We start from the raw sequence: 55,390 nt of genomic DNA on the forward strand, positions 1-55,390 counted from the left end.
GCAAAGCCGACCGAGTCGAACAGCGTGATCTGCTTGTCGCTGGTCCGGCCCGCCGCCTTGCCTGCCATCACCTGCCACAGCTCGGTCACCGGATGATCGCCATCCAGCTGCTGGATCTCGCCCTCGATGCGCGTCTGCGGCGGGAACTCCACGAAGATATCGGAACGCAGCAGGATGTCGCGATGCAGCTCGGTCTTGCCGGGACAGTCGCCGCCGACCGCATTGATGTGCACGCCCGAGCCCACCATGTTGTCGGTCAGGATCGTCGCATACTGCTTGTCGGCGGTCACCGTGGTGATGATCTCCGCGCCCTCCACCGCTTCCTGGCCGGAAGCGCAGATGGTGATGTCGAAACCCATGCCGGCGAGGTTCTTCGCACAACGCCGCGAGGCCGACGCATCGATGTCGTAAAGGCGCAGCCTGTCGATGCCGGTGATGGCCTTGAAGGCGATCGCCTGGAACTCCGACTGCGCGCCATTGCCGATGATGGTCATGGTGCGGGCACCCTTCGGCGCCAGGTACTTTGCAACGAGCGCCGACGTGGCTGCGGTGCGCAGCGCCGTCAGGATGGTCATTTCGGTGAGCAGCATCGGATAGCCGGAGCCGACATCGGCAAGCACGCCGAAAGCGGTCACCGTCTGCAGGCCCTCGCGCGTGTTCTTCGGGTGGCCGTTGACATATTTGAAGCCGTAGAGATGGCCGTCGCTGGTCGGCATCAGTTCGATGACGCCATCATGGCTGTGCGAGGCGACGCGCGGCGTCTTGTCGAACAGCTCCCAGCGGCGGAAGTCCTCTTCGATATAGGTGGCCAGCTCGGTCAGGAAGCGTTCGACGCCGATGGCCAGCACCAGCTTCATCATGGAATCCACGCTCACGAACGGAACGATGTTCAGCTTGGCTGCGGTCATGTTCAGAAGCTCCTGGTCGGACGGTCCATGATGCGGCGGCCCATGAGGCTCGCCGTCAGATCGACCATCAAGGTGGCGGTACGGCCGCGCTCATCAAGGAAGGGATTGAGTTCGACGAGATCGAGGCTGGTGACGAGGCCACTGTCGGACAGCATCTCCATGACCAGATGCGCCTCGCGCAAGGTGGCGCCGCCAGGCACCGTGGTGCCGACTGCCGGTGCAATCGACGGATCGAGGAAATCGACATCGAGGCTGACATGCAGAAGGCCGTTCTCCTGGGCGACACGCGCGAGGAAAGCCCTGAGCAATGGCGCGATGCCATGTTCGTCGATGGCACGCATGTCATGCACCGTCACGCCGGCCTCGTTGAGCGCCTGGCGCTCGGCCGCATCGACGCTGCGCAGGCCGAGCGTGCAGATGCGCTTCGGCTCCACACGCACCGGCAGGTTCGGGAAGAAGCCGTCAAAGCCCGGCAGGCCGCTGGCATAGGCAAGCGGCACGCCATGCAGATTGCCGCTGGTGGTGGTGTCGAGCGTGTGGAAATCGGGATGTGCGTCGAGCCACAGGACAAAGAGAGGCTGGCTGGTTTCTGCGGCGCGGCGTGCGACACCGGACAGCGTGCCGGCGGAGATGGCATGATCGCCGCCAAGGAAGATCGGCATGGCGTCCTTGCTGGCCTGATAGGCGGCCTCGGCAATCGCGGCCGTCCAGGCAACGATCTCCGGCAGCTTCTTCAGCGCCGCGTTGCGATGAACGATCGGCTGGGCTGCAGCCGGCTGCACGGTACCCAGATCCTCGACCTGGTGCCCCAGTTCGGTCAGCGCCGAAACGAGACCCGCCGTACGCAATGCGCTTGGCCCCATCTCGCATCCGAGGCGCCCGGCGCCATCCTGCTCCGGCGCGCCCAATATCCTGCAACGCATGACGTTCCTTCCCGACCTGTCTCGTTGCTGGGAAGTAAAGCGCAATCGACTGGCGGAATGAACAAACTGATTTGGCAGATATCGCTCATTGCCTTATCATTTCGGCAATATCGAATGCCAATATGGACAGTGACGGGATTCCGGCATGGACTCACTCGACGAAAAGCTGGTGACGCTGCTCAGGCATGACGGCCGCCGCTCCATCTCCGATCTTGCCGTCGATCTCGGCGTGTCGCGCGCGACGGTGCGCGCGCGCATCGAACGGCTGGAGCGGCAGGGTGAAATCCTCGGCTACACCGTCATCCTGCGGGCGGATGCGCTGGAACAGCGCGTGCGCGGCATCATGATGATCGAGGTCGAAGGCCATGCCGCCGACCGGGTTGTGCGGGCGTTGGGCGGCTTCCCCGAAATCTCGGCCATACACACCACCAATGGCCGCTGGGACCTCGTCGTCGAACTGAACACAGAGACGCTGACACAGCTCGACGCCGTGCTGCGCAAGGTGCGGCTCATTCCGGCCATCACCGGTTCGGAAACGACGCTGCTGCTCGCGACGCCGCGCTCGACGCGGGCGCGTTTGTAGCAAGCTAGAGGCCCAGTTCCTCGACCATGGCGTCGCGCATGACGAATTTCTGCGCCTTGCCGGTCACCGTCATCGGCAGGCTGTCCTTGAAGCGGATGTAGCGCGGCACCTTGTAGTGCGAGATCTGGCCGGCGCAGAACGTCTTCACGTCGTCCTCGCTCATCGTCTCGCCCGGCTTCAGCACGATCCAGGCGGCGATCTCCTCGCCATATTTCGCGTCGGGCACACCGAAGACCTGCACTTCCTTCACCTTCGGATGGCGGTAGAGGAATTCCTCGACCTCGCGCGGATAGACGTTCTCGCCACCGCGGATGACCATGTCCTTCACCCGCCCGACGATGTTGCAGAAGCCTTCCTCGTCAATGGTGGCAAGGTCGCCCGTGTGCATCCAGCCGTCCGGGTCGATCGCCTCGTCGGTCTTTTCCCGGTCTTCCCAGTAGCCCTTCATCACCGAATAGCCGCGCGTGCACAGTTCGCCGCGCTCGCCGACCGGAACAGTCCCGCCTTCGGCGTCCACCACCTTGACCTCGACATGCGGATGGATGCGCCCGACCGTCGACACCCGCTTCTCGAGCGGATCGTCGACGCCGCTCTGGAAGGAAACCGGGCTGGTTTCGGTCATGCCATAGGCAATCGTCACCTCCGACATGTTCATCAACGCAATAACCTTCTTCATCACCTCGATCGGGCACGGCGAGCCGGCCATGATGCCGGTGCGCAGCGACGACAGGTCGAAGTTCTTGAAATCGGGATGGTCAAGCATGGCGACAAACATGGTCGGCACACCGTAGAGGCCGGTGCAGCGCTCGTCGGATATGGCTTTCAGCGTCATGCCGGGGTCGAAGCCTTCACCGGGGAAAACCATGGTGGCGCCCTTGGACACGCAGCCCATCGAGCCCATCGACATGCCGAAGCAGTGATAGAAGGGTACCGGGATGCAGAGCCGGTCGTTCGAGGTCAGCCGGATCGCGGCCGTGACGAAATTGCCATTGTTGACGATATTGGCATGGGTCAGCGTTGCACCCTTCGGCGCACCGGTGGTGCCGCTGGTGAACTGGATGTTGATGGCATCGTCGGGCGTCAGGCTCGCGCTGATGTGATCAAGGCCGGCGCGGTCAGCATCGGCGCCCATGGCGAGCACGTCGCCGAAATTGAACATGCCGGGCGAAACCTCCTCGCCCATGCGGATGACTGTTTTCAGCGCCGGCAGTTTCCTGGCAGTGAGTTTGCCGGGCGCGGCGCTGTCGATCTCGGGCGCCAGCATGCGGATCATGCCGAGATAGTCGGAGGTCTTGAACTGGGCGGCCGTGACCAGCGCCTTGCAGCCGACCTTGTTCAGCGCATATTCGAGTTCCGCAAGCCGGTAGGCCGGATTGATGTTGACGAGGATCAGGCCGACGCGCGCGGTGGCGTATTGCGTCACCAGCCACTCCCAGCGGTTCGGCGACCAGATGCCGACGCGATCGCCCTTCACCAGCCCAAGCTTGGTCAGCCCCGCAGCGAAGTCATCGACCACCTTGGCCAGTTCGTCCCAGGAGAAGCGCTTGTCCTGGCTGGGGAATACCGCGGCGTCGCGTGGCCCGTAAGCAAGCACCGTGTCGGCCAGCAATTGCGGAATGGTCTTGTCGAGCAGCGGCTGCAGGCGCTCACCTGAGACATGCGAAAGCCCATCTTTCGGGGCAATGAAGACGACACCCGCCTGTGCAGGATCAGTCTTTATTGGATTTGGGGGTCGCGTGCCTTTCAGTTCGTCCGGGTTGATCGCCATGGCCTCCTCCTCCGCCAGAGCGAATTGCGATGAGAATACACCGCCATTGCGCTCTACCTTTTTTGTTCTGACGCATGATCCTTTTCGGGATCATGCTTTGGCGATGGAAGGCTAGCAGCCAGCCACCGATCCGAAAATCAGGCCAAAAGTCGGATGGTGCAAGCGGCGGCAGCTACGAAAGTGAAGCAGTAACCTTGGCGGCAATGTCGGCAACGAGTGCCGCATCGGCCGGTTTGCGTTCCTTTTTCGAGGCAACGAGACAGGCCTGCGACTTCAGCACGATGCCGTCCGACAGGATCTTCAGATGGTTCGCCTTCAGCGTCGAGCCGGTCGTGGTGATGTCGACGATGATGTCGGCGGAGCCTGCCGCCGGCGCACCTTCGGTCGCGCCGAGGCTTTCGACGATGCGGTAGACCTGGATACCGTGCTTGGCAGTGAAGAACTGTTGCGTCAGTCGCCAGTATTTGGTGGCGATGCGCAGCCTGCGGCCGTGGCGCTGGCGGAAATCGGCGGCGACGTCGTCGAGATCGGCCATGGTATCGACGTCGAACCAGATATCCGGCACCGCCACCACGACATCGGCATGGCCGAAGCCGAGCCGCGCGGCAATCTCGGCGCGCGACTGCCAGTCCGCGAGGTTTTCGCGCAGCAGGTCCTCGCCGGTGATTCCAAGGTCGACAGCGCCCTGCCCGATCTCGCCGGCAATCTCGGAGGCCGACAGGAAGGCCACTTCGATGTCGTCGCGATCGGCGATGCGGGCGTGATATTTGCGGTCGTCTGCCGGCAGGCTGACGGCAAGGCCGGCCTTGGCCAGCACGTCCAGCGCCTGTTCCTTCAGCCGTCCCTTGGAGGGGATCGCCAGCGTCACGGTCATGATGCGTCACCCCGCAGCGTCTCGATGCGGTCAAGCCAGACCGAAAAGCCGACGCCCGGAATCTGCCCCTTGGCGCCGAGCAGCGTCAGCAGGCGGTCGTAACGTCCGCCGCCTACCAGCGGGCGGTCGCTGTCACCGGAAGCGATCTCGAAGACAAGCCCCGTATAATAATCGAGCGGACGGCCGAAGGCGGCATCGTAATGCACCGTGTCACCCGTCAGGCCATGGCCAGCGACCGCCTCGGCACGGGAGGCAAAAGTGTCGAGCGCAGAGCCAAGCGCCAGCCCCGCATTCGAGGCAAAAGCCTGCAAGGCCTCGGTGGCCTGCGACAGCGGCACATGGATGGCGAGAAACGTCTTCAGCGCAGCGAAGGCCTCATCGGACAACCGTACCGAACGCAGTTGCGCCTTCTCGATCAGCCGGCGCGCGATATCGGCCGGAGTCCGGCTGGCGGAAGCGGAAAGGCCGAGTTTTTCCATGTCGCCCGCGATGTGGGTCGTCAGGGCATCAAGATCGGCGTCCAGCGCCAGCGTGGCGACCGGCGGCGGCAGTTGGCCATTGCGCGGCGGATTGGCGAGGTCGGCAAGTGCCGCCTCCAGCATTTCCTTCGAACCGAAGGCGCGGGCAAGCCGCATGCGCCAGCCGCGCGGCAGGCCAAGTGCGGCCAGCACCGCCTCGAAAATGGCCTGATCGCCCAGTGTGAGCGAGAGCGCGCGCTGCGGCAGCACCAGCGACAACAAGGCATGGGCGTCGGCGACGCTGCGGGCATCGGCGGCGGCGGTATCGCCATCGCCGAGATCCTCGATGCCTGCCTGGAAGAATTCGTTGCCGCCCTCGCGGCGCTGGCGGAAGACCTCGCCGAGATAGCCATAGCGGCGCGGCGTTCCTGCCTGGCTGGCAATATGGTCGAGGCAGACCGGAATGGTGAATTCGGGACGCAGGCAGAGCGTCTGGCCGGTTTCGCTTTCGGTCAGGAAGATGCGCCGCCGCAAATCCTCGCCAGCCATGTCCAGGAACGGATCGGCAGGCTGAAGCACCGCGACATCGACAAGGCCGACGCCACGCTGTTCGAGCAGCGCCACCACTTCATCCGCAAAGGCGGGAGGGCCCCTCATGACGTCACCTTCTGCATGAGCTCGATGCGATTGCCGAACGGATCATAGACATGGATGCGCTCATAGCCTTCGAGCGGCACGTCCGTAGCCGTCCGGTAACCGGCCTTCGTCGCCGCTGCCTCCAGCCGCTTCACGTCATCGACCAGAAAGGCCGGATGCGCCTTGGCAGCGGCGTGAAAGTCGGGATCGACGCCGAGATGCACCTTGACCGTAGCGCCTTCAAACCAGCAGCCGCCGCGCCTGGCGAGGTCGTCGGGTTTCGCCACCTCGGTCAGGCCCAATATGCCCGCATAGAATGCACGCGCGTCGGGCTCGCGCCCGGCCGGCATGGCAAGCTGGACGTGATCGATGGCAAGCAAGGTCATTGGCGCTCGGCGGCCTGCTCAGCCAGGATCTTCTTCACTTCGGCGACCAGGTCGGCTTCCTTCACCGTGACCTGGCCTGGCCGTGCTTCCTTGTATTCGGCATGGTCGGCGATAGCCGCAGCCTGTCTGGCGCCTTCGATCAGGTCCTTCAACTGGACCTCGCCGGCCTCGCGTTCGCTCGAACCCTGGATAATGGCGACAGGCGAGCCACGCCGGTCGGCATATTTCAGTTGCGCCTTCATGCCGGCGCCACCGAGATAGAGTTCGGCCCGGATACCGGCCTGGCGCAGGTCGGACACCATCTTCTGGTAACGACCCAGGCTTTCCGTATCCTTGTCCATCACCAGCACGATCACCGGCTGCAGGATGTCGGATGTGTCGAGCTTGCCGAGGTTCTTCAGCGCCGTCATCAGGCGCGAGACGCCGATGGAGAAGCCGGTTGCCGGCACCGGTTCGCCGCGGAAGCGCGAGACCAGCCCGTCGTAGCGCCCGCCGCCGCCGACCGAGCCGAAACGCACGATCTTGCCTTCGTCGTTGGGGATCTCGGCCAACAGCTCGGCCTCATAGACCGGGCCGGTGTAATATTCGAGGCCGCGCACAATGGAGGGATCGATCTTGACCCGTGCGTCGAGATAACCGGCTGCCGCGACCATCGCGCCGATGTCGTGCAATTCCTGCACGCCTTCGGCGCCGCGTTCCGACCCGGCGACGGCCTCGCGCATCTTGGCCAGCGTGTCGGCGAGATCGCCCGTGCCCGGCGCGGTCAAAAGCAGCACGCGATCGGACTGCGCGGCATCCAGTCCGGCACCCTTGGTGAAATCGCCGCTCTCGTCGAGGCGACCCTTGCCGAGCAGCGCGCGCACGCCGTCCGGCCCGACCTTGTCGAGCTTGTCGATGGCGCGCAACACGGTCAGCCGGCGGCCGGCATTGTCGTCGCCGCCGAGGCCGATCGCTTCCAGCACGCCGTCGAGCACCTTGCGGTTGTTGACGCGGATGGCGTAGTCGCCGCGCTTGATGCCCAGCGCTTCCATCACATCGGCCATCATCATGGCCATTTCGGCATCCGCCGCCACGCCCGGCGTGCCGACCGTGTCGGCGTCGAACTGCATGAACTGGCGGAAACGGCCTGGGCCCGGCTTCTCGTTGCGGAACACCCAGCCGGAGCGGTAGCTGCGATAGGGCTTGGGCAGGCGCTCGTAATTCTCGGCGACGAAACGCGCCATCGGCGCGGTCAGGTCGTAGCGCAGCGACAGCCACTGTTCGTCATCGTCCTGGAAGGAGAAGACGCCCTCATTGGGACGATCCTGATCCGGCAGGAACTTGCCCAGCGCATCGGTGTATTCGATCAGTGGCTGATCAACCGGCTCGAAACCGTATAGCTCGTAGACCGCGCGAATGGTCGCCATCATCTTCTCGACGGCGCGGATGTCCTCGGCGCCGCGGTCGACAAGGCCACGCGGCAGCCGCGCCTTCATCTTTTCCGGTTTGTCGGCCATGGTCGTGAACTCGCTGTCGATGGCATGTGCATGTCGAAAACTGCCGCTTTTGCGGCGCGGTTGTCCTAACCGATGCAAGCAGGTGCGGCAAGGCGTTTGCCCGCGACAACACTTTGCAGCAAGGCAGCGGTTTCGCGACGGCGAAACCGCGGGAATACCCGCCTCCAGGTCCACCCGCTAACCACTCGTCAACCATTGCGGCCAAATGCACTCAAAACGCACCAATTTGGCCATTATCGCAGCATCGTGCCGACATAATCCTTGCCGATAAGCGCCCTAGAACCAAGGACTTGCACCCGAAATGGCAACCGCGCGGAAAATCGAGCTTCTGGATGAACCGGTCATGACCGCTCAGGTCATACCGCTGCGCCGCCCGGAAGTCGTCGCGTCCGCAATCAGCCAGCATGCGGGGCCGTTCGAGGTTCCGGCCGCTGAACGCAAAAGCTCCGGCATCGGCGACATCCTGATCACCGGCCTGCTGGTGATCTACCCGGCGCTCGCCACCATCACCGCGATCATCATCGGGCTGGTGCTGTCGCGCGGCTGAGCCCCTTCCCGCACCTGGCTGCGGCAACGAAGGACGCCGCCGGCCAGACTGGACAGCATCGGCGGTGTGCGGCATCCATGCGATGCGGGTTGGGCTCGGATGAACCTCGCGATTCGTCGATGAGAGGCACTGCTGATGCTTCAGGTCCGCGTGCTGACACCACGCCAACGCTGCGAAGCCGCCGTCAAGGCGATCGAAGCCGATCCCACGACGGCCAATCTGGTGATCCTGCGCGGCACGGCACTCGACGGCAAAGGCGACGTCCTGCTCTTCGATGTGGCCCGCGAAACCGCGAACGCCATCGTCGACGCGCTACGTTCGCTCGGCATCGAGGATACGGGTTCGATATCGCTGCATGACAATGTGACGGTGATTTCGCAGGCCGCCGATCAGGCGCAGGCCGCGGCCGGCGGCCATCCCGCGGATGCCGTGATCTGGGATGAGATCGAAGACCAGGCACAGGAGGACGCCGAGCTTTCCTGGTCGTTCCTGACCTTCCTGGTTCTGGCCACGCTGATTGCCAGCATCGGGCGCTATGTCGACCAGCCCATTCTCATCATCGGTGCCATGGTGGTCGGTCCGGACTTCGCCCCGGTGGCAGCGATCTGCCTGGCAATCGCCCGGCGCCGATGGTCCCTGCTGCGGCCTGCCTCGGTTACGCTGCTTGGCGGCTTCGCGCTGGCCACCGCCATTGCCTGGCTGGTCTGGGCGGTCGCCTATGCAGCCGGCTTCGTCGATTTTACCGCAGCGACCAGCGGCCCGCAGACCCAGTTCATCGTCAAGCCGGACGCGTGGTCCTTGATCATCGCGCTGCTGGCCGGCTGTGCAGGCGTGCTCTCGCTGACGGCAGCGAAGTCATCAGCCCTGGTCGGCGTCTTCATTTCCATCACCACCGTTCCGGCAGTCGGCACGATAGCGCTCACGCTCGCCGTCGGCGCGTGGGATGAAGTCCGGGCCGCACTGGTCCAGCTGGCAGTCAATGTCGTCGGAATGATCATCGCCGGCACAGCCACGCTCATGGTGCAGCAGCGCACTCTGCGTCATCCCAGGAAGAGCCTGGTTGCAAAAGCACGGCGCCACCAGGTCAAGCAGGCGACGAGACGGCGAGGCTGAGCAGATCGCGAAGTGAGCGAGATCGCCTAGACAGGTCGTTTGAGCTGCGCCCGTTCTTTCTCGACCTCGGCACGGCAGACGCAGCCTTCGATGTGGTCGTTGACCATGCCCATGGCCTGCATGAAGGCATAGACCGTGGTCGGGCCGACGAAAGTCCAGCCCCGCTTCTTCAGTTCCTTCGAGATGCGCGTCGACACCGCCGTGGTCGGGTTGGCGCGCAGATGGGTGATGTCGACCACCTTTGGCCGCTCATCCGGTCCCGGTTCGAATGACCAGAACCAGGCAGCGAGTGATCCTGCCTCTTTCACCAGTTCCTGCGCACGTTTGGCATTGTTGATGGTGGAGACGATCTTGCCGCGATGGCGGATGATGCCGGCGTTGCCCAGCAGCCTCTCCACATCGGCGTCGGCAAAACGCGCGACCCTGTCGAAATCGAAGCCCTCGAACGCTTCGCGGAAGGCCTCGCGCTTGCGCAGGATGGTGAGCCAGGACAGGCCCGACTGGAAACCCTCCAGACAGATCTTCTCGAACAGCCGGCGGTCGCTGGTGACCGGCCGGCCCCATTCATGGTCGTGATAATGCTGGTAATCGGGCAGATTGCCGTGCCAGGCACACCGGGTGATGCCATCAACCCCAGTGATCAAACCATTGTTGTCGCCCATCTGAAATCCATTCGTTAACGCCTGGAAGGCCTGCTTTACCGGGGCTTTACCAGATTCCTGAACCGGCCGGTAACCACACCAAAAGGTTTACTGACAAAGCCGCATTTTAACGGTTCGCGATTCACCATTCGCTTGCCGCCTGCGGACAACATGCCGATCGAAGCCGCGAGCAACACCCGTTTCCTGCGCGGTGCGACGATCGAGTTGAGAGTCCCATGCGAACAACCATGAGAAAGATGTTTCTGCCCCTGTTCGGCGCGATCGGCGCGCTGGCAGCGGTTGCCATCCCTGCCCTTGCCAATGACCGTTATGCCGAGCGTCCACCGGTGATGGTGAGCCCGGATCTCTCGGCTCCCTGGGTGACGCAGCTTGGCCGCGCGCCGGGCGTGGTCCGGTCGAGCCGCGGCTACGCCGTTCAGCAGCCGCAATGGGGACAGCCGCAGGTACGCTACCGCCAGGTCGCCCCACAGGGCCAATATTACCGCCAGGCCCAGCCGCGTGTTCAGTATCGCCAGGCCCAGCCGCAAGCGGGAACCGACCGCGTGCGCACTGCTGCGGTACCGGGACGGCCGGTACGTCGGACGGTAGCGCGTCCGCAGATCAATCCGATCTACCTGCCGCAGGAAGTCGCCTTCGACGGCAAGGAAAAGCCGGGCACCATCATCATCGATACCACGAAGAATTTCCTCTATCTGGTAGGGGACAATGGCAAGGCCCGCCGCTATGGCGTCGGCACCGGCAAGCCGGGCTTTGAATGGGCCGGCACGCACAAGGTCAGCCAGAAGCGCGAATGGCCGGACTGGCGCCCGCCGAGCGAAATGATCGCGCGCGAAAAGGCCAAGGGCCGCTATCTGCCGACCTTCCTGGCCGGCGGCATCGAGAACCCGCTCGGCGCGCGCGCGCTCTATCTCGGCTCGACGCTCTACCGTATCCACGGCACCAACCAGCCCTGGACGATCGGCGGCGCGGTGTCCTCCGGTTGCATCCGCATGCGCAACGAGGATGTCGTCGACCTCTATGACCGGGTGAAGGTAGGCACGACGGTCGTCGTGATGTAGTATTTTCGCGCTGAGTCGGCATTGCTTGCCGACCGACGAGATAACGGGGGACGGGCCTTGTGGGGACATGGCCGGTCCAGAAAGGGCAGCCGGCCATGCCGCGCTGCCCTTTCTGTTTTGTCCTTCTGACCCGTTTTTTGGCCACCAGAGGCATAATCGACTAAGGCAGGACGGATTCAGCCTCCCAACGGCGGCGTTCTCCTGCTATGTCGCCCGCAACCGATAAATCCGGAAGTTTGCCCATGTCCACCACCGACAGCCGCTACCTGAAGGGTGGCCCCGTCGCCAAACGCATCATCGAAGGCGTTCGCATCGCCGCCGAAGAGGCACGCGCCGAAGGCTTTCCGCCGAAGCTGGTCTCGATCACGGTCGGCGATGTCGACGCCGTCGACGTCTATGTGCGCAACCAGCGTGCCAAGGCCGGCCAGGCCGGCATCGATTTCGAGGAACGCCGCTTTCCGGCCGATGTCACCGCGCGCGAACTCGAGGCGGCCATCCACGGCATGAATGCCGATCCGCGCGTTACCGGCATCATCATCCAGCGCCCTGTGCCCTCGCACATCCCGATCAAGGCGCTGCAGAGCGCGGTGCACCCGCTGAAGGACGTCGAGGGCATGCATCCGGCCTCGATCGGCAACATCGTCTACAACCAGCTCGATCTGGCGCCCTGTACGGCCGCCGCTTCCGTCGAACTGCTCAAGGAAACCGGGCTCGACCTGAAGGGCCTCGAAGTCGTGGTCGTCGGCCATTCCGAGATCGTCGGCAAGCCGATCGCCTTCCTTTTGATGAGCGAAGGCGCCACCGTCACCGTCTGCCATCACATGACGCGTTCGCTGGCAGTGCACGCGCGCCGGGCCGACGCGCTGTTCGTGGCGGTCGGCAAGCCGCGCCTGATCAAGGCCGACATGGTCAAGCCGGGCGCCGCCGTCATCGACATCGGCATCAATTCCGAAACGCTGCCGGACGGCACCACCCGCATCGTCGGCGACGTCGACACCGAAAGCGTCAAGGACGTGGCATCCTGGATCACGCCGGTGCCGGGCGGCGTCGGCCCGATCACGGTTTCGATCCTGCTGCGCAACACGATGGTGGCACTCAATCGCCAGCGCGATCTCTACCGCGCCAGCTATGCCGTTGGCGAGCAACCCGGTCAGATCGCCGCGGAATAACATCCCGGCGAGCCGCCGCCCCCAAACGCGGCAGGCTAGACCAGGTCGAAGGCCGCGCGGCTGTCGCTCCTGAGCGGCCGCCAGACCTGGATGTCGCGCGGGCCTTCCAGCACTTCGTCCAGAGCCGCATGCCATTCCTCGCGGTAAGGGCGCTTCAGTTGCACGTCGAGCACGTCCTGATGATCGACCCAGGTCTCGTGCAGCAGCAGCCGCAGCGGATCTTCCGGATCCCGGTGCAAGGTGGCCGATATGAACATCTCCTCATGCCGCATCGCGTCGAGAACGCCGTTGAGCAGCGCCATGAACCGATCCTGTTGCTGTGGGCGGACGCGGAAACCGATGATGTAGGTGATGGCCACTGTTCTTCTCCTTGGCGGGGCTCGATGGCGTGCAAAGTGCCAGAGCGGGCGACAGCAGCAATGACCTCACAGGTAATGAAAACGGATAAGCCTCGGCAACTGAACAGACGTTGGCAGCAGACGGTGCATTAACGCGGCAACAGCGCCATAACGAACTGGCGCAGGCTGGTTTCGACGAAATCCTCGACGCGCCCCTGCGGATCGAAGCCCCACCACAGCAGCGAACCCTGCCACTGCGAGGCCATCAGCAGGCCGATGTCGCGCGGTGCGGTTGCGGTAGCCGCAAAACACGTGTCGAGCGCGGCAGAGAGCCGCTGGCGCCAGGCCGCGCCGCGCGCCCGCAGCACCGGATCGCGCAGATCCTCGCGCAACACAAGCAGGCCTTCGGCATAGGCCTCGATCTCGCCATAACCGCGCGACAGATCGACCAGCAATTGGACCGCACCATCCGGTGTCCTAGCGGCGGAAGCACCAAGCGCATCGGTGCGCGCGTCCAAACGGTCCCAGGCGGCCAGCAGAGCGGCCTGTTTCAGCCCGGCCTTGGTCTTGAAACGTTGAACCAGCGTTGCCGGGGAGAGACCGCAGGCGCGCGCTAGGCTTTCGAAGGTCAGCGCCTCGGGGCCGCGTTCATGGATCAGCCCGAGCGCGATCTCCAGCACCTTCTCGTCGGACAGCGTTTTCGGTCGCGGCATCTTGATTTCCAATTAATAAGTGAATATTCATTTATATATTATTTCACACATCCATCAAAAGCAGAAGCCCAGGAGGTTTCAATGGCGCTTGCAGGGTCGCTTGCCGGAAAGACGGCGCTTGTCGCGGGCGCAACACGCGGCGCAGGCCGCGGAATTGCGGTTGAACTGGGGGCAGCCGGCGCCACGGTCTACGTCACCGGGCGCACCACGCGACAGCAGCAATCCGAATACCGGCGGCCCGAGACGATCGAACAGACTGCGGAACTGGTCACGTCCGCCGGCGGCAAAGGCATCGCCGTTCAGGTCGACCACCTCGTTTCCGACGAGGTCGCGGCACTGGTGCAGCGCATCCGCGCGGAGCAGGGCCGCCTCGACATCCTGGTTAACGATATCTGGGGCGGCGAGAACTATGTAGAATGGAACAAGCCCGTATGGGAACACGATCTCGCCAAGGGCCTGCGCATGCTGCACCTGGCCATCGACACCCATCTGATCACCGCACACCACGCACTGCCCTTGTTGATCGAAAACCCGGGCGGACTGTTGGTGGAAATGACGGACGGGACGGCCGAATACAATGCGACCCACTATCGCCTTTCGCCTTTCTACGATCTTGCCAAGGTGGCGGTGAACCGCATGGGCTGGGCGCATGCCAAGGACCTTGCTCCGCATAACGCCACCGCGATCTCGCTGACACCCGGGTGGCTGCGTTCCGAAATCATGCTGGAGACCTATGGCGTAAAGGAAGAGAACTGGCGCGACGCAACAGCGAACGTGCCGCATTTCGTCATTTCGGAAACGCCGCATTTCGTCGGGCGAGCCGTCGCAGCGCTCGCGGCCGATCCGGACCGTGCACGCTGGAACGGTCAGTCCTTGTCCAGCGGACAACTGGCGAAAGTGTATGGCTTCACCGACCTCGATGGGTCGCAACCCGATGCCTGGCTTTACATCGCCGAGGTCGAGGAGCCCGGCAAGCCGGCCGACGCCACCGGCTATCGGTGATCAAGCGGCTTTGCCGACGCGCAGCTCGGCGGGCGGCTCGCCGCCATAGGCCCAGTCAAGCAGCTTCACCGTGTGCACCACCGGCAGTTTCGCGGCAGACCCGATCTGCGTGATGCAGCCGATATTGCCGGTGGCGACCACCTCTGCTCCGGTGGCGGTGATGTTCTTGACCTTGCGCTCGAGCAGGCGGGCGGAGATCTCCGGCTGCAGGATGTTGTAGGTGCCGGCCGAGCCGCAGCAGAGATGGCCCTCGCGCGGCTCTTTCACCACGAACCCGGCACGGACAAGCAGGTCCTTCGGCTGGCGCGTGATCTTCTGGCCATGCTGCATCGAGCAGGCGGAGTGGTAGGCCACGACCGTGCCCGGCTTGCGCGCAGGCTCCGGCAGGTCGAGCGTGGTGAGATATTCCGTCACATCCCTGGCCAGCGCCGACACCTTGGCGGCCTTTTCGGCATAGGCCGGATCCAGCCGCAGCATGAAGCCATAGTCCTTGATCGTGGTGCCACAGCCTGAAGCGGTGACGATAATCGCGTCGAGTCCTTCGCCCTCGATCTCGCGCATCCAGGCATCGACATTGCGGCGGGCCGAAGCGAGCGCTGCTTCCTCGCGGCCCATGTGATGTACCAGGGCACCGCAGCAGCCCTCGCCCTCGGGCATCACCACGTCGATGCCGAGCCTGTTGAGCAACGAGACCGTCGCTTCGTTGATGCCGGGCTCCAGCACCTGTTGCGCGCAACCGGTGAGCAATGCGACCCGTCCCCGCTTCTGCCCCTTCGCGGCACTGCGCGCACCGGACCTTGCCAACGGCGACGACGCAGGCACGCTGGCGGGCGCCAGCTTCAGCATGGCCGCCAGCGGCTTCAGCGCCCTGTTGTTCTCAAACAGATTTGTGAAGGGCCGGCCAAGCCTCGCCAGTCTCAGCGCCGCGCGAAACCGCGCCGGATGCGGCAGCACGAAGGCGAGAACGGAACGGATCAGCCGATCAGCCAACGGTCGCTTGTAGGTCTTTTCGATATGGGCGCGCGCATGGTCGACCAGATGCATGTAATTGACGCCCGAGGGGCAGGTCGTCATGCAGGCGAGACAGGACAGGCAGCGATCGACATGGGTGACGATCTCCTTGTCGGCAGGCCGGCCGTTTTCCAGCATGTCCTTGATCAGGTAGATGCGCCCACGCGGGCTGTCGAGTTCGTTGCCAAGCGTCACATAGGTTGGACAGGTGGCGGTGCAGAAGCCGCAATGCACGCATTTGCGCAGGATCTTCTCCGATTCCGCGACATGCGGATCGGCAAGCTGGTCGGCGGTGAAGGAAGTCTGCATTGCTAAGCCATCCGACCGGGATTGAGTATCTGTTTTGGATCGAATTCGGCCTTGAGCCGATCGGCTAGAGCCGCCAATGCCGGCGGTTGCGGCTCGAACACCGGCGTGGCCGCGCGAACACCGGGTGCTGCGCGGACGAGCGTCGCATGGCCGCCGCCGAAATGTTTCACTGCGCCCCGCACCAGCCGGTCTTCCGGCTCGCCCATTTCCATGCTGAGCCAGATCAGGCCGCCCTGCCAGTCATAGAACACCTCCACCGCCGACTGCATGCGCAGCGCCATCACCATGGCATGGCTATCGGCCGGCGCCATCGACACGCGCCAGAGCGGCTTGTCGGAACCGGCGAACGGCGCGCAATCGCGGATATCGCGCCAGATAGCCTCGGACGCCTCGCCCTTGATCTCCAGCAGTTGCCCGGCGTTGCGCAGCAGATCCTTCAACGCACCGATGCGATAGGTCACCGAAGGACCGAAGCCCTCGACGCGCAGCAAGGTCGCCGCCTCACTGCCCAGCGCGCCGTCGGCAACGCGCGCCGCGATGCGCTCGGGCAGATGCGCCGCACTCGACACTTCGGCACTCGAGCCGAGCGCCATCGACATGGCGGCGGCCGCCTTGTCGTCGAGCAAACCGCGCACGGCCAGTGTCACTTCGGTCTCCGCCGCGGGCAGAACCTTGAAGGTGACATCGGTGAACGCCGCAAGCGTACCCCAGGACCCCGCCATCGCCTTGGAGAGATCATAGCCGGTGACGTTCTTGACGACACGACCGCCAGATTTGAAGGCCTCGCCGCGCCCCGAAACGGCATGGATCCCGAGGATGTGGTCGCGGGCGGCACCTGCCTTCAGGCGGCGAGGACCGGACAGATTGGCGGCAAGCACGCTGCCGATCGTGCCCCTGCCGGGCTCTTCGCCAAGCAGTCGGCCATAGTCCATCGGCTCGAAGGCAAACTGCTGGCCATTTTCGGCAAGCAGCTTCTCGATCTCCGCCAGCGGCGTTCCAGCGCGTGCCGACAGCACCAGTTCCGCAGGCTCATAGAGCGTGACGCCCGTAAGCTTCGAAACATCGAGCGTGTGTTCGGTCTGCAGGGGACGACCAATGGCGCGCTTGGAGCCATGGCCGACGACCTCCAGCGGCGCCTCTTCGGCAACCGCCCACTGCACGGCAGAGAGCACTTCGGCGGGTGAGATTGGGGTGAAGGTGGTCACAGCCGATGCTCCCGCAATTTCTCCAGCACCGCCTCGCCGCGTGGCGAGAGCCGGTAGCCGGTTTCGAGGCTCTCCGTCAGACCTAGCTCCTTCAGCCTGCGCACGTCCTGCTTGAACTTCGGCTTCTCGACGCCGGTGCCCAGTGCCAGCTCAGCAGCCGATGTGCCCGGATGAGTACCGATAGCGCTCAGGATCGACGGGAAATAACCCGGTTTCGCCTGGTCCCAGCGCGCGAAGCGGGCGGCCAGATCATGCCAGTCCGCTTCGGAAAGTTCGCCTTCGTCGCGCAGGGCAACACGGTGGTCCGGCTCGAGACCACCGAGAACGATTCTGTAGAGTGTGCGATCGCCATCCGAGCGCAGATCGGCCAGCAGTGCGGCGCGATCGGCAAAGCCGGCGGCCTTCGCATCGGCTTCGGTCAAATCCCGCTCCTCGACCGGCTCGACCGCAGCGATGCGCACCACGCCGGCCGCCGTGCGCAGACCGGTGCCGGCTTTCACCGTTGGGCGCTGCCAGCGCCGGAAGGCAAGCGTGACGTCGCCACGCGCGACAGCTTCGAGGATGGCCTGCCGGAACAGCATCCTCAAAACCTCGGAATGTCTGGAAACGCGACCTGGCCGCGATGCACATGCATGCGGCCGAGTTCGGCGCAGCGGCGCAGTTGCGGAAACACCTTGCCGGGGTTGAGCAGATGGTTGGGGTCGAAAGCGCATTTCACCCGCATCTGCTGATCGAGATCGGCCTCGTTGAACATCTCCGGCATCAGATCGCGCTTTTCGACGCCGACGCCATGCTCACCGGTCAGCACGCCGCCGACCTCGACGCAAAGCCGCAGGATGTCCGCACCGAACTTCTCGGCCTTGTCCAGTTCGCCCGGCACATTGGCATCATAGAGGATGAGCGGATGCAGATTGCCGTCGCCGGCGTGGAAGACATTGGCGACACGCAGGCCATAGGTTTGCGAAAGGTCGCGCATGCCGGCCAGCACACGCGGCAGTTCCTTGCGCGGAATGGTGCCGTCCATGCAGTAATAATCCGGCGAGATGCGCCCGACCGCCGGGAAGGCCGCCTTGCGGCCGGCCCAGAAACGCAGGCGCTCTTCTTCCGATTGCGAGATGCGGCAGGTGGTCGAGCCGTTGTTGATGGCGATCGTCTCGACGGCACCGATCAAGTGATCGACCTCGACCACCGGTCCGTCGAGCTCGACGATCAGCAGTGCCTCGCATTCCAAAGGATAGCCCGCCTGCACAAAATCCTCGGCCGCGTGGATCGCCGGCCGGTCCATCATTTCCATGCCGCCGGGAATGATGCCGGCGCCGATGATGTCGGCCACGCATTGGCCGCCCTGCTCGCTGGTCGGGAAGCCGATCAGCAGCGCACGCGCCGTCTCCGGCTTCTTCAGGATGCGCACCGTCACTTCGGTGACGACGCCGAGAAGGCCCTCCGAACCGGTCATCAGGCCGAGCAGATCATAACCTTCGGCATCAAGATGCTTGCCACCGAGCCGCACCACCTCGCCATTCATCAGCACCATCTCAATGCCCAGAACGTTGTTGGCGGTGAGGCCGTATTTCAGGCAGTGCACGCCGCCGGAGTTCTCCGCGACATTGCCGCCGATCGAGCAGGCGATCTGCGAGGACGGATCCGGCGCATAGTAGAAGCCCTCCTGCTCCACGGCATAGGTAATGCCGAGATTGGTGACGCCGGGCTGCGCGGTGACAGTGCGGTTGGGATAGTCGATGCTGAGGATGCGGTTGAAGCGGCTCATGACCAGCAGGACCGCGTCTTCCAGTGGCAAGGCACCGCCGGACAGCGACGTGCCGGCGCCGCGCGGCACGACGCGGATGTTGCGTTCGTTGCAATATTTCAGCACCCGCGACACCTGCGCCACCGTCTCAGGCAACACCACGACGAGGGGGAGCTGGCGATAGGCGGTCAGCCCGTCGCTTTCGAAGGCGCGCATCTCATTGACGGTTTCGACGACGCCTTCGCCCGGCACGATCGACCTGAGATCGGCGACGATGGTGGCACGCCGTCCAAGCGTCGCCTCATCCGGCTTCGGCATGGCAAGACCGGACATGATGCCTCCCTGCGCTTGACTGTAAAAAAATGCACTGACTGGTAAAAGCTTTTTACCAATTCGACACGGTGCATGCAAATGATGCTTTCGGCCAAAGCAGGCGCCGTCATGCGCGCACCTTTCCGCGCGTCAATCTGACGCTGGCAGACAGGATCGAAGATACTGCGCTATTCGCCTGCGTGGCTTGCGGGTTCGCCATGCAGGCGCTGCACGCGGCGCACGCCCCACCAGACGAGCAGGACAGCGATCGGCACGGACGCGGCCGTGACCACCTCCGGTGCAAAGGCATGGCCGAAGAAGGACGCACCCTTGGCGAGATAGCCGATCAGCCCGACGACGTAATAAGACACAGCCGCCACCGACAGGCCTTCCACCGTCTGCTGCAGGCGCAGCTGCAGGCGGGCACGGTTGTTCATCGAGGCGAGAAGGTCGCGGTTCTGCTTCTCGACTTCGACATCGACCCAGGTGCGCAACAGCGTGGTGGCGCGTGTCAGCTTGCGCGAGAGATTCGCCTGCCGCTCCTCGACCGAGCGGCATGTGCGCATGGCCGGCGCCACGCGCCGCTGCAGGAAGCCTCCCCAGGTGTCGTAGCCCGGCACCACCTCTTCATCGAGCGCTTGCAGGCGCTCGCTGACGATACCGTCATAGGCGCGGCTGGCGCCGAAGCGATAGAGGCTTGACGCAGCGTCGGCCTCCAGTTCGGCAGCGAGTTCGGTGAGGTCGGCCAGCAAGGTCTGGCTGTCTCGGGTCTCCGCTCCCTTCATCTCGCGCGTGATGACGGCGAGCTTGTCTTCGATGCGACGCACCCGCGCCGACAGCGACTGCGCCAGCGGCAGGCCGAGCATCGCAAGCGTGCGGTAGGTCTCGATATCGAGCAGGCGCTGGGACAGGGCGCCAGTGCTCGCCGGCGTCAGCGCGCGGTTGAGCACCAGGATGCGTGTCAGCCCGTCGCCATCCTGGCGGAAGTCTGCGATGATCGCGGCAGCACCACGTTCCACCAGCGAAAAGCACAGGCTGGTGGGGTCAAAGCTGTCAACCAGCTTCTCGTTAGCGGCCGTCCAGTTGCGGATTTCCAGCCGGATGCCTGAAATCACCGTGCCGGGCGGCGAGAAACCATTGCCGAACGGCGTATCCTCATGCGCACGCCCGCTCTCGTCGAGCGGCCCTTCCCACAGATAGGTCGAGAATTCGGTGTGACGCTCCCAGCGCAACGAGCCCTTGCCCCATTTCATGGCGTGGAGGCGCGCCTGGCTGCCGGGGGCGGCGATGCCCAGCCGGCGCGAAAGCTCGGACAGCACGGCGTGGTCGACGCTGGCGCCGCCTTCAGTCATGAAGGAGAGCTGGATCAGGACCCGGGGCGTCTCGACCAGCGGGTGCGGACGGGCGTGCACTTCGCCGAGCGCACTCGGGCGGCCTTCATGCGCGGGAAAACCAAGGACGCTGCCGATGGCGCGCGGCCGGAATTCGAGATTGGACTGGTCGTCCGACACGGCAGTTCCCCCAAGGTTCTGAACCCTGTCTTTTTCAAAGCTCTAGGAGCAATCCCGGGCCGTGACAATGAAAAGTGCCGCCTCGACGGCAAGCGCCGCCCTTGCCAGGCAAATGCGCCAATGCGGTAAATTGGATAGATTAATTGACCAGTTGGCAAGATTGCCGCTATTCTAGGCGGCATAGTATTTTCTCGGGCACTTCCTTGAGCGACATCTTTTCCCGCATCGATCATTCGCGCACCGCCGACGAGGTGGTGGCGCAGATCGAGGCCTTGATCCTGGAAGGCGTGCTGCGTCCGGGCGACCGGCTGCCGGGCGAACGCGACCTCGCCCGCCAGTTCGAAGTGTCCCGGCCGATCCTGCGCGACGCGCTGAAGGCGCTGGAAACGCGCGGCCTGCTGCAGACCCGGCACGGCGGCGGCACCCATGTCGCCGATGTCATCGGCCAGGTGTTTTCCAAGCCGGTGATGGAGCTGATCTCCACTCACCGTAAAGCTGCCGCCGATTATCTGGAGTACCGCCGCGAGATCGAAGGCATCGCAGCCGAATATGCAGCCCGGCGCGCGACGCCGGATGATCTCGCCTTGCTCGACCGCATCATGGCGCGCATGGACGAGGCGCACCGTACCGGCGATTTCCAGCACGAAGCCGAAATCGACGTCGAATTCCACAATGCCGTCGGCGAATGCGCGCACAACATCATCCTCTTGCACACGTTGCGGTCCTGCTACCGCCTCCTTTCGGAAGGCGTGTTCCAGAACCGGTTGCTGGTGTTCACCTTGCCCGGCGCGCGCGACGAGTTGCTGGCCCAGCACCGCGCCATCCATGCCGCCGTCAAATCAGGCAACCCGGCTGCGGCGCGCAAGGCGGCGATGGACCACATCACCTATGTCGAACGCTCGATGGTGGAAGCCGAACGCACCGGCGACTGGCAACGCGTGTCGCGGCTTCGATTGAAACAACGTGGCGGGAATCAGGAACCCGGCCGCAAACGCAGTGAAACAGGCGCGGCGGCGCGCGAAAGCGGGAAGGCGAAATGAGCATGCTTCTTACCATCGACGATCTCAAGCAGCAGGCTCGCCAGCGCGTGCCCAGGATGTTCTTCGACTATGCCGATTCCGGCGCCTGGACGGAGAGCACCTACCGCGCCAACGAAGAAGACTTCGGCAAGATCAAGCTGCGCCAGCGCGTGCTGGTCGACATGGACAACCGCTCGCTGGCCTCGACCATGATCGGCGAGGCCGTCTCCATGCCTGTGGCGCTGGCGCCGACCGGCTCGACCGGCATGCAGCACGCCGACGGCGAGATGCTGGCGGCGCAGGCGGCGGAGGAATTCGGCGTGCCGTTCACGCTGTCGACCATGAGCATCTGCTCGATCGAGGACGTCGCCTCGGTGACCAGGAAGCCGTTCTGGTTCCAGCTCTACGTGATGCGCGACAAGGATTTCGTGCTCAACCTCATCGATCGCGCCAAGGCGGCCAAATGTTCGGCGCTGGTGCTGACGCTCGACCTGCAGATACTGGCGCAGCGCCACAAGGATGTGCGCAACGGCCTCTCGGCTCCGCCGAAGCTGACCCTGCCGAACCTGATCGACATGGCGATCCGTCCCGGCTGGTGCCTCGGCATGCTCGGTACCAAGCGCCGCACCTTCCGCAACATCGTCGGCCATGCCAAGGGTGTGGGCGACCTCGCTTCGCTGTCGTCCTGGACGAACGAGCAATTCGACCCGCGTCTGTCCTGGGATGACGTGGAATGGATCCGGCAGCGCTGGGGCGGCAAGCTGATCCTGAAAGGCATCCTCGACAAGGAGGACGCAGTCCTGGCTGCAAAGACAGGTGCCGACGCCATCATCATCTCCAACCATGGCGGCCGCCAGCTCGACGGTGCCCCCTCCTCCATCGCAGTGCTGGAAGAGATCGTCGACACTGTCGGCGACCGGATAGAAGTCCATATGGATGGCGGCATCCGCTCGGGCCAGGATGTGCTTAAAGCGCTGTGCCTCGGCGCCAAGGGCACCTATATCGGACGTCCGTTCCTCTACGGGCTGGGTGCGGCCGGCAAGAAAGGTGTGACGCTGGCGCTGGAGATCATCCGCAAGGAGCTCGACCTGACGCTGGCGCTGTGCGGCAAACGCGACATCAAGGATGTCGGCAAGGACATGCTTTACCGCTAAGAGGTCCAGATCGAAATTCGAATCGACTTGAAAGCGGCTTCTGCCTTGACCGACGGCATTCATTTCCTCGACGCCCGAGCGCCGGACGGCATGCGCCTCTACGCCATTGGCGACGTGCACGGCCGCCTCGACCTGCTGTCCGGCATGCACAGGACCATCGCAGCCGAAATCGAACGCGACCGGCCGGCCGACTGGCGCATCATCCATCTCGGCGACTACGTCGATCGCGGCCCGGATTCGAGGGGCGTCATCGATTTCCTGATCGCCGCGCAGCAGCGCGATCCGCGCATCATCGCGCTGGCCGGCAACCACGATATCGGCTTCCGGGATTTCCTGGCCATGCCGGCCGCCGACGGGCTGTTCTCGCGTTATGGCGGCCGCGAGACGGCGCTGTCCTACGGCGTGGCGATCGACTTCGACGATCCGGCCTCACTCGAACAAGGCTGGAAGGATCTGGTCAGCGCCGTTTCGCCCGAGCAGAAACATTTCCTGCACGACCTGCCCTATTCGGTGTCATTCGGCGATTTCTTCTTCTGCCATGCAGGCGTACGCCCCGGCATCGCACTCGACCGCCAGGCGCATGAAGACCTGATCTGGGTCCGTGCCGTGTTCCTCGACCATCCGGGGCTGTATGAAAAGGTGATCGTGCACGGCCATACGCCGCAGGCGGAGGCCGAACCGATGCCCAACCGCGTCAACGTCGACACCGCCGCCTACCAGAGCGGCAGGCTGACGGCGCTGGTCGTCGATGGTGGGGACAAGCGAATCCTGACGGAGAGCGGGAAAGCATAGGACATCAAGCGTTTATTCAGTCACGCTACGCCTGAATTTTCGCGACATCACACAATGACGGTTCCATCGGGTTCATCGCGATCGAAACGCATCGAGTTGTCCCGAGCCACTTCTTCTCGAATGGTGGCCGTGATCGCGTCCCATCGATCGATAGCGCCGATCTCAACTTTCGATCGTCGGGCGACGAGCAGAAGAACCGCCTGTATCATTTGCGTGAAACGGCCAAGTTTGTCGGGTGCATCCCTGATGCCTTCGTACCGCAGGCGCACATAGTACTCCACCCAATCATAGCGCCCGGGCTTGGCACTGCGATGGTAGATCAGCACATCCGGATCGATCGAACTCATCATGAGGCCGGTCTGAGTTGCCATTCGCTGGGCGTCCACGCTGTCGACATAGACAAGGATATCGAGGCCCTTGTGCGCCGGCTTTCTCGCATCCTCGTTGAAGCCGGCTTCGGCAATCAACTCGCTGAGCCGAAGTATCAAATGATGAGACACCCGCAATGCCGAGCGCGTGTCGTTCATTGTCAAAAGGAAACCCAATTTCATCGGTTGCGCTCAACCATCCCAGGAGCTTTCGAACGGCCTGTTTCGTTTCGCACAAGCGACTGTCAAAAATTGCGTGTCATCCGGACTAACACTCAGCCTCAGCAACATCGTTTGCCTGACTTCGAGCCGGATCATCCCTGCGTCCACTGCATTCTACAAATCCGGGATGGAGTTGCCAGCAATTCGCAGACCATCGATGCGAGGAGAGTTTGGGCCAGGCCGGCGCTCTTCCCGACCCAGCTTTTCGAAAACATGGTCCTTGGCCTTGCCGGTCGCCGTTTCCAGATCATCACCCAGACCCAGCCTAGCCGCGATGGCGCTGGCAAGCATGCAGCCTGTACCACGCATGCGAACATCGAGACGCGGCGCTTGGAAACGGACTGGCGCTTTGCCGGCGCGCAGGAGAAGGTCGACCGAACGATCTCCCTCGGCATGACCGCCCTTGACCAGCAAGGCCGGAACGCCGCTTTCAAGGAGCCGACGCGACTGCTCGACGATTGTGGCTTCGTTTGAGCCAGGTATACCCCCAGCCGATTTATCGCTCAGCAGCGCCAGTTCCGGCAGATTGGGCGTGACGAGTGTGCAGAGCGGCATCAGGCGGCGTTTCAATATCTCGACGGCGTCCATGGCGAGCAGCGCGCGACCCGACGTCGAGGCAAGGACGGGATCGAGCACCACCGGCAGTGGCAGGCGGCTGGCCAGTACAGAGGCAACCGCGGTTATGGCATCCGCGCTGCCCAGCATGCCGATCTTGACCGCGGCGATTGCGTTGGCGGCAAACGCCGCCCGCATCTGTGCGGCGATGAGATCCGGCGGCATCTGCTCCACCCGCTCAACCACGTCATGGGTCTGCACGGTTACCGCGGTTACCGCGAGGCAAGCACGCAGGCCGAAGGCGGCAACCGTCTCGACGTCGCGCGCGATGCCGGCACCGCCGCTGGAATCCGAACCGGCGACGATCAGGACATGCCGGTCCGGTATCACCGCCATGACGCCGTGGCCACCAGCCATTCGCGGGTGCGCGCTTCCGGATCGGCATTGCGGGTGATGTCGGTGACGACGGCGGCGCTGTCGGCACCTTGCGCGAAGACGCCGGGGATGCGCTCGACGGTCAATCCACCGATGGCGACAAGCCGCAACTCACCCGCCCGGCGTTTCCACTCGGCGATGCGGTCTAGCCCCTGCGGCGCCCATTTCATGGCCTTCAGGATGGTCGGATAGACCGGCCCCAGCGCGACATAGTCGGGCTCCGCCGCAAGCGCGGTTTCCAGTTCGAGGTGATCATGCGTGCTTAAGCCCAGCTTCAACCCGGCCCGACGGATCGCGCCGATATCGGCCTCGGCCAGATCCTCCTGGCCGAGATGGACGAAGTCACAGCCCTCGTCGATGGCGAGCTGCCAATGGTCGTTGACGATGAGCTGACAGTGATGGCGTTCGCAGGTCGCCCTGGCGGCCCGGATCTCGGCGCGCAAAACCTCATCCGGCGTATCCTTGACGCGCAACTGCACCAGCTTCACGCCAAGCGGCACCAGCCGCTCGATCCAGGCGGCGGAATCGACGATGAGGTAGAATGGGTCGAGTTTCATGAGAAGGCAGCCATGCCGATGACAGGGGTGGAGGGAACGGCCATGTCGCGCGGTTCAAGCGGACCGGCCAGGAAGGCTTCTCGCCCGGCCTCGATCGCCTTGGCGAAAGCGCCGGCCATGGCGATCGGATCGCCAGCCTTGGCGACGGCGGTGTTGAGCAGCACGGCGTCGTAGCCGAGCTCCATGACGGCGGCGGCATGCGACGGGCGGCCGATGCCGGCATCGACGATCAGCGGCACATCGGGAAAATGGCCGCGCAGCGACCGCAGCGCATCGACATTCTGCGGCCCCCGCGCCGAACCGATCGGTGCGCACCAGGGCATCAGCAATTTGCAGCCGGCTTCCAGCAGCCGTTCGGCGACGACCAGATCGTCGGTGGTATAAGGGAACACCTCGAAGCCGTCCCCACTCAGGATGCCCGCCGCCTCGACCAGGCCGAAAACGTCCGGCTGCAACGTGTCGTGATTGCCGATGACTTCCAGCTTGATCCAGTTGGTGGCGAAGACCTCGCGCGCCATCTGCGCGGTGGTGACGGCCTCCTTCACCGAATGGCAGCCGGCCGTGTTGGGCAGCACGCGCACGCCGAGCGACTGGATCAGCGACCAGAACTTCCCGCCGGTCCTGCCGCCAGCGGCTTCGCGCCGCAGCGACACCGTGACGATCTCGTTCCGCGCCGCCTCGACCGCATCGGCCATGATCGCCGGCGACGGGTAAAGCGCGGTGCCGAGCAGCAGGCGCGATGAGAATTTTTGTCCGTAGAGTTCGAGCATCAGGGGTGCTCCTTGGTGGCCGGAGAAAGACCTGCGGCGGCAAGCCCCCCTCTCCGTCTCGGGCTTTGCCCGAGCCACCTCTCCCCCGCCTTCGGTTGGGGCGAGGAACCCAAGCTGGAGAAGCGCCGGCGTTGGAGCTGCGGTTCCTCGCCCTGCCGAAGGCGGGGAGAGGTGGCGCCGCGAAGCGGCGACGGAGAGGGGTCTTTACGCCAGATGCGATTGCCCTGTTCCAAGGCCAGAAAATCCATCTCGACCATGTCTCACCCCCCCTTCATGGGCGACAGGATTTCGATGCGGTCGCCGTCGGCGATGCGGCAGGTCTCGCGCTCTCTGGCCGGCACCACTTCGCCGTTGAGCGCGGTCGCCAGCCAGCCGCCCTCGTAGTCGAGTTCGGCAAGCAGCGCCGCCAGCGTGCCGGCGCCAACCTCGCGGCTTTCGCCGTTAATGATGAGGCGCATGGGCAAGCTCCCTTTGCGTGCTGAAAATCATGTCAGCCGCCTGCCTCGCCATTGCCGGCGCCAGCAGGAAGCCGTGGCGATACAGACCGTTGATGCTGATCCGGTTTCCCTCGCGGCTGACGCGTGGCAGGTTGTCGGCGAAAGCCGGGCGCACGCCGACGCCTGCCTCGACGATCTCGGCCTCGCCGAAAGCCGGGTGCAGCGCATAGGCGGCCCCGAGCAGTTCCATCATCGAACGCGCGGTGACCGGCTCGCTGGCGTTGCTTTCGATCATGGTCGCGCCGACCATGAACAGGTGATCGGCGCGCGGCACGACATAGACGGGAAAGCGCGGATGCAGCAGCCGGACGGGGCGTGCCAGCGAGACCTCCGGCGCATGCAGCAGGAGCATCTCGCCGCGCACGCCACGCAAGTCCGGGACGCCTGCTGCGATGCCGGTGCAGTCGGCCTCGATGTCGATCGTTTCCGGCACCCGCACGGCGCCGTAACCGAATTCGAAGCGCACGCCCATGCCGACCAGTCTGTCCTTGAGGCTTACCAGGGCACGGCGCGGATCGAGATGCGCTTCCTCGGCGAAGAACAGCCCGCGCCGGAACCGGCCGGCAAGATCCGGCTCGAGCGCGGCAACGGCCTCTTCGCCAATTGTCGCGAACCCGGCCGTGCGCCGTGCGAAACGGTCGAGCTCGCCTGTATCCCGCGCCGGCGCCGCCACCAGCGTGCCGGTGCGCACGACCTGCCCCGGCAGGATACTGTCCCACCAGTCAAGCGCCAGGCGCCCCAGCGTGACGACCGCCTCTTCCGCGCTCTCGCGCTCGCACCAGGGCGCCAGCATGCCGCCGGCAGCCCATGAGGCGCTGCCGGCGAGGCGATGCCGCTTTTCGATGACGGTGACGTCAGCGCCGTGTGACGCCAGCTCGAAAGCCAGCGTCAACCCGGCGACGCCGGCACCCTTGACCAGCGCTTTCATGACCGGTCCGTCCCCGCCTCCGTTGCTTCGACGGAAGCGGCCACGTCGACGATGTCGACGGAATCGAGAGGCAAATAGAGATCGCCACCGACGCGGAACTTTTCCGCCATCGCCGCCATGCCTTCCTTCTGCGCCTCGGCACGGATGTCGTGCGAGATGCGCATGGAGCAGAATTTCGGCCCGCACATGGAGCAGAAATGCGCTACCTTGTGCGCTTCCTTGGGCAAGGTCTCGTCGTGGAAGGCGCGCGCGGTTTCGGGATCGAGCGAGAGGTTGAACTGGTCTTCCCAGCGGAACTCGAAGCGTGCGCGGGACAGAGCGTCGTCCCTGACCTTGGCGGCGGGATGGCCCTTGGCGAGATCAGCGGCGTGGGCGGCGATCTTGTAGGTGATGACGCCGACCTTCACGTCGTTGCGGTCGGGCAGGCCGAGATGCTCCTTCGGCGTGACGTAGCAGAGCATCGCGGTGCCGAACCAGCCGATCATGGCGGCGCCGATGCCGCTGGTGATGTGGTCGTAACCGGGCGCGATATCCGTGGTGAGTGGCCCGAGCGTGTAGAACGGCGCCTCGCCGCAGACGGCGAGCTGCTTGTCCATGTTCTCCTTGATCTTGTGCATCGGCACATGGCCGGGGCCTTCGATCATCACCTGGCAATCCTTGGCCCAGGCGATCTGCGTCAGCTCGCCCAGCGTCTCCAGCTCGGCGAACTGCGCGGCATCGTTGGCGTCGGCGATGGAGCCTGGCCGCAGACCGTCGCCCAGCGAGAACGACACGTCATAGGCGCGGCAGATGTCGCAGATCTCCTCGAAATGCTCGTAGAGGAAGCTTTCCTTGTGATGGTAGAGGCACCATTTAGCCATGATCGAGCCGCCGCGGCTGACGATGCCGGTGACACGGTCGACTGTGAGCGGGATATAGGGCAGCCGCACGCCGGCATGGATGGTGAAATAGTCGACGCCCTGCTCCGCCTGTTCGATCAGCGTGTCGCGGAATACCTCCCAGGTGAGATCCTCGGCAACGCCGCCGACCTTTTCCAGCGCCTGGTAGAGCGGCACGGTGCCGATCGGCACCGGCGAATTGCGCAGTATCCAGTCGCGGATGTTGTGGATGTTGCGGCCGGTGGAAAGGTCCATCACCGTATCGGCGCCCCAGCGGGTCGCCCAGACCATCTTTTCCACCTCTTCCGCCATGGACGAGGTGACGGCCGAGTTGCCGATGTTGGCGTTGATCTTGACCAGGAAATTGCGGCCGATGATCATCGGCTCGGCTTCCGGATGGTTGATGTTGGCCGGGATGATGGCGCGGCCGCGCGCGACCTCGTCGCGCACGAATTCCGGCGTGACGTAGTCGGGAACTGCCGCGCCGAAGCTTTCGCCGTCGCGCTGCAGCTTCGTGTGCACCGCCTGGCGGCCGAGATTCTCACGGATGGCGATGAATTCCATTTCGGGCGTGATGATGCCGGCGCGCGCATAGGCGAGCTGGGTGACGGCGCGCCCGTCCTTTGCCCTGAACGGCTGGTTGCGCACCGGGAATTCCGGTGTCAGCCGCTCCCCGGAGACGAAGCCATTGTCCTCGGGCTTGACCAGCCGGCCTTCGTAGCGTTCGACATCGCCGCGCGCGACGACCCAGTCCTCGCGCAAGCGCGGCAAACCACGCTCGATATCGGTCTGCACGCTGGTGTCGGTGTAGGGCCCGGACGAATCATAGACCGTGACCGGCGGCTCACCGGCGGTGGGGTGCACGGAAATCTCGCGCATCGGCACGCGCAGGCCGGGGTGGATGACGCCCGGCTTATGGACCTTGCGCGATGCCGGCAATTCGCCAACGGTGACGGTCGGGGTATGGATATTCATGAGCGAGCCTCCTCGAGCGTAAAGGAGACCCAGTCCATGCGATGAGGAGGAAGTGACGTTTCGCTGAATGCACTATGGGCATTCTGCCCTATGGCCAAAGCCGGAAAAGTGCCGACCCGCAAAGCGTTCCCACCGTCCCTACGCCAGTATGAACTGGATCAGGTTCAACGGGTCACTGCGCGTTCAGCAGTATCTCAGCCCCTTGTCGGGACCCCCCTGGTGAGCCTCAAAGGTGAACGACAAGCGGGCATTCTGTCAACAGGGTTGCGGGCAGAAGGTGAGAGGACGCCTTCGCGGGTTGGCTCCACCTACGGCAAACGCAGGTTGTTTCCCTGGGCATCGAACACATGCGGGGCTGTGGAAAAGGACAATGGAAGCGTATCGCCGGAACGAACCGACGCGCGCTCCTGTGCCGGTACGATCAGCGCGGTTCCGTCCTGGGTCACAGCGTAGATGAGCGTGGAGCCGCCAAGATTTTCGGTGATTTCCACCTTGGCGCTGAACACCGGATTCGCGGCATCGATCCTGATGGCTTCCGGGCGCAGGCCGATTGTGACCTGACTGCCTGCTTGCGGCAGCCGCGCAAAAGGTCCGGAAATAGACTGTGGCCGGGAAAAGGCTGGACACGCGACCTGAAGGCCATGCGCCGAGGCGCTTTCCACCTTGCCGGACAGCAAGGTCATGCGCGGGCTGCCGATGAAGCCGGCGACGAAAAGGTTGGCTGGGTTGTCGTAGAGATCGATGGGGGTGCCGATCTGCTCCACCAGCCCGCCACGAAGGACGACGATCCTGTCCGCAAGTGTCATCGCTTCGACCTGATCATGCGTGACGTAGATCATTGTTGCGCCGATCTCGCGATGGATCTTGGCGATCTCGACACGCATCTGGGTGCGAAGCTCGGCATCCAGATTGGAGAGGGGCTCGTCGAACAGGAAGATCTTGGGCTTGCGCACTATGGCGCGGCCAATGGCGACGCGCTGCCGCTGGCCACCGGAGAGTTGCTTTGGTTTGCGTTCGAGTAGTGGTTCGATCTGCAGGATGCGGGCGGCCTCCGCAACACGTGCCTTGATCTCAGCCTTCGGCACCTTGTTGACCTGCATGCCGAAGGCGATGTTGTCGAAGACCGACATATGCGGGAAGAGCGCATAGGACTGGAAGACCATCGCGACGTGGCGATCGGCCGGATCGGCATGGGTCAGATCCTCCCCATCGATCGAGATCGAGCCCTCGCTCGTTTCTTCGAGGCCTGCGATCATGCGAAGCAAGGTCGACTTGCCGCAACCCGAAGGGCCGACGAAGACGACGAATTCTCCCTTCCTGGCTTCGATCGAAACTCCTTTGACCACCTGAACGGAGCCGAATTGCTTGGTAACGTGATCGATCCTGAGAAAAGTCATGGGACAGAACTGTTGCTCCGGGTTTTCTTGCGGGGATGGCGGCGGGCCGAATGGCCTCGCCATTCGGCGGTCGTTCAGCCGCGCGCCCATGCGGGCAGCCAATCGCCATGTGCTGCGATCAGCCTATCGACGAGGGTCCAGATCTGATCGAGATCGAGTTCGGCCGCAGTGTGCGGATCCATCATCGCCGCATGGTAGATGTGTTCACGGTTTTCCGTTGTCAGCGCCCTGACGGTGAGCTCCTGCACGTTGATGTTGGTGCGGATGAGTGCGGTCAGTTGCGGCGGCAGATCGCCGACGACGGTTGGCTGGATGCCGTTTGCATCGACGAGGCAAGGCACTTCCGCGACGCAATTGTCCGGCAGCGAGGTGATCGAGCCATTGTTGCGCTGGTTGCCGTAGATGGTCGACGGCTCGCCGGTCCAGACCGAATTCATGATGGAAGAGGCATATTCGTGGCTCTCCTTGATGTCGATCGTGCTGGCGCCTTTCAGCGTCTTGGATTCCTCCTTCCAGCGGGCGATCTGCTCGACACAGCGTTTTGGATACTCATCGAGTGGGATGCCGAATTTCTCGATGAGGTCGGCACGGCCGTCCTTGATGAAATAGGGCGTATACTCCGCGAAGTGCTCGGAGCTTTCAGTGACGAAGTAGCCGAGCCGCGTCAGCATTTCATAGCGGACCTTGTTCGGGCAGCGCGGGTTCCAGTGACTTGGTTTCGGGAAGCGCCCTTCGCGGTAGCCCCGCACCAAGTCGGGATAGAGGTTGCGATAGCTGCCGTCCACCTGGCGATGTTCGAAGGTCAGGAAGAACGCCATGTGATTGATGCCGGCGGCGCGGTAGCGAATTTCCGAAACCGGGATATCGAGATCGCGCGACAGTTCGTAGGCGGTGCCCTGAACGGAGTGACACAGCCCCACCTGCCTGATTGACGGATACTTCTCGGCGATTGCCCAGGTGTTGATCGCCATCGGGTTCACATATTGTAGCAGGATCGCGTCGGGGCAGACCTGAAGCATGTCCTCGCAGATGTTCCAGAGATGCGGCACTGTCCGCAATCCGCGCATGATACCGCCAACGCCGAGCGTGTCGGCAATCGTCTGACGCAGGCCGAATTGCTTGGGGACCTCGAAGTCGGTCACCGTGCAGGGCTCGTAGCCTCCGATCTGAAAGGCGACAACGACGAAATCCGCTCCTTCCAATGCCTTGCGCTGGTTGGAATGGGTTTCAATGGCGGCATTGGCGCCAAGCGCCTGCACAAGTTTGCCGGCAACGACTTCGCTTTCCTTCAGCCGCTCGGGATTGATGTCCATCAACGCGATCACCGCGTCCTGGAGCGCGGGGCGATACAGCACATCGCCGATGATGTTCTTCATGAAAACGGTGGAGCCGGCTCCGATGAAAGTGATCTTTGGGCGTCGCATTGCGGGTTCTCGATGGGATGAAAAGGGATTGTGAAGGTTCCTCCGACGTCAGGGAGAGAACGCCGGAGGAAGATCCTGCCGCGGGAGAGATGCGCCAGGAATTCGAATTGAGAAGCTCGCCCGGCCTTATTGTTGGAGCGTGATCTTTTCCGAAAACCGGGTCCATTTTTCGGGATCACGCTCTAGCTAGAGCATGCCATTGGCCTGGTCGTTGGCTTCCTTGAGGATGGTTGCGGGATCACCCTTGCCAAGCAGGACGTTCTCGATGGCCGTCGTCAGGATCGCCGATATCTCGGAAGCGCGATCGGAGATCGGGAACGGAAAAGTGGTTTCCGGTGTCGCCAGCTGGACAAAGGCGGACACGTCCAGTCCCTTCGCCTTGTGTGCCTCTTCGGCCGCCTTTGCTGCTTCGGGACGAGCGGGGAAAACGACGCCGGATTTGCCGACGATCGTCTGGCATTCCGATCCGCCGAGATACTTCACCCATTTCCAGGCTTCGTCCTTGTGCTGGGATCCGGACCAGATGCTGTCGGACAGACCGTTGAACATCGAGCGGCGGCCATCCGGCCCCTGCGGCAAGGGTGCAAAGCCGAATTCAGCCTTCGAGGTGTCCCGATAGGAGGAGATGTTCCACGAGCCATCCGGAACGATGGCCGCCTTTCCGGCAGCGAAGATCGCGGTGGCATTCAGCCTGCCGGTCTGCTCCTGGCTAAGCGCGAAGCCCTTCTTCAAAGCAAGATCGCGTATCCAGGTCAGCGTTTCGGCAAGCGCCGGGCTGTCATAGCCATACTGCTTGCCCCACGGCTTATCGATCGGCTTGAACCCGTCGGAGACGGCAAGGAAACTCCATTGCGTCTGGCCGTAACCGTCAACGGTGTTGGTTGCCCAGCCATAGACGGAAACCTTGGACTTGTCGAAGCCGGTTTCGTCACCGCGCTTGCCGTTTTGATCCACGCTGAGGCGCGCGACGATCTTCTCGAGCGAGCCGCCATCCTTCGGGTTCCAGGTGAGGTTCTTTAGCTCTTCCTCGCTGATGCCGGCATCGGCAACCATCTTCTTGTTGTAGATGAGAGCGATCGTGTCCCAATCTTTCGGCAAGCCATATTGCCGGTCGTCCTTGTTCCAGCTTTCGGCAAGACCTGGGAGATAGGCCTTCATCTCCACCTTGTCGGCCGCGATACGGTCCGTTAGGTCATCCATCACACCGTTCGCCAGGAATTCCGGAAAGCGGCTGAGATGGTTGACGAACACGTCCGGCGCCGTGCCTGCGACAAAGGACGTGCTCAGCGTGGTCCAGTAATTGTCCCAGCTGTCCTGCTTGATGTTGATCTTGATGCCGGGATTTTCAGCTTCGAACTTGTCGGCGCATTGGCGATAGACGGGAGCCTGGTTGGCGTCCCACATGGCATAGTTCAAGGTCACATCCTCGGCCCAGGCAAACGAGGATCCGAGCGTGGTAAGCGCGGTTGCGGTGGCAAGAACGCCCGTCAGGTGTCTTTTCCCCATCAGATATTCTTTCATTGTCTCTCCTCCACTTTTCGATTCGACGTCTGGCCGGCTACTTCAGGCCGCTGGTCTGCAGCGACTCCACGATTTGCCGGCCGAATACGATGAGCATGGCGATGACGGGCAGGATCGACAGCACGATCGCTGCCATGAGCCCGCTCCAGTCGGGATTGCCCCGGCCCGTCTGGCTCATGAAATCCGACAGGGCGACCGCCATGACACGAACGCTGGGGTCGCGCCCCACCAGGAAGGGCCAGAAGAACTCGTTCCAGGAATTGATGGACAGCAGGATCGCCAGAGTGGCGATCGGACCTTTCTGGATGGGCAGTGCGACGCGCCAGAAGATCTGAAACTGGGACGCCCCCTCGAGCCGCGCCGCCTCGTCGAGCTCTTTCGGCGCGGAAAGGAAGAACTGGCGCAGGAAGAACACAGCGAAAGGCGTCATCAGGATGGTCGGGGCAACCAACCCGGCAAAGCTGTTCAGGAGACCGAGCTGCTTGATGAGGACAAAGTTCGGGATGAACAGCACCACGCTCGGGATCATGGTGGCGGCAAGGAAGGCGAAGAACAGCTTGTTGCGGCCCGGAAAGTTCATGCGGGCAAAGGCGTAGCCGGCGAGCGCCGAAAAGAAGATCTGCCCCGTGACCGTCAGCGCCGTGTAGATGACGCTGTTTCGCAGTGCGAACATGAAGTCGATCGGCGAAGCGCGGAATGCCGACACCTCGATGGCCGAAGGCAGGCCCATCACGCGCAGGAAATTCCCGGGCGTATAGGCATTCGGCAGCAGGCTCGAAGCGCTGGTGTAGACGTCGTCCGGATAGGTGAGGCCGATCTTGAGCGCCATCCACAGCGGCAGCAGGGATATGAAGACGAACAAGGCGAGGACGGGATAACCCAGGACAGCCTGTGGAGTGAGCTTCTTCATCGCGGCCTCAATCCAGATCCGACTGATCTGCCCGCAACACCCGCATCTGCAGAAGCGTGACGAGGATAAGCGTGGCGAACAACACGACGGAAATCGCCGACGCGTATCCCATCCTGTTGAATTTGAAGGCGTTCTCGTAGATGTACCAGAGAATGACGCGGGTCGAATTGGATGGCCCGCCCGCAGTCGCCACGGCCACGACGTCGAAGACCTGAAACGAACCGATGAGGCTGGTCACCACGACAAAAGCCAACACGGGACGCAGCAGCGGCAGGGTGATGCGGCGGAACATCGTCCACTCCCCCGCCCCCTCCAGCCGGGCTGCTTCGTAAAGATAGCCAGGGATGGCCTGAAGGCCGGCATAGAACAGCAGTGCGGTCAGGCCCGTATGTCTCCAGGTGGAGATGGCAGCCACCGACACCATCGCCTGATCCGGAGAAGCGAGAAAACCTTGCGGCGAGACACCGAAGAAGGTGAGGAATGCATTCACGAGGCCAAGGATCGGATCCAGCATCATCATCCAGACGAGCGCGGCGACCACATTGGAGATGAGATAAGGCGCGATGATCGTCGCCCTCAGCCAGACGGCGCGCGCCAGCCGGTCCGAGAGCACTGCCAGCAACAGGCCGAGCACGGTCTGCAGCGGAATGTTGTAGAGGACATAGGCCAACGTCACCTTGGCCGAATGCCAGAAATTCCCGTCCGAGAGCAGCGTCGCATAGTTGCCAAGCCCGACGAATTTCGGTGCACGCATCAGGTTCCAGTCGGTCAGGCTGATCCCGACGGCGCGAACGGTGGGCAGCAGGTAGAAGATCAGGAAACCGACAAAGGCCGGGGCCACGAAGAGATAGCCGATCAAGGCCTCCTTCCGCCGCCTCTGACGCAATGAAACGTTCCTCGCACGTCCTGGCATACGATCTCCACCCAATCGACCATTACACGTGTTAGCCTCCAGAATTTTCATTCCTAACACGTGTTAGTAATGCATAATGACGAAAAGCCATTGTTGTCAAGCCACGTCTTCGGTTGTAGGTCATATCCAGGGCGAAGCGACTGAATGCGTTGACAAAAGTCAGTGCGGCTCGAACGCCCGGAGGCTGCTGATGAGTTCCACCCGTGTGACCAGTCATGATGTGGCACGCCGCGCCGGCGTATCCCGTGCGACGGTATCGCTGGTCCTGAACCGTTCGGAAAGCGTGGTTCTCAGCAAGGAGACCCGCGAACGCGTGATGCAGGCTGCTGCGGAACTCGGTTACAAGCCCAATTCGGCCGGCCGCATGCTGGTGAGCGGCCTCACGGAAACGATAGGGCTCGTGGTCTCCGATCCTTCGATCCTGCTGGTCGACCAGTACATTCCGCAGGTCCTCTACGGTATCGAAAAGGCCAACCGCGAGATGGGCTTCCACGTCCTGGTCGAGGGGCTTGAAGCCCACGGCAAAGGCGGAGCCTATGACAATCTCGTGGAATCGCGGCGCATCGACGGTTTGATCGTGGTCAACCCGCGTGCCGGCGACGAAGCGCTGTTTGCCCTCATCGACAAGAATTTTCCTGTCGTCCTTGTCGGTTCAATCCGCCACCCCTCCGAGATGTCGGTGACGTTCACCACGCGCGAGGCAATCAAGGCAGCCGTCGATCACGTCGTCGGCCTCGGCCACAAGCGGATCGGGGCCATAACGTTTTCGCCACGAGGCTTCGTAGCGACCGATGCGCGATTGACTGCACTGGAACGCAGCCTGCAAGACCACGGACTTTCACTGCACAAGGACGCGGTGGAAGAGGGCGATTTCAGTGCCGAAAGCGGCTACGCGGCAGCAACAGCACTCTTGCGTCGTCGCCCGGACATCACCGCACTTTTTGCGGGCAACGACACGATTGCCATTGGCGTCCTCAACGCAGCGCAGGAACAAGGCCGCCGCGTTCCGGACGACCTTTCCATCATCGGATTCGACGATCTGCCCTTCGCTCCGTGGCTGACGCCCCCGTTGACCACGATCAAGACGGACGGCGTCCGACAAGGGACAATCGCTGCTCAAATGCTGTTTGCGCGACTGAACCACAAGCCCCTGGAAAACAAGCGTGTGCGGCTGGAGCCGGAACTGGTGGTGCGACGCTCAACCGGACCTGCGCGGTTGTGACAGTCGGGAAACGAGCCTTCGGAGCCGACAGTTGTCGACGCGATCCAAGTCACGCAGATCTTGAGTAAATCGACTGGGCGCGAGGCTGTACCCGCGCACATTGACGGCCTGTTCAGTCGGAAACGGCCGCCTCGAAGGCTTGTCAGTGCGAGGCGGAGACCACGCCGTAGCCGTCGACGGCGATATGGTTGTTGGCTGCATCGGCTGCGTAGATGCCGAGACCGCACACAACGATCGCGGACAGCATGAAGAAGGACAGAAGCGCTGCTTTCACGGAGGTCATCTCAAATTGAGCCTTCTGTATTGTCCTGCAAAGGAACGGTTACGAATGTGTTGAAACGCACACGTCGCGGCGGTGTTTCAGCACATTTGCGTGTCTGGACGATGCTTGTTTCGGCTTGTGTGACGCTTGTGCCACAGTGGGACACCGGCGCCGCCAAGTCAGCCGCCGCCTTCTAGGAAATCGACCTGACACAGGCCAAGCCCGAAATGCGCCATCCACAGCGGAATCCGGCGGGCGTGCCAAATTTGCCACGCGGACGTTGCGGAAGCTTACGGGCGCGTTTCAGGTGACAGGAATCGGCGGCCGACACGCCTCGTCATCGCTCCCTGAAAACCGCCAGAGCCCGCTATCCATCTTCTCCGATGCAAATCGAAATTGTTTCGGAGACCGATTATATTTGTTTGAAACCGTTTCATTTGATGATCAACTAAAAGTAAACAAAATTACAAATCGATCTACCGAATAAATTTCTCAAACTAAACAAACATATATGAAAACCAAAACAATTGAAACTATTTCATATGGAATCATTATTGCGAAATAGAACACGAATATGTGATCAGTCGTTGCTGTACAGCTACACATCAACTTAAGTGATGCGACGTAATATCATTCAATGCTATTTGAGCTTAAAAATATTCAGGGTGCGAGGTTGATCGTACATACTCGGAACCCAGTATCGATAGGGGATTACAGTGAACATCAGAACGCTTCTTTTAGGTTCGACTGCGGCTTTGATTGCCGTATCAGGCGCGCGCGCCGCTGACGCGGTCGTCGTCGCCGAGCCGGAACCCGCTGAATACGTCAAGATCTGCGACGTCTACGGCGCCGGCTACTTCTACATACCTGGCACCGAGACCTGCCTGCGCGTCGGCGGATATATCCGCTACGACGCTGCGCTTGGGGATCGAGGCACTTTCGATGGCGCCAAGACCAACGACCGCCTCAATGGCAAGGAACAGGATACCTGGAACAAGAACACCCGCTTCACGCTGAAGACCTGGACCGGTCAGGAGACCGAACTCGGCACCCTGAAGACCTACACCGAGACTCGCTTCAACTTTGGCAACGACAACAGCAATGCCGACGCCCGTAACAGAGGCATTTCGCTGAACTTCGCCTGGATCCAGCTCGGCGGCCTGCGCGTCGGTAAGGACGAGTCGGCCTATGACACCTTCATCGGCTATGCCGGCAACGTCATCCAGGACACGATCGTTCCTTACGGCGAGTTCGACACCAACCTGATCAGCTACACCTTCGACGCCGGCAACGGCTTCTCGGCACTCGTCTCGCTGGAACAGGGCTCGGGCAGCTATGATACCTTCGTCAAGGACGGGGCTGGCAACTGGGTTCCGGGCATCGTCGACAACACCATCGACAGCTACGCTCCGAACGTCGTGGTCGGCGCCAAGTATAGCCAGGGCTGGGGCGGCATCACTGGTGTCGTCGCCTACAATCCCAGTTGGGAAGAATGGGCCGGCAAGGTACGTCTCGACGTGAACGCCACCGATCAGATTTCCCTGTGGGTCATGGGCGGCTATGGCACCGACGACAATGCCGCGCGCAGCTTCTACAAGCCATGGGGCGGCAATTGGGCCGTCTGGGGCGGCGGCGCCTACAAATTCAACGAGAAAACCACGTTCAATCTCCAGGCTTCGTATGACGAGCAGGAGAACCTGGGTATCGCCGCCAACGTCGCTTATCAGCTGGTTCAGGGCTTCACCGTCACGGCCGAAGTTGACTACCTCAACGAAGGCAAGCGCGGCGATGCCGACTGGCTCGGCGACTGGACCACGACAGACAAGAAGAGCAGCGTCGGCGGCATCCTCCGCTTCCAGCGCGACTTCTAGGAAGTTTCTCCTTTAGCGGGTGCCGGTTTGACCTCCAGTCATTCGCTCTTTTTATCGAGGTGAGAAATCACCTGAGATCGGCCTGGACTGTCTCGGCCGATCTCCTCGAAAGTTCTCGGCCCCCGGTCCTCCAGGACTCATGCAGGCCGAACGAACCAGGACTGCAGGTTGGGACATCCTGATGCCGTCGTCCCACGAGCAACTTCGGCTCGACCTTTTCGGCGCAGACGACATCGATGATCCAGCTGAACCGCGGCCGCCACCCCTGTCGGCCGCGGTTCAGCTTTGGCTGCAAGAGGCACTTCGGAACGTTGCAGGCGAATCCGGTCGTAACATTTCCGTGTTGCGGGAACTCCCTTTCCCCGCCTGCATTTTTCGTTTGCCGGATCGGGAACTCCGGCGAGGTCAACACCACCAAATGGAAGCGGATGATCGATCAGTGGAGCATGCTGTGGGAGGGACCTCGTCTGTTCCCATTCATGACAGGGCTATCTTCTTTTCTTCCAGGCCTCTTCGGAAGCTATCGGGGTGCCGCGACTTCAGTGGATGATATGCGGACAGGTCGACAATGGAAGAACAGGAAAGCCCGATCACAATTTTCGAAGACATGGGGGAGATAGTCAGGCGTCTACAGGACATCTACGAAATCGCACTGCAGGGTACGGGTCTCTCGCTGGCAGAAGGCGCGACCCTGTACCGGATAGCGCACGGCGGCGCCAACAGTCAGAAGATGCTGGCCGACAAACTGCGGATCGAAACACCAACCTTTGCACGTCTGGCCAGAAGGCTTGAGATCAGGGGACTGATCCGGCGCTTCGAAGATGACAGCGACCGTCGCGTCAAGCAGCTGTTCGTTACCACCGAAGGCATGGCGCTGGTCTCGAAACTCACCGAGAAAGTCGCCGCCGATACAGCGCAATTGCTGGCCTGCTTCGGTCGGGCCGAGCTGGAAGCCACGAAAGCGGTTGTCAGAGGCATCTCGACAAATATCGGTGCCCTTGCGCGCGACAGAGTAAGATAGCGTCATCCCACACCACCGGCGCATTCCCGGTTGCCACCCAGGCACATTGGGCGGCAGCGCTTTTGCGCCGGTATCGGCCGGTCGCGAATGTACAGGACGGCCCTCTTCCACTACCTTCGCTGCCGACACCGTCAAACCTGCAATAATCTCCGTCGCTTAAGGAACACATGGCTCTCGACCACCACACGACAATACCGTTCTGGACCTGGGCAGCGCCGGCGGCGGCACTCGTGCTGGTTGCCTTCAAATATGCGGGGCTGGTTTCAGACGATTCGACGCTGGTGATCATCCTTGCAGCAATTGCGCTCGGTGCGTCGGTGTTTGCATCCGTGCACCACGCGGAGATCCTGGCGTTGAGGGTCGGCGAGCCGATGGGCTCGATCATCCTGGCGGCCGCGGTGACGATCCTGGAAGTCGGGTTGATCGTCTCCATCATGCTTGCCGGCTCGGAGGGGAGCGAGTCCGTGGCGCGCGACACGGTGTTTTCGGCGCTGATGATCGTGCTCAACTGCGTGATCGGACTTTGCCTGGTGTTCGGCGGCCAACGGCATCACGAGCAGACGTTCCAGCTCAATGCCGCGTCCGCCTCGCTTGCCGTGCTCGGCACGCTGGCAGTCATCGTGCTGGTGCTGCCGAATTTCGTCTCGGCGGGCGGCCCGCAGCAATTCTCGTCCATCCAGTTGCTGGTCGTCGGCGTGGTCCTGCTGGTTCTCTACGCGGTCTTCGTCTTCATCCAGACGATCAAGCATCGCGACTATTTCATGGACGTTCCCGTCGCCGGACAGGATCCCGACGAGACGCCTCTCGAACCACCCACATCCAAGGTGACTTTGGTGAGTGCCGTGATGCTTCCGCTCTCGCTGCTTGTCGTGATCCTGTTGGCGAAGGTGCTGTCACATCCGCTTGAGAACCTTGTCGCGGCCGCCGGCCTTCCCCAGGCTGTCGTCGGTGTCGTCATCGCAACGCTGGTGCTGTTGCCCGAAGGCATCGCCTCGGTACGCGCCGCGCTTCTGAACCGGCTGCAGAACAGCGTGAACCTCGTGCTCGGCTCAGCGCTCGCCAGCATCGGCATGACGATCCCGGTTGTCGCCGCCGTCGCCGTGCTGACGGACAGGAAGCTCGCCTTGGGCCTGAGCCCGGCTTCCATGGTGCTGCTGCTGCTGACGCTTTTCGTCAGCACGCTCACATTGGGAACCGGACGCACCACCGTGCTGCAAGGCGCGGTGCACCTCGGCATCTTCGTCATGTTCCTGCTGATCACGGCGGTGCCGTAGACAACAAGCCACCGGGTGCTTTGTCAGCGACCGTGGAAAGCCACGTGCAACTGCCGCACTTGTTCCGCAAGCTCGGGAACCGGACCTTCGACCGCAATGCCTTCGACGACGCTTTCGATCGGCAAGGCCCGAACCCGGGAAGCACTCACCCCGAGCTCGGCGAGCCAGGCGGTCAGCTGTTTCGTCGAACTGGCGTAGACGATACGACCCAGCCCCACCCAGCCATGAGCTGCGGAACACATCGGGCAGTGTTCGCCTGACGTGTAGACGGTCGCGACAGCACGCTCTTCCGGCGTCATGTTGTTGGCGGCCCAGCGCGCGATCGCGAACTCGGGATGCTGGGTATGATCGCCGCCCGCGACATGGTTGTGATCTTCGAACAGCACATCGCCAGCGCCGGACACCAGGATCGAGCCGAAAGGTTCGTCGCCCGTGTCCAGGGCGGTTCTCGCCAGGTCGACACAGCGGCGCAGGTGCTTCAGGTCAACGTCGTTCATCGCGGCATCCAATTCTCAAACGGGGACGATCTTGCCAGATGGAGGCATCCGTGACCGGCATTCCCCGGCTGGCGGACAACTCTAACTGGACTGCGGCTTGCCTGCCACCCAAACGCTCAGATTGTGGCTACCCACGCCCTGGCGATCGCAAGGCCTGACTGGTCGGCCAGCGCGGCATTGCGGGCAGCCTCTGCCGGAAGCCGATCCGGCCAATCGGGCCAGCGCGCAGTTACGGTTTCGGCAAAGGCGGTTGTCCAGTAGTCGACCACAGCTCGATCGGCCTCGAAATGGAACTGGAAGGCGTAGACGGCGCGGCCGAGACGGAACGCCTGGTTCTCGGCCACCATGCTCGAGGCCAGCCGCACGGCGCTGGGCGGCAAGGTGAAGGTGTCGTCGTGCCACTGGAAGATCGGGAAGGCTACCGGCATTGCGCCGAGAACGGCGTCGGTCTTGGCCTCGTCGGTCAAGGTCACACCGTGCCAGCCGAATTCGGAGGCGCCGCCGACCTGGTTCATGCCGCCGAAGGCGCGCGCCAGAAGCTGGCTGCCGAGGCAGATGCCGAGCACCGAGCGATCCTTATGCGCGAAGTCGCGGATAAGGTCGAGCAATTCGGGAAAATAGGGATGGCTGTCGTCGGCAAGCGCATTCTGGCCGCCGCCGAACATCACCAGCGCGTCATGTTCGCTGGCGTCCTTCGGCAACCGGTCGCCAAGATAGGCCTTGCGGACATCGATCTCGGCCTTGGCTTCGGCGAGCGCCGCTCCGACGTTGCCGAGGTCCGTGCCCTGATAATTCTCGACGACAAGAACCCGCATGACCATCCTGACATGAATTGCACTGGTGGTTGCGTATCATGGCAGCAAAGCACTGGCCAAGCGCCGGTGCCGGACAGGAACGGAAAAAGCCTATGCCACTGCAGAACCGGGTCGATCCATTCGGTGCCATCCACGCCGTGCCGGAACGCGGACTGTTCACCGGCAATCGCGGCATCATCCACGACCCGGAAACGAAGACGCTGCTGAAAAAACGCTGGGCGCTGCCGGCCTGGATCATCTGCGTCTGCGAGTATCAGGGCCGCAGGCGCGAGCCGATGGGACGCAACCGGCCTGGGGGCAAAGCCGGCTGGACCGAGCTGTTTTTTCTCGACGAGCCGACCGCACTCGCCGCCGGACACCGGCCCTGCTTCTTCTGCCAGCGGGCACGGGCGACCGAATTCCTTCGCTGTTTTGGCGAAACCGCCGCCATCGCGGAGCCACGTGCGCCGCAGGTGGACGCGCGGCTGCACAAGGAACGTTTCGCTTCGTCCCGCAAGCCTCTGCCACCGATACAAGCGGAAGAGATCGCACGCCTGCCGGATGGCGCGATGGTCGCCGTCGGCGGCATGCCTTTCGCCGTGCGTGGCGGTGTATTGCTGCGCTGGAGCTTTGCGGGATACGGAAAACCGGTCGGCATCGAGACCGCAACAAGAGGCAGCACAGCGCTTGCGCTCATCACCCCTGCGACAACGGTTGCCGTGCTTGCCGCCGGCTTCGCGCCGATCTGGCATGCCAGTGCGGGAGGTGATCAGGCGCCGTAGTCTGGCAAGGTAGTCCCCGTCACGCGCGCAGGCGGATCAGCGGCCGTGACTTGTCCTGGACAACGCTCGGGCGCATGGCGATACGGCGCTCCTGCGCCTTACCCCAGGCGGACATGACGCCGACCGCCTCGTTGAGGGTACGCCCGACATCCGTCACCGAATATTCGACCTTCTGCACCGCGCCGGGAAAAACCTCACGCCTGACCAGGCCATCGACCTCCATCTCGCGCAGTTGCTGGGCCAGCACCTTTTCGCTGACGCCCGGCAGCAGCCGGCGCAATTCGCCGAACCGGCGCGGTGCCAGGTTGATCTCCCACAGGATCGCCGTCTTCCACTTGCCGCCGATGGCGTTCAGCGCCGTGGCAAAACCGCATTCGTCGGCCTCGAGATGTTTCATGTCTTCCTCCGGTTCCGGTCGCGCCGTCTCCGATCGGCCGGGTCGGCACTTACTTCAAAGTGCGTAATTTACCCTCGGACTGGGAACGACCTATCACGACAATCAGGTTTGACGAGAGGTATGGGCGCAACCGGGTCGCGGCAAGGCGCTCAAGGCGGCCTGGCCGATACCTCCTGACAGGATCGGCAGGAATGGACAGTGTGAAAACGACGGAACGACCGGGAGATCTCAAGACCAGAACCGCGCGCTGCGGCTGCGGCGGGCTGGCTGTCACCGTCGCGGGCGAGCCACGCAGCGTCTATGCCTGCGCCTGCGTGGAATGCCAGCGCGCCACCGGAACCGCCTTTTCCTACCGCGCGGTCTTCGCCGATGACGCGGTGAAGGCGGTTGAAGGTAAGCGCCGGACGTGGCGCCGCACCGGTGATGCGGGACGCTGGGTGGAGCAGACGTTCTGCCCGACTTGCGGCGCGTTGGTATTCATGACTGGAGAGGGCTTGCCCGGCGCGGTCTCCGTCTCGGTCGGCTGCTTCGCCGATCCGGACTTCGCGCCGCCAGCGACGCTGTTTCGTGCCCGGCGCAAGCATCGCTGGTTCGATCCCGGGCCTCAGACGCGCATAAGCGAATAAGCGCTACTCCAGCGTTTCCTGACCGACCGAAGGGACATTCGGCAGTTCGTAATAGTCGCCGGCGCATTCCGGATAGAGCTGACTTTCCATCCTGAGGCCGGTAGGCCCGTCGATCGTGCCTGCCCATACCGAAAGCCGATCGCTTTCGAAGCGGCGCCAGAACAGGTTGGAGCCGCACACCTTGCAGAAGCCGCGTTCGGCAATGTCCGAGGAGCGGAACCAGGTCAGCGTGTCGCCTTCGATCACCGCATCGGCGGCAGCCACCTGCGTTGCCGCGACATAGTGCCCTGAGGTCTTGCGACATTGCACGCAATGGCAGGCGACGACCGGGCGCAGTTCGCCGCGCAGTTCATAGGTGGTGCCACCGCACAGGCAGCCGCCGCGCGTGATCTTGCTCATGCGTGCTCTCCATCAGCATCCGGCATGAAGCTAGGCGGACTGTTTGACTGGCGATGAGACAAAACCGACGCCTAGTGCAATTCCAGCAAAAGTGCGTAGCGGTTTTGCGTCCGGAATTGCACAAAAGAGTTAGAGCGTTTCCGCCAAGCGGAAACGCTCTAGGCGTCGTTGCCGGCAATGCGGTCAGCCCTGCTTGACCTTCGGCAAGGCCTGCCGCATTGCTCGGCCATGCGCGCCAACTACAAAATGCAACGGCTATTCGTGTCCGACGATCTGTCGGCCGGTGTCGAGTTCGAACCGGACACCCAGCAGAGCCATTATCTGATGCATGTGCTTCGCCTCGGCGAAGGCGCCGAGATCCTGGCCTTCAACGGCCGCGACGGCGAATGGACGGCCGCGATCACCGCCAAGACCAAGAAGGCGGTGCGGCTGACCGTGCGGGTGCAGCAGCGCGAGCAGCCGCCGCTGCCCGATCTGGTCTATTGTTTCGCGCCGCTGAAGGTCGGCCGGCAGGACTATCTCATCCAGAAGGCGGTGGAGATGGGCGCCGGCACACTGCAGCCGGTGCTGACCCAGCACACGCAGGGCAAGATCACGACAGAGCGCATGCAAGCCAACGCCGTCGAAGCCGCCGAGCAATGCGGCGTGCTGGCGGTTCCGACGGTGCGCGAGGCGGTCAAATTCGATCGGCTGCTCGCTGGCTGGGACAAGGAAAGGCGATTGGTGTTCTGCGACGAGGACGCCTCGACCAACAATCCGCTGCCGGCGCTGCAGGCGATTGCGGAAAAGAAGCTGGCACTGCTGGTCGGTCCCGAAGGCGGCTTTTCCGACGACGAGCGCCGGATGCTGCGCGCCCTGCCCTTCGTCACCGCCATTCCGCTGGGTCCGCGCATCCTGCGCGCCGACACCGCCGCTGTCGCGGCGCTGGCGGTGATGCAGGCGACGGTGGGGGATTGGTAGGAGCGCCCTTCCCTTCTCCCACGAGGGGAGAAGGAATGTGCGCCCTACCCGACCTCCCTGTCCGGCCAGGGATTGATCCCGTCGCGCAGCCACAACAGTGTGTCCAGCCAGAAGCCGGTGGCATGACGGTTGTGGAACAGGCTGAAATGGCCGACGGTCTCCTGGCCGAGATCGGCAGGTTCAAGCAGCACCTGCCTGCGCTGCGCGCTACGATAGCGGTCGAGCACGGCCCGGATCGCCGGCACGGTGGCAATCTCATCATCGGACATGGTGACGGCCAGGATCGGCCCCGTCATCGCATCGAAACGGCGCAAGATCGTGTCGTGCTCTTGCCCCGGATAATTGTCCTCCACATGCGGCCGGCGAAAGGCCCATTCGTAAGCGACCCCGGCGGGTAGATCCTCCAGCCAGCCGAGCCGGCGGCCGGGGAAGTAGCCACACAATGCCGTCAGCGCCGGCATGGTGACATGCCATTTCAGATACAGGCGGCTGCGATGTGCCGGTGCGTAATGGCGCCAGCAGCCGAACTGCCCGCCGATGGAGAGCAGGCGGTGGATGACTGGCGCATGGGCGGCCAGTCCGGGCAAGGCGCCGCCGACGCTGTGGCCGACAACGCAGACGGGAGAGGAACCATCGCGTGCGAGCACCCAGGCCAGCACCGCCTCGAAATCCCTTTCGCCCCACTCACGCCAGCGATAGCCACAGCCACGCAAGCTTGCCGGGCGCGAGGCACCGATGCCGCGATAGTCGTAGGTGACGACATCGAAGCCATGTGCGGCGAGGAAGCGGGCATAGTGGTGATAATAGCGGGCAAGCACGCCCGTGGCGGAATTGATGATGACGGTGCCGGCGGCCGTGCCGCGGATACGAGGCCAGAAATGGCCGCCCAAGATAATGCCGTCGGTAGAGATGATCTCGATCGGCCGGGCTTCCTGGATCAGCGCGGAGACGGTCATGACGAGCCTCTCGTGGAGCACGAACACACGAGATTCCGCTTAGCGCAGATCGACTTGTTGTTACACTCACTAGTCGGTATACATAGACATATGAAACCGACCGCGAACACGACCCGCGAACGCATCGTCGCCGCCGCTTCCAAACTGTTCTACGGCCAAGGCGTTCGCGCCGTGTCGGTCGATGCCGTCGCTGAAAAAGCGGGGCTTACCAAGCGCACGTTCTACTATCATTTCGCCAGCAAGGATGACCTGATCGCCGCCTATCTGGAGCGGCGCGACCAGCCCAATCTCGGCCTGTTCCGGCATTGGTTCATGGAAAGCGAGGGCGAGCTTGCCGACAAGGTCGACGCCATCTTCCAGACGCTCGGGCAAGCAGCCAGGCGTCCGGCCTGGAAGGGTTGCGGCTTCCTGCGGACCGCCGCCGAACTTGCCGACATGCCGGGCCATCCGGCGATCCGCATCGGCATTGCGCACAAGAAGCGTTTCGAAGACTGGCTGAAGACGATTTTCGAGGCCGATGGCATTCAAGAGGCCGAGCTGCTTGCGCGTCAGGTCCTGCTTCTGCTCGACGGCTCCTTCGCCACCGTGTTGCTCAACCGCGACCCATCCTACATGGAAAGCGCTGGTACTGCCGCCGCCACGCTAGTCAGGGCCGCTCAAGCGCAACGTCCTCTCTAGACAAAAATCAATTGCAGCGCGATCAAATCCTATTGAGGATTGGCTCAGGATTTTTTGCTTGATCGTCTCCTGACATTTCGTCCACAAGCGCGCGGCGATCATCCGATCCGCCGTCGAAGAGGGGCTCATGGCACGCGACACGACTGATTTCAGACCCATCGAGGGCATGGACGAACTCGTCGACTACCTTGCCAAGGGCAACAAACCACGCTCCGAGTGGCGCATCGGCACCGAACACGAGAAATTCCCCTTCTATGTCGACGGCCATGCGCCGGTACCTTATGGCGGCGACCGCGGCATCCGCTCGATCCTGGAAGGCATGCAGGACAAGCTCGGCTGGGATCCGATCCTGGACGAAGGCCGCATCATCGGCCTGGTCGAGCCGACCGGCCAGGGCGCGATTTCGCTGGAGCCCGGCGGGCAGTTCGAACTCTCCGGCGCGCCGCTGGAATCGATCCACCAGACCTGTCGCGAAGGCAACGCCCATCTGGCGCAGGTGCGCGAGATCGCAGAACCGCTCGGCATCCGTTTCCTCGGCCTTGGCGGCAGCCCGAAATGGACGCTGGCCGAAACGCCGAAAATGCCGAAGTCGCGTTATGAGATCATGACACGCTACATGCCCAAGGTCGGTTCCAAGGGCCTCGACATGATGTACCGCACCTGCACGATTCAGGTGAACCTCGACTTCGAGAGCGAGGCGGACATGCGCCGCAAGATGCAGGTTTCGCTGAAGCTGCAGCCGCTTTCCACCGCATTGTTCGCCAATTCACCCTTCACCGAGGGCCGTCCGAATGGCCTGCAGAGCTGGCGCGGCGACATCTGGCGCGATACCGACAACCAGCGCTCCGGCCTGCTCGAATTCTGCTTCTCGCCGGAATTCGGCTTTGCCGACTATGTCGAATGGGCGCTCGACGTGCCGATGTATTTCGTCATCCGCGATGGCCGCTACCACGACATGACACACATCACCTTCCGCCAGTTCATGGACGGTGCGGCACGCAACGAGGTGCCGGACGGCCTGCCCACGATGGGCGACTGGGCAAACCACCTGTCGACGCTGTTCCCCGATGTGCGCCTCAAACGTTTCCTGGAAATGCGCGGCGCCGATGGCGGCCCGTGGCGGCGTATCTGCGCACTGCCGGCCTTCTGGGTCGGCCTGCTCTATGACGAGGCAGCCCTCGACGCAGCCGAGGCGCTGACGCGCGACTGGAGCTACGAGGAAGTCAGGGCGATGCGCGATGCCGTGCCGGAAAAAGGCATCGGCGCGCCGTTCCGTTCGACCACGCTGCGGGACGTCGCCCGCGAAGTGCTGGCGCTGTCGCGCCTGGGCCTGAAGAACCGCAACAAGCTGAACCGCGACGGCTTCGACGAAACCTCGTTCCTGTCGACGCTGGACGAGGTGGTGGCGCGCGGTACGACCAGCGCCGAAGAGATGCTGGCCGCCTACCACACGCGCTGGGGCGACTCGATCGAGCCGGTGTTCCTGGAGTACGCGTATTAAACTGTAGGCCCCTGTCTCCGTCTGGAAGCAGGGCAATCGCGTGCGGCCGGTCCGACCGCATGCTCCACTCCATCGATCACTTGATCGGAATCCAGATTTCGACCTCACCGAAGCCGGTGCCGGCGTCGAAACGCCCGTCATAACGCTCGAAGTCGGGCGCACACGCCACCTCAAGACCCGATTCCGGCAGGGATTTGTTCCAAATCGTATAGACGGTGCTGCGTATCGCGGAGATATGTCCCCGGTGCGTAAACACTGCGTATCGACGGGCGGGAATTCGAATGCGGCTCAACTCCGCGGGGATGGCCGAGAAGTCACGGACTTCCACGCCGCAGATGTATTCGAAATTGCCCGCATCGTCGCCGTTGCAGCAAACGCCGTAGCACGTCCATCCGACCTGCCCGGGAATACTGCCGATGGAGGGACCGAAACGCTGCCACTGCGCCGGAATGCCCTCATTGGTCTCAAAAGTATAGCGTTCGCCAAGGCCGGCAATCAGCAAGGTCTGACCATCCTCGATGCGAGGAGCTTCCAATTCGACGAGAAGACTATGATCCATCCTGATCGGCTCCAAAAGTTTCAGGTTTTCGAGATGGCCTTGTGCGCGCACCTGCTCGGGCGTGAGGCCGAAATGGTTGCGGAAGGCCCTGGAGAAAGCCTCATGCGAGCCGTAGCCGGCATCCAGCGCCACGGCCAGAATGTCCGGCGCGCCGCCCGAGAGCGCGCGGGCAGCCTCGGCTAGGCGGCGGTTGCGCAGATATCCCATCACGGTGTGGCCGGTTGCGGCCCCGAAGACTCGCGACAGGTGAAAGCGCGAGACGCCACTCGCCTCCGCGACCTCCGCCAACGAAATCGCTTGCGCGAAACGATGCTCGATGAGCCATAGGGCTTTCCCTACAGGATCCATGCGCTCTCCCATGAAGACCTTTTCCTTATGGCCGATTCCAGACGCAGCCATTTGATCGCCGTTGCTCAGGCACATCCTTAAATCTGATGCCGGGACTAGAGTGCTGAGATCACCGTCTCCTCCGCAAGAGGAAGCCAATTGCCCACTTCAATCCTCTCAGGAAAGGCACTACGCTCCCCCAAAAGGCGATGCGCTGCGGAGGAGACGATGCTGAACCTGTTCGATATGCTGAACCAGTCCCAGAACGGCAACGGCATGGAGGCGCTGGCGCGCCAGTTCAACCTGAACCAGCAGCAGACGCAGGCTGCGGTCGAAGCGCTGCTGCCGGCCTTCAGCCAGGGCCTGAAGCGCAACACGGCCGACCCTTATGGCGTCGGCACCTTCATGAATGCGATGGCCAGCGGCCAGTATGGCCAGTATTTCGACAATGCCACGCAGGCCTTTTCACCGCAGGGCGTGCAGCAGGGCAACGACGTGCTCGGCCAGCTGTTCGGTTCCAAGGACCTGTCGCGAGCCGTCGCCGCGCAGGCCGCGCAGGCCAGCGGCGTCGGCCAGCAGGTGCTGCAACAGATGCTGCCCGTGCTGGCCTCGATGGTGATGGGCGGGCTGTTCAAGCAGACCACCAACCAGATGCAGGGAGCCGGCGGCTTCGGGGGCGGCAACAATCCGCTCGGCCAGATCATCGAGGAGATGATGCGGCAGGGCGGCGGCATGATGGGCGGGCAGCCGCAACAGCGCCAGGCGCCGCAAGGCCAGAACCCATTCGGCAACAACCCGCTGGGCGACAATCCGCTTGGCAAGGTGCTGCAGGACATGTTCGGCGGCGGCGCGCAGCAACAGGCGCCGCAACCGCAACAGCAGCCGCAAAACCCCTTCGGCGACAACAATCCCTGGGGCAAGATCCTGCAGGACATGCTGGGCGGCGCACAGCAGGCGCCGGATCCCGGCCCGCAACGCCGCGCTCCGGAACCCGCGCCGAATCCGAGCGGACAGGCGCGCAACCCCTATGACGATATTTTCGGCAAGATGTTCGAGACCGGCCGCCAGCAGCGCGACGACTATCAGCAGGGCGTGGAAAGCATCTTCGACCAGTTCCTGAAAGGCATGGACCGACGGTAGGCGAAAGCACTGGCGCTGCCCTGCCCGCAAGGAGGCGATAGCAGCGCCAAGTCTCGACGCCTGTGAATTGATCTCACAAATCTTTTGCCTGCTGCCACTCTGTTTCACGAAACGACGGACCTCTATCTAGCCGCCATTGGCAGATGGAGACTCCTAAGATGGAATATCGCAACCTCGGCAAATCGGGTCTGAAAGTGCCCGCCCTTTCCTTCGGCGCAGGCACGTTTGCCGGTTCGGGGCCACTGTTCAGTGCTTGGGGCAATACCGGCGTCGAGGAAGCCCGCCGGCTGGTGGACATCTGCCTGGAGGCCGGCGTCAATCTGTTCGACACCGCCGACGTCTATTCCGATGGTGCATCGGAGACGGTGCTCGGCGAGGCGATCAAGGGCCGGCGCAACGACGTGCTGATTTCGACCAAGGCCAGCCTGCCGCTGGGCGACGGGCCGAACCAGTGGGGATCGTCGCGCAGCCGGCTGATCGACGCGGTGGACGCCGCCCTCGGCCGGCTCGGCACCGACCATATCGACATCTTCCAGTTGCACGCCTTCGACGCACACACGCCGATCGAGGAAGTGCTGTCCACGCTCGACGGCCTCGTGCGTGCCGGCAAGCTGCGTTACATCGGCGTCTCCAACTTCTCCGGCTGGCAGATCATGAAATCGCTGGCAACGGCGGACCGGCACGGCTGGTCGCGCTATGTCGCCAACCAGGTCTATTACTCGCTGGTCGGCCGCGACTATGAGTGGGACCTGATGCCGCTTGGCCAGGACCAGGGCCTGGGTGCACTGGTGTGGAGCCCGCTCGGGTGGGGCCGCCTAACCGGCAAGATCAGCCGCAATGCGCCGGTCCCTGCCGGCAGCCGGTTGCATGAGACCGCCAGCTTCGGCCCGCCGGTGGAGGACGAACACCTCTATCGCGTCGTCGATGCGCTGCAGGATGTGGCCAAGGAAACCGGCAAAAGCGTGCCGCAGATCGCCATCAACTGGCTGCTGCAGCGGCCGACGGTGTCATCCGTCATCATCGGCGCGCGCAACGAGGAGCAGTTGCGGCAGAACCTCGGTGCCGTCGGCTGGTCGCTGACGACCGAACAGGTCGCCAGGCTCGACGCGGCAAGCACTGTGACCGCACCCTACCCGCACTTCCCCTATCACCGGCAGGAAGGCTTCGCGCGCCTCAACCCGCCGGCGGTGTGAAAATTTCCTTCTCCCCGTTTGCGGGGTGAGAAAAGCTGCTTCGATGCAGCGCCTCCAAAAGAAAAAGCCCGGTCCGTGGGGGGACCGGGCGGTGCGCAGGTCCCGGCTGGGTCGAGCCGGAAGGGAGTGGGAAACCTGCAGCAACCCTTGCTCTGCTGCGTCTCGCTGGAGGCCGGGACGCGAGCGGGAAAGATCAAGCTGCCTTGCGGACGCGCTCGCTGGTGATCGAACGCAGCTTCACCGTCGGGTCCGAGCCGAAGGGCACGTCGATGGCAACAGAAAGGTCGGCGCGGGTCAGGCCGATATCGGCAAGCTCCGAATCCGACATTTCGCCGAGACGGTAGAAGGTGCGTCGGTTTTGCCAGGCGTGGAAAAAGCCGATCACTCGGTTGAACACACGCGTCGCAGCAGCCGGGGTCGCGGTGATGCGCGCACTCTCAGGGGCGAAATCATACGTGGTCATGGCTCTTCTCCTCGAAACCGCGCGCGACAGGGGTCACCGAAAATGGCGGCCCGCTGCCGTTTCACACGCGCTCATATGGACGATTGGATAAATGCCACATCGCGATTGATTAATCCAACGAATGTTTTTAATCTCTATCATCAACTATGATGATGGATGGATGCCATGAAAGCGCCGCTCGATCTCGACCAGTTGCAAACCTTCATCTCGATCGCAGACACAGGATCCTTCACGCGCGCCGCCGAAGAAGTGCACCGCACGCAGTCGGCGGTGTCGATGCAGATGCGGCGGCTGGAGGAGCGCATCGGCAAGCCGCTGTTCGAAAAGGACGGCCGCTCCAACAAGCTGACCGAGGATGGCGATCGCCTTTTGTCCTATGCCCGCCGGCTGATCTATCTGAACCGCGAAACGCTTTCCGCCTTCGACGACAACCGGCTGGAAGGCACCATCCGCATCGGCACGCCGGACGATTATGCCGACCGCTTCCTGCCTGAGATCATGGCGCGCTTTGCCCGGTCCAACCCGCGTGTGGAACTGACCGTCACCTGCGAACCGACGCCCGGCCTGGTGGAGCAGATCAAGCGCGGTCATCTCGACCTTGCGCTGGTCACCCACAACGACGCGCGCGGCCAGTCTGAGGTGGTGCGGCGCGAGCCACTGCTGTGGGTCACTTCGGCCAACCATGCCACCCATGAGGAAGAGGTGCTGCCCATGGCCTTCGGCCGGCCGAACTGCATCTGGCGCCGCGCCGCCTGCGATGTGCTGGACGAGATGCACCGCGACTACCGCATCCTGTTCTCATCCTTCTCGGCAACGGTCATCGCTGCCGCCGTGCTGTCAGGATTGGCGATCTCGGTGCTGCCGGAATGCGCGCTGCGGCCCGGCATGCGAGTGCTGGGCGAAGCCGACGGCTTCGGCCTGCTGCCGGATTGCCGCATCGGCCTGATGCGTGGCCAGACCAGCCGGCCTGAGATCGTCGAAGCGCTGGCGCGTCACATCGCCGAAAGCCTCGACAACATCTCGGTGCCGATGAACGAGGAAGCCGGCAGCTTCGACTTCGCCTCGCTCGCCTTCACCAAGATGAAGCGCACCAAGCCCAGCCAGATCATGCCGGGCTGGTAAGACAAGGGTGATCGTGCTTTAGCGCCGGCCGCCGCGCACCACCAACACGTTGCCGATCGCGACCAGCGCCAGGCCGACGATGGCGAAGGCGGTCCACCTGTAGCCTTCGAGCACTGTCGAGACCAGCAGCGCGAAGATCGGGAACATCACCGTGGCATAGCCGGCCCGCGCCGCACCAATACGGCCGAGCAGGGTGAGATAGGCGGCAAAACCCATGATGGTGGAAACAACGGCCAGGAACAGCAGCGAACCAAAATAGGCCACCGTCGGCTCCACCGCGAAAGTGCGGCCCATCAGCAGGGCCAGGATCGCCGACCACAGCGTGCCATAGAACATGCCCCAGGCGTTCATCGAGACGAGCGGCAGGCCTTTGCGCATGCCGGCGGCCGAAATCACGTTGCCGATGCAGAAGCTGAGCGTGCCGGCCACGCAGAAGCCAAGGCCGACCAGCGTGCCGCCGCCGAGATCATGGCCGACAATCTCGGGCAGGAACATCAACGCGATGCCGCAGAAGCCGGTGAGCCCGCCGAGCAGGATGCGTGGCGACGGCTTTTCGCGCATGACGATGGCGCCAAGCATCATGTTCATGACCGAGGCCAGCGAAAAAACCACCGACAGGAGCCCAGAGACCAGGTATCCGGCGCCGTAATAGAACAGCAGGAAATTGGACGAGAACATCAGCACGCCGAGTGCCACGAAGCGCATATGGTCGGCCAGGGTGAAGCGCAGCAGACCGCGCTTCAGCACCACCCAGCCGAACATCAGCACCGTGGCGATGGCGAACCGCCAGACGATGTTGACCTCGTTGGCCACCGTGCCGACCTGGAACTCGATGGCATACCAGGACAGGCTCCAGGCGATGACGGTGAGCGCGTAGAGGCCGTAGTCGAGCGGCTCGAAGGGGCGCTCGCTGGCGCTGCGTGTAGCGGGCGCGGCTTCAGGCGGCCGGGATTGCTGCATGTTCATGGCGACGCCTTGATTTCAGGAATTGCGCGCATGGGTAGGCCTGCGGGCCGCGCACGTCCATCGCATTCGTGTGGTCCAGTGATGCCCAAGCCCTACGGAAGGACTTGACCCATCCCCCATCCAGCGCGCCAATCGGCGCATGAGTGATTTTTTCGAAGACGATTCGAGGCCAGGTGCGACAAACGCCACCGAATATACGGTGAGCGAGATTTCCGGCGCGCTGAAGCGCACTGTGGAAGACACCTTCGGCAATGTGCGCGTGCGCGGCGAGATTTCCGGCTATCGCGGACCGCATTCGTCGGGCCATGCCTATTTCGCATTGAAGGACGATCGTTC

58 protein-coding genes and 1 riboswitch (1 of these 59 cut by a window edge) are annotated in these 55,390 nt (G+C 63.1%); of the genes, 22 read left to right on the top strand and 36 right to left on the bottom strand.

Annotation, left to right across the window (positions count from 1 at the left end):
* Together AO692_RS07775 and rocF are read right to left on the bottom strand one after the other, a co-directional pair.
* Nucleotides 1–908 (bottom strand): ornithine cyclodeaminase (locus tag AO692_RS07775; protein WP_054309497.1); only part of this gene is annotated, 908 nt, incomplete at its 3' end.
* 2 nt (nt 909–910) lie between these two features.
* Nucleotides 911–1,831 carry an arginase gene (rocF, locus tag AO692_RS07780; RefSeq protein ID WP_054309498.1) on the bottom strand — a complete coding sequence of 307 codons (921 nt, stop codon included), beginning with the start codon at nt 1,829–1,831 and terminating at the stop codon, nt 911–913.
* A 145-nt stretch (nt 1,832–1,976) separates the two neighbouring features.
* Between rocF and AO692_RS07785 the strand changes: the two genes are divergently transcribed.
* Nucleotides 1,977–2,414 carry an Lrp/AsnC family transcriptional regulator gene (locus tag AO692_RS07785; RefSeq protein WP_054309499.1) on the top strand — a complete coding sequence of 146 codons (438 nt, stop codon included), beginning with the start codon at nt 1,977–1,979 and terminating at the stop codon, nt 2,412–2,414.
* A gap of 4 nt (nt 2,415–2,418) precedes the next feature.
* Here the strand turns inward: AO692_RS07785 and AO692_RS07790 are convergent, their stop codons facing one another.
* From AO692_RS07790 to hisS, 5 genes are all read right to left on the bottom strand, one after another.
* Nucleotides 2,419–4,182, bottom strand: a complete 1,764-nt coding sequence (locus AO692_RS07790; RefSeq protein WP_054309500.1) for an AMP-binding protein — start codon at nt 4,180–4,182, stop codon at nt 2,419–2,421.
* A 172-nt stretch (nt 4,183–4,354) separates the two neighbouring features.
* Nucleotides 4,355–5,056 carry an ATP phosphoribosyltransferase gene (gene hisG, locus AO692_RS07795; protein WP_054309501.1) on the bottom strand — a complete coding sequence of 234 codons (702 nt, stop codon included), beginning with the start codon at nt 5,054–5,056 and terminating at the stop codon, nt 4,355–4,357.
* Nucleotides 5,053–6,171 carry an ATP phosphoribosyltransferase regulatory subunit gene (locus AO692_RS07800; protein ID WP_054309502.1) on the bottom strand — a complete coding sequence of 373 codons (1,119 nt, stop codon included), beginning with the start codon at nt 6,169–6,171 and terminating at the stop codon, nt 5,053–5,055. The genes hisG and AO692_RS07800 overlap by 4 nt, the downstream gene beginning before the upstream one ends.
* On the bottom strand, nt 6,168–6,536 hold the full coding sequence (locus AO692_RS07805; RefSeq protein ID WP_054309503.1) for a VOC family protein: 369 nt from the start codon (nt 6,534–6,536) through the stop codon (nt 6,168–6,170). Before AO692_RS07805 ends, AO692_RS07800 begins: the two co-directional genes overlap by 4 nt.
* Nucleotides 6,533–8,032 carry a histidine--tRNA ligase gene (gene hisS / locus AO692_RS07810; protein ID WP_054309504.1) on the bottom strand — a complete coding sequence of 500 codons (1,500 nt, stop codon included), beginning with the start codon at nt 8,030–8,032 and terminating at the stop codon, nt 6,533–6,535. The genes AO692_RS07805 and hisS overlap by 4 nt, the downstream gene beginning before the upstream one ends.
* Before the next feature lie 343 nt (nt 8,033–8,375).
* On the opposite strand from hisS, the gene AO692_RS07815 reads away from it, so the two are divergent.
* Both AO692_RS07815 and AO692_RS07820 read left to right on the top strand, forming a co-directional pair.
* A complete protein-coding gene (locus AO692_RS07815) occupies nt 8,376–8,579 on the top strand; it encodes a hypothetical protein (protein WP_054309544.1) in 204 nt (67 codons plus the stop codon).
* A gap of 135 nt (nt 8,580–8,714) precedes the next feature.
* Nucleotides 8,715–9,692, top strand: a complete 978-nt coding sequence (locus AO692_RS07820) for a DUF389 domain-containing protein (protein ID WP_082407251.1) — start codon at nt 8,715–8,717, stop codon at nt 9,690–9,692.
* A 26-nt stretch (nt 9,693–9,718) separates the two neighbouring features.
* Here the strand turns inward: AO692_RS07820 and AO692_RS07825 are convergent, their stop codons facing one another.
* Nucleotides 9,719–10,354: a DNA-3-methyladenine glycosylase I gene (locus AO692_RS07825; protein WP_054309505.1), complete on the bottom strand. Its 636-nt coding sequence runs from the start codon at nt 10,352–10,354 to the stop codon at nt 9,719–9,721.
* A 227-nt stretch (nt 10,355–10,581) separates the two neighbouring features.
* Here AO692_RS07825 and AO692_RS07830 point away from each other — a divergent pair, with 227 nt between their 5' ends.
* The gene (locus tag AO692_RS07830; RefSeq protein ID WP_054309545.1) at nt 10,582–11,412 is read left to right on the top strand and encodes a L,D-transpeptidase; all 831 of its coding nucleotides are present in this window, start codon (nt 10,582–10,584) and stop codon (nt 11,410–11,412) included.
* A 242-nt stretch (nt 11,413–11,654) separates the two neighbouring features.
* The gene (locus tag AO692_RS07835; RefSeq protein WP_161808051.1) at nt 11,655–12,581 is read left to right on the top strand and encodes a bifunctional 5,10-methylenetetrahydrofolate dehydrogenase/5,10-methenyltetrahydrofolate cyclohydrolase; all 927 of its coding nucleotides are present in this window, start codon (nt 11,655–11,657) and stop codon (nt 12,579–12,581) included.
* 35 nt (nt 12,582–12,616) lie between these two features.
* Here AO692_RS07835 and AO692_RS07840 read toward each other — a convergent pair whose 3' ends face one another.
* Together AO692_RS07840 and AO692_RS07845 are read right to left on the bottom strand one after the other, a co-directional pair.
* The gene (locus tag AO692_RS07840; RefSeq protein WP_082407252.1) at nt 12,617–12,940 is read right to left on the bottom strand and encodes a putative quinol monooxygenase; all 324 of its coding nucleotides are present in this window, start codon (nt 12,938–12,940) and stop codon (nt 12,617–12,619) included.
* A gap of 128 nt (nt 12,941–13,068) precedes the next feature.
* Entirely contained in the window at nt 13,069–13,632 is a 564-nt protein-coding gene (locus tag AO692_RS07845; RefSeq protein ID WP_054309507.1) for a TetR family transcriptional regulator, read from the bottom strand.
* Between the two features lie 81 nt (nt 13,633–13,713).
* Between AO692_RS07845 and AO692_RS07850 the strand changes: the two genes are divergently transcribed.
* Nucleotides 13,714–14,634, top strand: a complete 921-nt coding sequence (locus AO692_RS07850; RefSeq protein ID WP_054309508.1) for an SDR family oxidoreductase — start codon at nt 13,714–13,716, stop codon at nt 14,632–14,634.
* On the opposite strand, the gene glcF is transcribed toward AO692_RS07850, so the two are convergent.
* The 5 genes from glcF to AO692_RS07875 form a co-directional block, all read right to left on the bottom strand.
* The gene (gene glcF, locus AO692_RS07855) at nt 14,635–15,954 is read right to left on the bottom strand and encodes a glycolate oxidase subunit GlcF (protein ID WP_054309509.1); all 1,320 of its coding nucleotides are present in this window, start codon (nt 15,952–15,954) and stop codon (nt 14,635–14,637) included. It lies immediately after the preceding gene.
* 2 nt (nt 15,955–15,956) lie between these two features.
* Entirely contained in the window at nt 15,957–17,159 is a 1,203-nt protein-coding gene (locus tag AO692_RS07860) for an FAD-binding protein (RefSeq protein ID WP_054309510.1), read from the bottom strand.
* Complete coding sequence (locus tag AO692_RS07865) at nt 17,156–17,740, bottom strand: hypothetical protein (RefSeq protein ID WP_054309511.1); 585 nt, start codon at nt 17,738–17,740, stop codon at nt 17,156–17,158. The genes AO692_RS07860 and AO692_RS07865 overlap by 4 nt, the downstream gene beginning before the upstream one ends.
* Before the next feature lie 2 nt (nt 17,741–17,742).
* On the bottom strand, nt 17,743–19,239 hold the full coding sequence (locus AO692_RS07870) for an FAD-linked oxidase C-terminal domain-containing protein (protein WP_054309512.1): 1,497 nt from the start codon (nt 19,237–19,239) through the stop codon (nt 17,743–17,745).
* A gap of 167 nt (nt 19,240–19,406) precedes the next feature.
* On the bottom strand, nt 19,407–20,729 hold the full coding sequence (locus AO692_RS07875; protein WP_054309513.1) for a DUF3422 family protein: 1,323 nt from the start codon (nt 20,727–20,729) through the stop codon (nt 19,407–19,409).
* Nucleotides 20,730–20,932: 203 nt separating this feature from the next.
* Between AO692_RS07875 and AO692_RS07880 the strand changes: the two genes are divergently transcribed.
* From AO692_RS07880 to AO692_RS07890, 3 genes are all read left to right on the top strand, one after another.
* The gene (locus AO692_RS07880) at nt 20,933–21,769 is read left to right on the top strand and encodes an FCD domain-containing protein (protein ID WP_054309514.1); all 837 of its coding nucleotides are present in this window, start codon (nt 20,933–20,935) and stop codon (nt 21,767–21,769) included.
* On the top strand, nt 21,766–22,902 hold the full coding sequence (locus AO692_RS07885) for an alpha-hydroxy acid oxidase (protein ID WP_054309515.1): 1,137 nt from the start codon (nt 21,766–21,768) through the stop codon (nt 22,900–22,902). Before AO692_RS07880 ends, AO692_RS07885 begins: the two co-directional genes overlap by 4 nt.
* Nucleotides 22,903–22,992: 90 nt before the next feature.
* Nucleotides 22,993–23,694, top strand: coding sequence for a metallophosphoesterase family protein (locus tag AO692_RS07890; protein ID WP_054309547.1), 702 nt, complete (start codon nt 22,993–22,995; stop codon nt 23,692–23,694).
* Between the two features lie 47 nt (nt 23,695–23,741).
* On the opposite strand, the gene AO692_RS07895 is transcribed toward AO692_RS07890, so the two are convergent.
* The 12 genes from AO692_RS07895 to AO692_RS07955 all read right to left on the bottom strand — a co-directional run bounded on the left by AO692_RS07895 (nt 23,742) and on the right by AO692_RS07955 (nt 35,990).
* Entirely contained in the window at nt 23,742–24,245 is a 504-nt protein-coding gene (locus tag AO692_RS07895) for a hypothetical protein (RefSeq protein WP_152979754.1), read from the bottom strand.
* A 153-nt stretch (nt 24,246–24,398) separates the two neighbouring features.
* Nucleotides 24,399–25,256 (bottom strand): hydroxymethylpyrimidine/phosphomethylpyrimidine kinase, encoded by an 858-nt coding sequence (locus AO692_RS07900; RefSeq protein ID WP_244483286.1) that lies wholly within the window; start codon nt 25,254–25,256, stop codon nt 24,399–24,401.
* A complete protein-coding gene (locus AO692_RS07905) occupies nt 25,226–25,831 on the bottom strand; it encodes a thiamine phosphate synthase (protein ID WP_054309517.1) in 606 nt (201 codons plus the stop codon). The genes AO692_RS07900 and AO692_RS07905 overlap by 31 nt, the downstream gene beginning before the upstream one ends.
* Entirely contained in the window at nt 25,828–26,601 is a 774-nt protein-coding gene (locus AO692_RS07910; RefSeq protein WP_054309518.1) for a thiazole synthase, read from the bottom strand. The genes AO692_RS07905 and AO692_RS07910 overlap by 4 nt, the downstream gene beginning before the upstream one ends.
* Before the next feature lie 260 nt (nt 26,602–26,861).
* Nucleotides 26,862–27,059, bottom strand: a complete 198-nt coding sequence (gene thiS / locus AO692_RS07920; protein WP_054309520.1) for a sulfur carrier protein ThiS — start codon at nt 27,057–27,059, stop codon at nt 26,862–26,864.
* Nucleotides 27,043–28,026, bottom strand: coding sequence for a glycine oxidase ThiO (gene thiO / locus AO692_RS07925; RefSeq protein ID WP_054309521.1), 984 nt, complete (start codon nt 28,024–28,026; stop codon nt 27,043–27,045). Before thiO ends, thiS begins: the two co-directional genes overlap by 17 nt.
* Entirely contained in the window at nt 28,023–29,879 is a 1,857-nt protein-coding gene (gene thiC, locus AO692_RS07930) for a phosphomethylpyrimidine synthase ThiC (RefSeq protein ID WP_054309522.1), read from the bottom strand. The genes thiO and thiC overlap by 4 nt, the downstream gene beginning before the upstream one ends.
* Nucleotides 29,880–29,996: 117 nt before the next feature.
* A riboswitch (TPP riboswitch) is annotated at nt 29,997–30,107 on the bottom strand.
* A gap of 80 nt (nt 30,108–30,187) precedes the next feature.
* Nucleotides 30,188–31,276, bottom strand: coding sequence for a sn-glycerol-3-phosphate ABC transporter ATP-binding protein UgpC (ugpC, locus tag AO692_RS07935; RefSeq protein ID WP_054309523.1), 1,089 nt, complete (start codon nt 31,274–31,276; stop codon nt 30,188–30,190).
* A gap of 74 nt (nt 31,277–31,350) precedes the next feature.
* The gene (locus AO692_RS07940) at nt 31,351–32,700 is read right to left on the bottom strand and encodes an alpha-glucosidase/alpha-galactosidase (protein WP_054309524.1); all 1,350 of its coding nucleotides are present in this window, start codon (nt 32,698–32,700) and stop codon (nt 31,351–31,353) included.
* Nucleotides 32,701–32,886: 186 nt separating this feature from the next.
* Nucleotides 32,887–34,221, bottom strand: a complete 1,335-nt coding sequence (locus AO692_RS07945; protein ID WP_054309525.1) for a sugar ABC transporter substrate-binding protein — start codon at nt 34,219–34,221, stop codon at nt 32,887–32,889.
* Nucleotides 34,222–34,258: 37 nt separating this feature from the next.
* Entirely contained in the window at nt 34,259–35,131 is an 873-nt protein-coding gene (locus tag AO692_RS07950) for a carbohydrate ABC transporter permease (protein ID WP_054309526.1), read from the bottom strand.
* A gap of 7 nt (nt 35,132–35,138) precedes the next feature.
* Entirely contained in the window at nt 35,139–35,990 is an 852-nt protein-coding gene (locus AO692_RS07955; protein ID WP_244483287.1) for a sugar ABC transporter permease, read from the bottom strand.
* 244 nt (nt 35,991–36,234) lie between these two features.
* Here AO692_RS07955 and AO692_RS07960 point away from each other — a divergent pair, with 244 nt between their 5' ends.
* A complete protein-coding gene (locus tag AO692_RS07960) occupies nt 36,235–37,266 on the top strand; it encodes a LacI family DNA-binding transcriptional regulator (RefSeq protein WP_054309528.1) in 1,032 nt (343 codons plus the stop codon).
* A 142-nt stretch (nt 37,267–37,408) separates the two neighbouring features.
* On the opposite strand, the gene AO692_RS33280 is transcribed toward AO692_RS07960, so the two are convergent.
* Nucleotides 37,409–37,549, bottom strand: a complete 141-nt coding sequence (locus AO692_RS33280) for a hypothetical protein (protein ID WP_162531845.1) — start codon at nt 37,547–37,549, stop codon at nt 37,409–37,411.
* A gap of 695 nt (nt 37,550–38,244) precedes the next feature.
* Between AO692_RS33280 and AO692_RS07965 the strand changes: the two genes are divergently transcribed.
* From AO692_RS07965 to AO692_RS07975, 3 genes are all read left to right on the top strand, one after another.
* Nucleotides 38,245–39,399: a porin gene (locus AO692_RS07965; RefSeq protein WP_054309529.1), complete on the top strand. Its 1,155-nt coding sequence runs from the start codon at nt 38,245–38,247 to the stop codon at nt 39,397–39,399.
* 568 nt (nt 39,400–39,967) lie between these two features.
* Nucleotides 39,968–40,420 (top strand): MarR family transcriptional regulator, encoded by a 453-nt coding sequence (locus AO692_RS07970; protein WP_054309530.1) that lies wholly within the window; start codon nt 39,968–39,970, stop codon nt 40,418–40,420.
* A gap of 167 nt (nt 40,421–40,587) precedes the next feature.
* Nucleotides 40,588–41,694, top strand: coding sequence for an ionic transporter y4hA (locus tag AO692_RS07975; RefSeq protein WP_054309531.1), 1,107 nt, complete (start codon nt 40,588–40,590; stop codon nt 41,692–41,694).
* Between the two features lie 23 nt (nt 41,695–41,717).
* Here AO692_RS07975 and AO692_RS07980 read toward each other — a convergent pair whose 3' ends face one another.
* Together AO692_RS07980 and AO692_RS07985 are read right to left on the bottom strand one after the other, a co-directional pair.
* Complete coding sequence (locus AO692_RS07980; protein WP_054309532.1) at nt 41,718–42,191, bottom strand: nucleoside deaminase; 474 nt, start codon at nt 42,189–42,191, stop codon at nt 41,718–41,720.
* Nucleotides 42,192–42,307: 116 nt separating this feature from the next.
* Complete coding sequence (locus AO692_RS07985) at nt 42,308–43,006, bottom strand: type 1 glutamine amidotransferase (RefSeq protein ID WP_054309548.1); 699 nt, start codon at nt 43,004–43,006, stop codon at nt 42,308–42,310.
* Nucleotides 43,007–43,098: 92 nt separating this feature from the next.
* Between AO692_RS07985 and AO692_RS07990 the strand changes: the two genes are divergently transcribed.
* A complete protein-coding gene (locus AO692_RS07990; protein ID WP_054309533.1) occupies nt 43,099–43,767 on the top strand; it encodes a hypothetical protein in 669 nt (222 codons plus the stop codon).
* Nucleotides 43,768–43,786: 19 nt separating this feature from the next.
* Here AO692_RS07990 and AO692_RS07995 read toward each other — a convergent pair whose 3' ends face one another.
* Nucleotides 43,787–44,164: a helix-turn-helix domain-containing protein gene (locus tag AO692_RS07995; RefSeq protein WP_054309534.1), complete on the bottom strand. Its 378-nt coding sequence runs from the start codon at nt 44,162–44,164 to the stop codon at nt 43,787–43,789.
* Nucleotides 44,165–44,355: 191 nt separating this feature from the next.
* Between AO692_RS07995 and AO692_RS08000 the strand changes: the two genes are divergently transcribed.
* Nucleotides 44,356–44,790 (top strand): GFA family protein, encoded by a 435-nt coding sequence (locus AO692_RS08000; protein ID WP_054309535.1) that lies wholly within the window; start codon nt 44,356–44,358, stop codon nt 44,788–44,790.
* A 3-nt stretch (nt 44,791–44,793) separates the two neighbouring features.
* On the opposite strand, the gene AO692_RS08005 is transcribed toward AO692_RS08000, so the two are convergent.
* The gene (locus AO692_RS08005; RefSeq protein ID WP_054309536.1) at nt 44,794–45,189 is read right to left on the bottom strand and encodes a GFA family protein; all 396 of its coding nucleotides are present in this window, start codon (nt 45,187–45,189) and stop codon (nt 44,794–44,796) included.
* A 228-nt stretch (nt 45,190–45,417) separates the two neighbouring features.
* Between AO692_RS08005 and AO692_RS08010 the strand changes: the two genes are divergently transcribed.
* Nucleotides 45,418–46,149, top strand: coding sequence for a 16S rRNA (uracil(1498)-N(3))-methyltransferase (locus AO692_RS08010; RefSeq protein WP_054309549.1), 732 nt, complete (start codon nt 45,418–45,420; stop codon nt 46,147–46,149).
* Nucleotides 46,150–46,193: 44 nt separating this feature from the next.
* On the opposite strand, the gene AO692_RS08015 is transcribed toward AO692_RS08010, so the two are convergent.
* Nucleotides 46,194–47,105, bottom strand: coding sequence for an alpha/beta fold hydrolase (locus AO692_RS08015; RefSeq protein ID WP_054309537.1), 912 nt, complete (start codon nt 47,103–47,105; stop codon nt 46,194–46,196).
* Between the two features lie 90 nt (nt 47,106–47,195).
* Here AO692_RS08015 and AO692_RS08020 point away from each other — a divergent pair, with 90 nt between their 5' ends.
* Nucleotides 47,196–47,783, top strand: a complete 588-nt coding sequence (locus tag AO692_RS08020) for a TetR/AcrR family transcriptional regulator (RefSeq protein ID WP_054309538.1) — start codon at nt 47,196–47,198, stop codon at nt 47,781–47,783.
* Nucleotides 47,784–47,910: 127 nt separating this feature from the next.
* Nucleotides 47,911–49,284 (top strand): glutamate--cysteine ligase, encoded by a 1,374-nt coding sequence (locus tag AO692_RS08025; protein ID WP_054309539.1) that lies wholly within the window; start codon nt 47,911–47,913, stop codon nt 49,282–49,284.
* A 76-nt stretch (nt 49,285–49,360) separates the two neighbouring features.
* On the opposite strand, the gene AO692_RS08030 is transcribed toward AO692_RS08025, so the two are convergent.
* The gene (locus AO692_RS08030) at nt 49,361–50,191 is read right to left on the bottom strand and encodes an AraC family transcriptional regulator (protein ID WP_054309550.1); all 831 of its coding nucleotides are present in this window, start codon (nt 50,189–50,191) and stop codon (nt 49,361–49,363) included.
* A gap of 207 nt (nt 50,192–50,398) precedes the next feature.
* Here AO692_RS08030 and AO692_RS08035 point away from each other — a divergent pair, with 207 nt between their 5' ends.
* Both AO692_RS08035 and AO692_RS08040 read left to right on the top strand, forming a co-directional pair.
* On the top strand, nt 50,399–51,310 hold the full coding sequence (locus AO692_RS08035; protein WP_054309540.1) for a DUF937 domain-containing protein: 912 nt from the start codon (nt 50,399–50,401) through the stop codon (nt 51,308–51,310).
* 158 nt (nt 51,311–51,468) lie between these two features.
* Nucleotides 51,469–52,503: an aldo/keto reductase gene (locus AO692_RS08040; protein WP_054309541.1), complete on the top strand. Its 1,035-nt coding sequence runs from the start codon at nt 51,469–51,471 to the stop codon at nt 52,501–52,503.
* 193 nt (nt 52,504–52,696) lie between these two features.
* On the opposite strand, the gene AO692_RS08045 is transcribed toward AO692_RS08040, so the two are convergent.
* Nucleotides 52,697–52,966 (bottom strand): DUF1127 domain-containing protein, encoded by a 270-nt coding sequence (locus AO692_RS08045; RefSeq protein WP_054309542.1) that lies wholly within the window; start codon nt 52,964–52,966, stop codon nt 52,697–52,699.
* Between the two features lie 165 nt (nt 52,967–53,131).
* Here AO692_RS08045 and AO692_RS08050 point away from each other — a divergent pair, with 165 nt between their 5' ends.
* Nucleotides 53,132–54,088, top strand: coding sequence for a LysR substrate-binding domain-containing protein (locus tag AO692_RS08050; protein ID WP_054309551.1), 957 nt, complete (start codon nt 53,132–53,134; stop codon nt 54,086–54,088).
* 18 nt (nt 54,089–54,106) lie between these two features.
* Here the strand turns inward: AO692_RS08050 and AO692_RS08055 are convergent, their stop codons facing one another.
* On the bottom strand, nt 54,107–55,054 hold the full coding sequence (locus AO692_RS08055) for a DMT family transporter (RefSeq protein ID WP_152979756.1): 948 nt from the start codon (nt 55,052–55,054) through the stop codon (nt 54,107–54,109).
* Between the two features lie 139 nt (nt 55,055–55,193).
* Here AO692_RS08055 and xseA point away from each other — a divergent pair.
* Nucleotides 55,194–55,390 carry part of the coding region annotated (gene xseA / locus AO692_RS08060; RefSeq protein WP_054309543.1) for an exodeoxyribonuclease VII large subunit on the top strand (this coding region is incomplete at its 3' end). The annotated region continues 894 nt past the right edge of the window, so 197 of the 1,091 annotated nt are shown.

Source organism: Mesorhizobium sp. 1M-11 (genome assembly GCF_001303895.1).
Classification (GTDB): Bacteria; Pseudomonadota; Alphaproteobacteria; order Rhizobiales; family Rhizobiaceae; genus Mesorhizobium.

Excerpts from the sequence above, each read along its gene's own strand:
- AO692_RS08050 (WP_054309551.1), top strand. The coding sequence starts at position 53,132 with ATGAAAGCGCCGCTCGATCTCGACCAGTTGCAAACCTTCATCTCGATC.
- AO692_RS07800 (WP_054309502.1), bottom strand. The coding sequence starts at position 6,171 with ATGAGGGGCCCTCCCGCCTTTGCGGATGAAGTGGTGGCGCTGCTCGAA.
- AO692_RS07975 (WP_054309531.1), top strand. The coding sequence starts at position 40,588 with ATGGCTCTCGACCACCACACGACAATACCGTTCTGGACCTGGGCAGCG.
- AO692_RS07950 (WP_054309526.1), bottom strand. The coding sequence starts at position 35,131 with ATGAAGAAGCTCACTCCACAGGCTGTCCTGGGTTATCCCGTCCTCGCC.
- thiS (WP_054309520.1), bottom strand. The coding sequence starts at position 27,059 with ATGCGCCTCATCATTAACGGCGAAAGCCGCGAGGTTGGCGCCGGCACG.
- AO692_RS07980 (WP_054309532.1), bottom strand. The coding sequence starts at position 42,191 with ATGAACGACGTTGACCTGAAGCACCTGCGCCGCTGTGTCGACCTGGCG.
- AO692_RS08030 (WP_054309550.1), bottom strand. The coding sequence starts at position 50,191 with ATGGATCCTGTAGGGAAAGCCCTATGGCTCATCGAGCATCGTTTCGCG.
- AO692_RS07805 (WP_054309503.1), bottom strand. The coding sequence starts at position 6,536 with ATGACCTTGCTTGCCATCGATCACGTCCAGCTTGCCATGCCGGCCGGG.
- glcF (WP_054309509.1), bottom strand. The coding sequence starts at position 15,954 with ATGCAGACTTCCTTCACCGCCGACCAGCTTGCCGATCCGCATGTCGCG.
- ugpC (WP_054309523.1), bottom strand. The coding sequence starts at position 31,276 with ATGACTTTTCTCAGGATCGATCACGTTACCAAGCAATTCGGCTCCGTT.
- AO692_RS08035 (WP_054309540.1), top strand. The coding sequence starts at position 50,399 with ATGCTGAACCTGTTCGATATGCTGAACCAGTCCCAGAACGGCAACGGC.
- AO692_RS07885 (WP_054309515.1), top strand. The coding sequence starts at position 21,766 with ATGAGCATGCTTCTTACCATCGACGATCTCAAGCAGCAGGCTCGCCAG.
- AO692_RS07825 (WP_054309505.1), bottom strand. The coding sequence starts at position 10,354 with ATGGGCGACAACAATGGTTTGATCACTGGGGTTGATGGCATCACCCGG.
- AO692_RS08020 (WP_054309538.1), top strand. The coding sequence starts at position 47,196 with ATGAAACCGACCGCGAACACGACCCGCGAACGCATCGTCGCCGCCGCT.
- AO692_RS07985 (WP_054309548.1), bottom strand. The coding sequence starts at position 43,006 with ATGCGGGTTCTTGTCGTCGAGAATTATCAGGGCACGGACCTCGGCAAC.
- AO692_RS07900 (WP_244483286.1), bottom strand. The coding sequence starts at position 25,256 with ATGGCTGGTGGCCACGGCGTCATGGCGGTGATACCGGACCGGCATGTC.
- AO692_RS07870 (WP_054309512.1), bottom strand. The coding sequence starts at position 19,239 with ATGTCCGGTCTTGCCATGCCGAAGCCGGATGAGGCGACGCTTGGACGG.
- AO692_RS07835 (WP_161808051.1), top strand. The coding sequence starts at position 11,655 with ATGTCCACCACCGACAGCCGCTACCTGAAGGGTGGCCCCGTCGCCAAA.
- AO692_RS08045 (WP_054309542.1), bottom strand. The coding sequence starts at position 52,966 with ATGACCACGTATGATTTCGCCCCTGAGAGTGCGCGCATCACCGCGACC.
- AO692_RS07990 (WP_054309533.1), top strand. The coding sequence starts at position 43,099 with ATGCCACTGCAGAACCGGGTCGATCCATTCGGTGCCATCCACGCCGTG.
- AO692_RS07960 (WP_054309528.1), top strand. The coding sequence starts at position 36,235 with ATGAGTTCCACCCGTGTGACCAGTCATGATGTGGCACGCCGCGCCGGC.
- AO692_RS07895 (WP_152979754.1), bottom strand. The coding sequence starts at position 24,245 with ATGAAATTGGGTTTCCTTTTGACAATGAACGACACGCGCTCGGCATTG.
- AO692_RS08040 (WP_054309541.1), top strand. The coding sequence starts at position 51,469 with ATGGAATATCGCAACCTCGGCAAATCGGGTCTGAAAGTGCCCGCCCTT.
- AO692_RS07995 (WP_054309534.1), bottom strand. The coding sequence starts at position 44,164 with ATGAAACATCTCGAGGCCGACGAATGCGGTTTTGCCACGGCGCTGAAC.
- AO692_RS07905 (WP_054309517.1), bottom strand. The coding sequence starts at position 25,831 with ATGAAACTCGACCCATTCTACCTCATCGTCGATTCCGCCGCCTGGATC.
- AO692_RS07820 (WP_082407251.1), top strand. The coding sequence starts at position 8,715 with ATGCTTCAGGTCCGCGTGCTGACACCACGCCAACGCTGCGAAGCCGCC.
- AO692_RS07830 (WP_054309545.1), top strand. The coding sequence starts at position 10,582 with ATGAGAAAGATGTTTCTGCCCCTGTTCGGCGCGATCGGCGCGCTGGCA.
- AO692_RS07865 (WP_054309511.1), bottom strand. The coding sequence starts at position 17,740 with ATGCTGTTCCGGCAGGCCATCCTCGAAGCTGTCGCGCGTGGCGACGTC.
- rocF (WP_054309498.1), bottom strand. The coding sequence starts at position 1,831 with ATGCGTTGCAGGATATTGGGCGCGCCGGAGCAGGATGGCGCCGGGCGC.
- thiC (WP_054309522.1), bottom strand. The coding sequence starts at position 29,879 with ATGAATATCCATACCCCGACCGTCACCGTTGGCGAATTGCCGGCATCG.
- hisG (WP_054309501.1), bottom strand. The coding sequence starts at position 5,056 with ATGACCGTGACGCTGGCGATCCCCTCCAAGGGACGGCTGAAGGAACAG.
- AO692_RS07910 (WP_054309518.1), bottom strand. The coding sequence starts at position 26,601 with ATGCTCGAACTCTACGGACAAAAATTCTCATCGCGCCTGCTGCTCGGC.
- hisS (WP_054309504.1), bottom strand. The coding sequence starts at position 8,032 with ATGGCCGACAAACCGGAAAAGATGAAGGCGCGGCTGCCGCGTGGCCTT.
- AO692_RS08025 (WP_054309539.1), top strand. The coding sequence starts at position 47,911 with ATGGCACGCGACACGACTGATTTCAGACCCATCGAGGGCATGGACGAA.
- AO692_RS07890 (WP_054309547.1), top strand. The coding sequence starts at position 22,993 with ATGCGCCTCTACGCCATTGGCGACGTGCACGGCCGCCTCGACCTGCTG.
- AO692_RS08000 (WP_054309535.1), top strand. The coding sequence starts at position 44,356 with ATGGACAGTGTGAAAACGACGGAACGACCGGGAGATCTCAAGACCAGA.
- AO692_RS33280 (WP_162531845.1), bottom strand. The coding sequence starts at position 37,549 with ATGACCTCCGTGAAAGCAGCGCTTCTGTCCTTCTTCATGCTGTCCGCG.
- AO692_RS07850 (WP_054309508.1), top strand. The coding sequence starts at position 13,714 with ATGGCGCTTGCAGGGTCGCTTGCCGGAAAGACGGCGCTTGTCGCGGGC.
- thiO (WP_054309521.1), bottom strand. The coding sequence starts at position 28,026 with ATGAAAGCGCTGGTCAAGGGTGCCGGCGTCGCCGGGTTGACGCTGGCT.
- AO692_RS07785 (WP_054309499.1), top strand. The coding sequence starts at position 1,977 with ATGGACTCACTCGACGAAAAGCTGGTGACGCTGCTCAGGCATGACGGC.
- AO692_RS07945 (WP_054309525.1), bottom strand. The coding sequence starts at position 34,221 with ATGAAAGAATATCTGATGGGGAAAAGACACCTGACGGGCGTTCTTGCC.
- AO692_RS07790 (WP_054309500.1), bottom strand. The coding sequence starts at position 4,182 with ATGGCGATCAACCCGGACGAACTGAAAGGCACGCGACCCCCAAATCCA.
- AO692_RS08055 (WP_152979756.1), bottom strand. The coding sequence starts at position 55,054 with ATGAACATGCAGCAATCCCGGCCGCCTGAAGCCGCGCCCGCTACACGC.
- AO692_RS08010 (WP_054309549.1), top strand. The coding sequence starts at position 45,418 with ATGCGCGCCAACTACAAAATGCAACGGCTATTCGTGTCCGACGATCTG.
- AO692_RS08005 (WP_054309536.1), bottom strand. The coding sequence starts at position 45,189 with ATGAGCAAGATCACGCGCGGCGGCTGCCTGTGCGGTGGCACCACCTAT.
- AO692_RS08015 (WP_054309537.1), bottom strand. The coding sequence starts at position 47,105 with ATGACCGTCTCCGCGCTGATCCAGGAAGCCCGGCCGATCGAGATCATC.
- AO692_RS07815 (WP_054309544.1), top strand. The coding sequence starts at position 8,376 with ATGACCGCTCAGGTCATACCGCTGCGCCGCCCGGAAGTCGTCGCGTCC.
- AO692_RS07845 (WP_054309507.1), bottom strand. The coding sequence starts at position 13,632 with ATGCCGCGACCGAAAACGCTGTCCGACGAGAAGGTGCTGGAGATCGCG.
- AO692_RS07940 (WP_054309524.1), bottom strand. The coding sequence starts at position 32,700 with ATGCGACGCCCAAAGATCACTTTCATCGGAGCCGGCTCCACCGTTTTC.
- AO692_RS07970 (WP_054309530.1), top strand. The coding sequence starts at position 39,968 with ATGGAAGAACAGGAAAGCCCGATCACAATTTTCGAAGACATGGGGGAG.